This window comes from Arthrobacter paludis, assembly GCF_056782315.1.
The window spans coordinates 1-54,439 of the sequence record NZ_JBXAEW010000001.1 but is presented as its reverse complement, the minus strand read 5'-3'; the positions used below and the strand labels follow the sequence as shown (position 1 = coordinate 54,439).

Genomic DNA, 54,439 nt, shown 5'->3' with positions numbered 1-54,439 from the left:
ACCACGCTGCTCGGGAGCCTGCTGGCGGGAGCGGACCCGGGGGAGCGCATCGTCGTCGTCGAGGACGACCACGAGCTCGACCCGAGGCACCCCCACGTCGTCGGGCTGCAGTCCCGGACGGCGAACGTGGAGGGGGCCGGTGCGATCGGCCTGTCCGAGCTGGTGCGCCAGGCCCTCCGCATGCGCCCGGACCGGCTCGTTGTCGGCGAGTGCCGCGGGGCCGAGGTCCGGGACTTCCTGGCCGCCATGAACACGGGCCACGACGGCGCCGGCGGCACGGTCCACGCGAGTTCGGCGGCGGCCGTCCCGGCGCGGCTGGCCGCGATGGGCGCCCTGGCCGGGCTGGCGCCCGAAGCCGTCGCCGTCCAGGCGGCCAGCGCGCTGGACGCCGTCGTCCACGTGGCCCGGGGGCGGGAGGGCCGCGGCCCGGTGGAACTCGCCCGGCTGCGTTCCCGGGGATCGGGCCTCGCCGTGGAGACGGTCCTCCGAGCGGGTCCCGGCGGACCCGAGCCGGGACCGGGCCTCACGGCGTTCGAGCGGGACCTCGGGGAACGGGGCGAAGCGTGGGCGTGGCGCTGATCGCCGTCGCGTGCGCCGCCGCGGCCGGGTGGCTGCTGCCGTCCCTGCATACGGCGGCGGGACGACGCCGGGGGCAGACCGCCGGCGCGGGCCGCCGATCCTGGCCCCGGGGCGGGCCCCGGGCCGCGCCCCGTCTCCGCCGTGGCCCACCGGACCCTGCCGGGCACCTGCGCGCGCTGCGGCAGCTCGCGTCCCTCCTGCGCGCGGGCCGCCCCCCGGCGGACGCGTGGGACCTCCTCGGGCGCACGTGGGAGCGCACCGCGCGACGGCAGGCGCCGGACGGTGCGTCGGCGGCCGCCGGGGACATCGTGGCGGCCTGCCGTGCCGTCCACGCGGGCCAGGGGCTGGGGGAGGCTCCCTCGCGCAGCCTCGAACGCCACGCGGCCGACACCCGGGATGAGTGGGCCGCCCTCTGGATCCGGGTCGGCTGGTGCCTGCGCCTGTCCGAGGCGACCGGGGCCGCGCTGTCCGACCTGTTGGAGCGGCTGGCGGGACAGGCCGAGGCGGCGGCGGACCGGAGGCGGGCCCTGGACTCGGCGATGGCCGGCCCGAGGGCGACGCAACGGCTGCTCGCCTGGCTGCCGGCATTCGGGGTCGCCATGGCCCAGGTGCTCGGCGCCGACCCCGTCGGCGTCCTGACCGGACACCCGGTGGGCAGGGTCTGCCTCGTGGCCGGGCTCGGGCTGTGGTGGGCCAACCGGGTCTGGGGGCGCCGATTGGTCGCCCGTGCCGCGGCCGGGGAACGGCCGTGACGGTCGCCGCCGCGGTGGCGGTGCTGGCGGTCGCGGCGGGTGCCCTCGCGGCATGGCTGGCTGCGGGCCCCGTGCGTCAGACCGGGCCACACCCGGGGGCGGGCGGCCGGCGGGGTGCCCCGGCCGGCGCCCCGCGACCGCGTACCCGCAGCCGGCAGGGTGACGGCCCCGCCGTGCCCGGCCGCGGCGCGGGGCGGTCCCGCGACCCCGCCGGACCGCCGGCCGGCACCCCGGCGGTCGCGGGCCCCGGGACGGCGTTGGACGGCGACGACCTCGCCCTGGTCCTGGACCTCGCGGCAACACTCCTCGAGTCCGGCCTGCCCCTGTCCGAGGTCCTGCGCACGCTGGCGGACTCGGTGCCGGGGTGCGTCGGGCTGCGGTCCGTGCTGCGGGCCCTGGACGCCGGTCTGCCCTGGGACCGGGCGTGGGACACCGCCCCGCCCGCGCTCGCGCCGCTCGGCGACGCCCTGGCCTTCACCCGACTCACGGGGGCCGCCACCGCCGCGGTCCTGAGGGCCTCCGCGGGGGAACGGCGCCGCGCCGAGTACCGGGCCGCGGAGCGGAGGGCCGCCGAGCTCGGCGTCCGGCTGGTCGTGCCGCTCGGCGTCTGCGCGCTGCCCGCCTTCGTGTGCCTGGGCATCGTGCCACTCGTGATGGCGCTGCTCCCGGGGCTGGGCTGAGGGCACCGGCCCTCCACAGCCCCGTTCCGGGACTCCTCCATCCAGAATCCGGCCGGGACGCCCCCGCGGCGCGCGCTCGCGGCCGACGCTGGGAGTGGCCCCCACCCCGGGGTCCACGACCAGGCACCACGGAAAGGACAGCCATGCACACGCCAACATCCAAGCGTCGGCCCGCGGAGGAGGACGGCATCGCGACCGCGGAGTTTGGGGGTGCCCTGTCAAGTGAGTTAGCGATATTCTTTGCCCATGACTTCCAAGAGGGCGGCTATCTATGCCCGTATTTCCCGGGATATGGCAGGCCAGGGGCTCGGGGTGGAGCGGCAGGAGACGGCGTGTCGTGACCTTGCTGAGCGGCTGGGTCTGACCGTCTCGCGCGTCTACGTGGACAACGATATTTCCGCGTACGCAGGGAAGAAGCGCCCCGAGTATGAGCGTCTGCTGAAGGACATTAGGGCGGGCCGGCTCGACGCCGTCGTGTGCTGGCACGCGGACCGGCTGCACCGTAAGACGCTGGAGCTGGAACACTACATCGAGGTTTGCCAGCCGCGCGGAGTCCTCACCTACCAGGTAGCGGGCGGGGAACTCGACCTAGCCTCAGCGACCGGGCAGGCCGTCGCTAAGACCATTGGGGCGTGGGCTCAGGCCGAGTCCGCGCACAAGAGCGAACGGATCAGGGCGCAGAAGGCGCAGGCGGCGCGGAAGGGGGAGGATCTTGGGGGCCGCGTCCCGTTCGGGTGGAAGCGCGAGAACGGCGGCGTCGTCGTGGACGAGGCCGAGGCCCGGTTCATCCGCGAGGGCATCGACATGCTCTGTTCCGGGGAACCAATCGTCGCCGTGACCCAGCGGTGGGCAGACCAGGGACTCGTGTCCGGTGGAGGCAAACCGCTGGGCACTACGCAGGTTCGCCGCATCCTCATGCGCGAACGGAACGCGGGCCTCGTCATGCACCACGGGGAAGTGGTGTCCACGGAATGGCCGGCGATTGTGTCCCTGGAGAAGTACCGGCGGGCAGAGGCGGTCCTGAAAGACCCGGTGCGCCGCCAGGACTCGCCGCATAAGCGGAAGTACCTCCTATCGGGCATCCTGCGGTGCCATTGCGGGCGGAAGATGACCGGGTTTACCTACCGGGAGGGGCAGGGCTCCTACAGGTGTTCGATCCATCAGGAGGGCTCCAAGTACGTGAAGGGGCACGCTCAGCGGAAGATGCAGGCTCTTGACGCTTTCGTGTTGGAGCGGGTGGCAGCGTACCTGGGGCGGGAGGACGTGAAGGCGGCGCTTGTGGCGTCTGCCGAGTTCTTGGAGGCTGAGGCGCGGCCCGTGGGGGATACGTCGGAGTTGGGCCGGCTGCTGGACCGCAAGGCGGCGCTCGCCCGGCTATTTGGTCAGGGCGCGATTACCGAGGCGCAGCTCGTGGAGGGGTCCGCCGAGATTGAGGGGAAGTTGCGGCAGATGGAGCGGGCGGCTGCTGAGCGGACGGGTTCGGCGGCGCTGGGTTCCCTGTTAGTCAAGGATGATCCGGGGGCGGCGTTCCTGGGGGCGTCTGTGATGCAGCAGCGGGAAGTGTTGAAGGCCCTGTTCGAGGTGCACCTCGTGGCGGGCCGGTCGCGGCGCGGCGTCGTCGGCGTGGACCCGGAATCGGTGCGGTTTATCCCCGTGGGCGTGTAGGGGTACGAGGGCGACCACAGGCAGGACAACCTGCCGTCCTACAGCACGCCATCGTCAAGATGCACCACAACGGTTATTTCGACCAGATCGACTCTACGCGGGGGCGACCACAACAGGGCGATCATCGACCAGACTCTAGGCGGACCCAACCGGCCCCCGCCCGGCCCCTAAGGCCGGTTGACAGGAGGAACCCCGGAAGTGCGCGGAAATACGGCGTTTTAACACGCCCGGGCGCAGGCGACACGCCGTGATTTTCTGATTGTGTCAGCCTGTGGATACCGCCGCCAGAGCCCCTTTAATCGGACGGAAAATCACTCCCGCCGCCTGTTGACAAATCGATTAGGGGTGGGGAGGAAAAGGCGCTTCTTCAGAAAGACTTGCTTGATTCCCGGTAGACTGATAGCGACCCCAGAAAAGGTCACAAACGGCGAAAGCCCAACCCAACGGACTGGTACTCCACCGGGTCAGGCTCAGGCCATATGAAGCAGCTACGACAGAACAACTTTGGACGGTTCACCTGTCGCAGCATCACACCTCGAAGGAGGCGCTATGCATGTATCAACCCACCGGGCCAACCCGGAGGTTGCAACCATTATTGCGACCCTGCCCCCGGACGTCAACTCCTGGCCCGTCCCCAGCACCTCGCAGTGCGAACGGCTCGTCACCATCCTGACGGGCGGTGCCCTCGCATGAAACTACCACCCCGGCATAACGCCGCCCAGCCTGTGAGCGAATGCTCACCCAAGGCCCTCAACCCGGTAGAGGTACACAACGCCGTCGAACTGCGCGACCTCGTCGCCTACTTCCGTGCCGAACACGGAGAATCCCGGCGGCGCGCCCAGTACCTCGCCCGACTCGTCTACCGCGACCCGGCAGAGTCCGCCATGCGCCTCCCGAGCGGCTGGCATGAAGCGATCCACGAGCCCACCAGCGGCTATGTACGCCGAGGAACCACCCTCGCCATGGACAAGCGCCCAACGGAACGGCAGGCCCTCGCCAACGTCGAGGAGGCCGCGTGAACCACCTACAGGCATACAGCGGCGAATACAACGGGTTCATCGCCCAGCACCGGACTGCCACCCGCGTCTACATCGCCGGATGGGAAAACGGGTACGCGCACGGCTACCGGGCCGGCCACAACGACGCCGGCGACCGCGCCGAGCTGACCGCCCGCAGGCTCCTAGCAGCGGCAGAGACCGCCGAGCACCAGCGGGCCCTCGCCAAGAGCGCCGCTGAAGCCCTCAGCGTCCCCCGCATGGCAGCCCGCCCGACTCCGGCCCCAGTGAAGCCCACGCCGACGTTAGAAGCGTTCCTCGCGGGCCTCAGGCGCGGAGGAATCCTGACCGAGACTCAGGCGGTGATGGTTTGACCGTCCCCGACTACTTCAGGGCAGACGCTTTCGACGCCCCGAGAGTCGAATGGCAGGACCAGGGCCTACGCTCCCACCAGCGCATGGCGGCACGGTTCGCCCAGTACGCCACAGGCCGTTGCCTGTACGTGAAGGGTGCCGGGTGGCACCACTGGGACGGCACCCGTTGGGCCCCCGACGACAACCAGACCAGGGCGCACGAGATCCTGTCTGAACTCCTCGCGGCATCATGGCAAGAGGCAATCACCGATAAGGACTTGGGGGCCGACGTGAGGGCCAGCATGACGGCCCACGGCGGGGCCGGAGTCCTGGACCTCGCCTCGAAGCGCCTGTTCGCCTCCCAGGTGGACACGGACCCGTACCTACTCAATTGCCGAAACGGGACACTCGACCTGCACAGCCTTGAACTCCGGCCCCACAACCCGGCAGACCACATCACAAAGGTGTGTAACGCCGCGTTCGATGCGGGCGCGTACTCCGGCGACTGGGACAACTTCCTGGCATCGAGCCTGCCCGACCCCGAGGTGCGCGAGTTCCTGCAACGATACGCGGGCCTCGCACTCATTGGCCGGGTAATCGAACACGTCCTAGTCATCGCCACCGGCAGCGGACGCAACGGCAAGGGCGTAATCGCCCGCATGTTGTCCAAGGCGCTCGGCAACTACGCAATCACCGCGTCAAACAACATGCTGATTGCCAGCCGCTACGGCCAGCAATCGGCGGGAGAACTAGCCTCGCGCATGCGGCTACGCGGTGCGCGGTGGGCAGTCATGAGCGAGTTGGAGAAGGGAGACAAGCTAGCCGAGGCGACCATGAAGAGCCTGACCGGCGGCGACACGATCGAAGCTAAATTTATGGGCCAGAACCCCGTGGAGTTCGAGCCGTCGCACAGCTTTTTCATGCTCACCAACGACCTGCCGAAGGTGGACGCCGACGCGACGGCGGTATGGGCCCGCATGCGCGTCGTCCCGTTCGATGTTTCGTTCGAGGGCAGGGAGGACCACGGCCTAGAGTCGCGGCTGGAGCTGAACCTAGACGCCATCCTCAACTGGGCGGTGCTCGGCCTCGCCCAGTACCAGGACGAAGGTCTGGCAGCGCCCGCCGCCGTCATGGCCCGCACCGAGTCCTACCGTTCAGAGAACGACGACGTGCAGCAGTTCATGGACGAATGCGCCGTTATGCATCCGAATGCCCGAGTGTCCCGTCTCGACCTGCACCACGCCTACACCGAGTGGGCGCGTGAGAACGGATCGCCTGCCCTGACGCCCAAACTGTTTGCCCCCCGAATCGCGGCCATACGGGGCATCACCGAGGGCAAGTCTCAGGGCATCCGGCTATGGAAAGGGGCAGGACTGAGGGCCGACGAAACGGACACTGACTAGCAGAAACATGGAATGGGGGCACGAAGGGGCACTTCTTCCCGGCGATTCCCCGGGGAAATTGAATGTAGGAAATGACCGGGAACAAGTGCCCCCTTCTGCCCCTTCCGCCCAAACCGCCAACTAAACAACTGACCCCCGAGGGGCCCCGGACAACCGTCTTGGGCCCCTCAGTCATACCCAGGAGCACCCAATGTCCTATGACGACCAGATCCGGCGCATGGCCGACGAACTCGACTACTACCGGGCCCACGCGAACCACTACCGGGCACGCCTCGGCCTCCCCCCGCTCTCCGCGATCCACGAGCCCGAGGAGGACCAGTGATTACCCCCGAGGAAGCCACCCCGCCACCGAACTACGTCCCCGCCGCATGGGTCCGCCAATTCACCCGGACGGAGCTGCAGTGGCTCGCTGAACGGCTCATGGCCCGCCAGCAGGAAGCCCGCGCCGAACTCGCACAAGCACGAATGAAAGCACACCAGGAAGGCCGGAAATGAGCGGATACCACTGGAACGGCTACACGGATAAGCAACTCACCCGATGGCCCGAACGCGCGTCTAACGCGGCCCTGTGGGAGCGGGCAGAACACGCGCGACGACAGGCCGACTACTGGCAGGCCCGTTGCCTCCGCGCCGAAGCCCGACTCACCGAACAGGAAACCAACCGATGATCCCGCGCATGCGAGAAATAACGCAACAGTTCAGGGACAACCCCTACGACGACCCGCCCGCGTTCACAACGGACCTTCCCTACAGCATCGTCCCCGCCTACCCGGCCCCAGCGACCGTCTGGCGGCTCTACGGCATCACCGGGAACATCGCCCACGGACCCTACCGGGCATCACCCGGAACGGCCCTCCGGCTCGAAGCCACCGCCGAATGCCACAACCCCCGGCACCCCGCGCACCACCCCATCCCGGCCCTGGAATGCAACTGCGGGATCTACGCATGCGCCGACGCCTACACCCTCGCCGGACACCACGAGCGGCTAGCCAAGTCGTTCTACGGGGCGAACCTCGCACTAGCCAGGGGAACCCTCCAAGGCCCCATCTTCAAAGCCCGGGACACACCAGGGCCCGGACAGGACGAATTCCCAGCGGTACGGGGCCACAGATTCAAAGTGGAAGCGTTTTACACAACCAGTAACAGCGCAGGGCTCCCCGCGTGGTTCAACGTCCGGGAAGCCACCACACACCCCACAGTGCCCGTCCACCGGGTCAAGGGACTGCAGCGGATCATCCAAGACACCCACCCCGCAGACCCCCACCTAGACCGGCTACAGGACACCCTCGCCGCGAACACGACGAGCACCCACCAAACCAGGGGCGCCGCCCAATAGCGCCGGCCCCCACCAAGCGAGAAGGACAAAACCACATGGCGAAGCAAGCACACGACCCCGGCCGCAAGAAGGCCCGGAAACGCGAAACCGAGACAAGATCCGGCGCGATCACCGCCGGCGTCCTCCGAAGGTACGCACGCCGGCTCGTGAACGCCGGGATCTGCAACCCCACCATCCTCGACTCCGCAATCAAGCCCCACGAACGGGAGAACAACCAGTGAGCGAAACCCGCAACCTTTCCCGCCGGCCCTTCATCGGCAAGATCGAGCCCTACGACTGGGCCGACAAAAAGACCGGCGAAACCACCCACGGCCTCATCATCTCCGGCAGGTTCGGGAACGCCGCACACCTCACCAAAACCGAGGCATACGCACTAGCCGACCGCATCGTAGACGCCGCCGACAAACTCCCCGACACCAACAACCAGGACAACGAATGAGCCCCTTCACCAGCCACGCCGACCGCTACCACCAGAACCTCATCGACGCCCGGCACTCCCGAGCCATCCCCGGCTACCTCATGGGCCCGAACGGCAAAGAGCCCGCCGTCGTCATCATGCGCGACACCAAACCCGCATTCGTCCTCCCCATCGAAGACGCCTACCGGCTCGCAAACGGCATAGCCGACGCACTCGACACATGGAACCAGGAGAACAACCAGTGAGCGACCTCCAAGACGACTTCAACGCCGCCATGCAGGAAGTAGCGGCCCAACACCGGACCAAAGCCGAGGAAGCCCGGCAGGCCCTCCAAGCACGCCAGGAACGCGCCAACACCGGGGCCGAATGGCTACGCAAACAGTTCGAACTCCTCGACGCCAACGGCGACCCCGAGACCGAACCACTACCCACCAGCACGCCCGACGACGGCGACGTTTTCAACCACTTTCCCCGATTCTAAGGAGCAACCATGACCGCGATCTTCAACCGCAAGCCCACCAACACCCACTCCCAGATGCAGGTCATCGCCGACGCCTACACCGCGTACGGCCTGCCCGCCCCCACCCGGGCCCTGGACATCAAGCGCACCGTCGAAGCCGGGGCCGCGAACGTCGAACAGACCGCCGCCCGCCTCGCCCTCGAAGCCCTCACCACCGACCAGGAACCTGCGGAATGGCACGCCAACGCCGTCGAACAGATCCGCGACGCGCAGGCCCGCGAAGCACTCGCCGCAGCATTCGGCAGGAACTACAACACCGCCATGCAGCGGGCACTCCCCACCTATCTCGAGGAAGCCGCCACGGCCCTACAGGCCCCCGTGGATAAGCTCATCCGAAAGCTCACCACCGCCGCCCGGAAACTCCCCGCCGGCCCCCGCGCACTGGACCCCGAGGCCAACATCAGCAACGACAGCGGGGCCGCACTCGCCGACGCACGGCAGACCCTCGCCCTCCTGGGACACGCGGCCAGCATCTATCAGGCCACCCCTCCCGGCAGCATGCCCCCAGCACTCGCGGCACTCCTCCCCATCCTCGACGTGCCCGACGCCGAACCTGAGCGCATCAAGTCCAACGTCGGGGAAAGCATTGTCGTCCTCAACCAGGACGAAGCGGCTGGCAGCTACACGATCAGGGCCATTGCCGACGAGGCGAAGGCGGACACGGATCTTGCACTCGTGAACGTCGCGCGCGGCAACCACGACGGCGCAACGCTCAGCCTCGCAACGCCTGACGAGTACCGCGAACGCCGAGCCAACGCAGCACGCGCCTACCAGCGCGTCACCGTCCGCTAAATCCGAATCGCCTGTCAGCGACAACCGCTCGACGGGGTAGGGGGCATCTCGGTCGAAACCCCTCCAAGTCGCACCTCCGGCGTAGCGATGCGTCTCTCTAGTTTGTCTCACGCCCATGAGGGGGTAGGGGGCGTCCCGGTCGAACCTTTCGACGGTCGCACCTCCGGCGTAGCGACAGATACCCCCGTGCCCCCTGTTTTCCACATTAGGAACCCCTTTACCGTCACGTGGAAAAAAGCCATGAGTGAGAATGGCCCTATGCCGGGGGGCGGCCTGTAGGGGATGGGGGAGGGGGAGTGGGCGGGGTCAGGCCAGCTAGGCATGTCGGCGCAATACGAGTAAATTAAACCCACTAGGAGAAGGCGAGGGGGAACATGGCACGGATAACGACGCACCTTCGCGCACTTGATGCCCGCCCTCTGCCGCCATTGGTTAGGAGGCTCACTGTGAAACAGGCGAGTTTCGATGATTACAAGCGTGAAGTCTTGTCTGGCGAGTCTCGTCTTGAGCGGGCTGAGGCGGCTCTGAAGCTGCCCGTTGGTATGACAATCAAGCGCAACAAGCAATAGTGTTCGACTGGCGCGACGCCGAAGCTGCCGATGAAGGGCTTTTCGGCGCTTTTGATTGCTGCACTGTTCCTAGGTATGCACCGGGTACGCCAATTCAAATAGTCCGTAACCATGAGGTATGGGCTAAGCGAGTCCGAACTATCGTCCGCGAATTGGAGCCGCCAGCGATTCCAGATGACCGTTTCATAGTGGCGACTAGCGAGGGTCGTCTTGACGGTATCTTGGTGTTCGATCATGAGATTGTGCGGCCGGATTTGGCCCAGGTTCAGGTCTATATTCTGGCTCGCTCAGTGCACATGAGGCGCAGGGGTGTAGGTGAGTCGGCATTGCAGCGCCTCTATGATGAGATCGCGGCGCTTTCTGATGAGTTCCCGAATTTGCGGAATGTCGGTATCGATGCGGAAGTGCACGCACGTAATAATGCCTGCCGAACGTTGCTAACCACCCACGGGTGGGTCAATCACGGAAAAGCATCTGGAGACGCGGACTACGAAAAGTGGAAATTTAGGATTGCGCTGGTGTAGACGTGTCAAGGCCCCGCCCCGGCATTGCGCCGGGGCGGGGCCTTTCGTCGTTTAGGTGGCTTGTTCGGGCGCTCGCGGATGAGGGTATATGTCCACCAGGGCGATTGCCCCCATCGTTGGCGCCACCCACTCGACGGTTCAGCAGGACATGAAAGCAACTGAGGAAAATTCCTCAGTTGACTCCCCTCGCGTCTCGCATGGACCTGTCGGAAATCCGACACCTCGCGATTCGCCGGGACCTCGAAGCAACTGCGTCAAATGTCGCAGTTGATGAGCCCCGCGTCTCGCACGGCATGGACGGCAAGACTCGCACCTAAACCGTCCTAAAGTTCCTAAACCCAGCGGACCCCATAGGGGCTGTCTTGCTTTGGTCCCCGACACCGAAACTCCCACCGCCCCCGCTCCCTCGCAGCGATATTGGAACGCCTGTAGCCCGCCCCGGTATCCGGGACAGGCTGGCGTCACCCGCACACGGGGCCCTGGTGTGCGGTAGCCCGGCGGTTCGGGCTTGAAGGGGAGTGTCACCGCGCCCTCACTGTGTTTGCGCTAGGAGGGCAGGAACGCGCCGAGGTTGCGACTCGGAAACCGGGCAGGTGGTACCTGAGGTACCACCTGCCGGGCATCCCAGCCGCACCCCAAGTCATGCTTGGAGGGGCTGGGAGGGGCCTAGGGCGGTCCCACGAGCAGGGACGGGGAGAACGGCACCACGAACACGATTACGGCCCACAGCAGGCCCTCTAGACGCTTCACTTGGAGTCCCGCCGGTCGGGTCCGGTGCAGCCGGCGGGCGTGAACGGCAGCAGCAGGGCGGCGACGGCGTACCGGATGAACCGGGCCCGCGTCACTTGGAGCCCTCCAGCTCGTGCCACCAGTCGAGCCACGCCTCAGCGACCGGGACGATATCGGCCCCAATCTCCGTGTGGGCGTTCCACAGGTCAGTGGCCGTTGTCTCAGGGTGGAGGTAGCCGCGCCGGTAAAGTTCGGTGCGGATCTCGTCAGTCGTGAACTCCGACAGCGGGCGGGCGGGGGACTCGACGGGCTCCAGGAACCGCGTGTGCAGGGTGTGGGGGAGTTCCAGCGCCTCGGGGTTGTCCCACTTCACGGTGGCGTACTGGCCCAGGTCGTCGTCGCCCGTGGCGGTAATCGTCCCTAGTTCGCCCGTGCTTGCGTGACGGACGCGGGCCCCAACGGTAAAGTCGTTCATTGTCAGCACTTCCCTTGAGTGTTGGCCGTGCCCCGGGGTGTTCGCTGCACCGCCGGGGCTTTGTCGTGAGCAAGTTACTCACGTGGTCAATACTCAGTATTCGCGATCGTCACCCTCGCCGCGGTCGGCTTCGCCGGGCTGCTTGTCGGGATCCTCAGCAGTGGGGACGTCAACGAACTGCTGATGGGCCTCGTCCGGCAGGCGCTCTCCTACTAGGGACGCGGGATGCCGATCCACTGGCAGCGGGGCAGCAGCACGGCCGAGATGGCCGTGCTGCTGCCGGCGGCCGCCGCCCTCTTGGCCCTCGCCCTCGGCGCGGGGACGGCCGCCGCGACGCAGGTCCGGTTGGAACAGGCCGCGCGGGCAGCCGCCCGCGAGCTCGCCCGGGGCGAGGACCCGGCGCGGGCTGTCGAGGCGGCCCGGCGTCTGGCCGGCCCCGGAACCCGGGTCGACGTGGGCGCCGACGGCGCCTTCCGGACCGTGACGGTCTCGGACGCGCTGGACTGGCCCGCCCTGGCCGGGCTGGGCGGGCTGGAGCTCGAGGCCAACGCACACGCGCGGTCCGAGACGGACGGCGGCGGTCGCGATGCCCCCTAGCGCGCGGCAGCCGGCGCGGCGGTGGCCGCCGGGTCCCCCACGGGCAGGCCGGCCCCGGGGAGCGCCACGGCGGGCGGCTCCGGAGGCGGGCTCGGGGACGGTGCTGGTCGTCGCACTCGTCGCGGTGACCGGCTTCCTGGTGGCCGCGGTGCTGCTGCTGGGACACGTCGCGCTGGCCGCCGGCCGGGCCGCCACCGCGGCCGACCTCGCCGCCCTCGCCGCCGCCGACGCGGCCCGGGGGCTGGCTTCGGGGGAGCCGTGCGCGGTGGCGGCCGCCACCGCGCGGCGCCACGGGGCCCAACTCGCGGCGTGTGCACGGGCCGGGCCCCGCGGCGAGATCGTGGACGTGCGCACCGTGGTCCGGCTCGGCGGCCCGGCCACCTGGTTCCCCGCGACGGCCGACGCGGCGGCGGGACGCTCCAGGGCCGGCCCGCCGCCCGCGCCCTGGGACCCGTGACGGCGGAGCGGGGCCCGCACGTGCCCGGGGACCGTGGCGGCGGCGCGGACCCGGCCACGCCGCGGGGGTCCCCTACCGGCCGACGGGCGCGTGGCGGATCAGCGTTCCCAGCAGCTTGATGGCGCCGGCCTTGTCCAGCGGATTGTTCTTATTCCCGCATTTGGGCGACTGGACACAGGAGGGGCAGCCGGACTCGCACTCGCAGGCCATGATGGCCTCGCGGGTCGCGGAGAGCCACGTGTGCGCGCGTTCGTGGCCGCGCTCGACGAAGCCCGCGCCGCCCGGGTGGCCGTCGTAGACGAAGATCGTGGGCATGCCGGTGTCCGCGTGCCGCGCGGTGGACACCCCGCCGATGTCCCAGCGGTCGCTCGACGCGACGAGGGGCAGCAGGCCGATGGCGGCGTGCTCCGCGGCGTGCAGGGAGCCCGGGGCGGCGTCGGGGAGGACCCCGTCCGCGGCGAGCCGCTGCTCCGGGACGGTGAACCACACCGCGCGGGTGAACAGGTCGCGCGGCTCGAGGTCCAGCGGCTCCTCGCCGAGGATCTCGTTGCTCACCAGGGCCTTGCGCTGGAACGACACGACCTGCGTCGTGACGCGGACGTCCCCGAAGTGCACGCCGATGGACCCCCACTGCTCCGAGCGGAGCGCTTCGACGACCTCGATGGTCGTGATGTCGCGGGCCTGGGTGTAGTAGTTCGGTTGGGCCAGACGCACGACGACGCAGTGGTCCTGCTCGTTGAGCTCCTCGACGAGGTAGGTCCGGCCCTGGTGGACGTACACGGCGCCGCCGTGGGCCTGGTAGTGGGCCTGCGGGGAGTCGATCGTGCCCAGCACGGAGCCCGTGTCGGCCTCGATGATCTGCATCGGCCCGCCTCCGGCCCCGCGCAGGTCCACGAGGTCCGCCGCGCTCTGCGGGTGCGTCCAGAACCACCCCGAGGGCCGCCGGCGCAGGTACCCGCGCTCCACGAGGTTGTCCAGGAGCCGGACCGCCGACGGGCCGAACAGGTCCGGTTCCTCCGGCCGCAGCGGCAGTTCCGCCGCGGCCGCGCACAGGTGCGGGGAGAGCACGTAGGGGTTCTCGGGGTCGAACACCGTGGCCTCGACCGGCTCGTCGAAGATCGCCTCCGGGTGGTTGACGAGGTACGTGTCGAGGGGGTCGTCGCTGGCCACGAACGCAGCGAGCGCGTTCTGGCCCGACCGGCCGGCCCGCCCGATCTGCTGCTGGAACGAGGCGCGCGTCCCCGGCCAGCCCGCCACGAGGACGGCGTCGAGCCCGGCCACGTCGATCCCCAGCTCGAGGGCCGACGTCGAGGCGACCCCGAGCAGCCGGCCCGAGCGCAGGTCGGCCTCCAGCGCCCGGCGCTCCTCGGGCAGGAAGCCGGACCGGTAGGCGGCGATCCGCCCGGGAAGGGACGGGTCGATCTCGTCGACGAGCCGCCGCGCCGACGACGCGATCGCCTCGGCGCCGCGGCGCGAGCGGATGAATGCCAGGGAGCGCACCCCGGAACACACGAGGTGGGCCAGCAGGTCGGCGGACTCCGCGATGATGGTCCGGCGCCGCGGGGCGCCGTTCTCGCCGAGCAGGTCCGTCAGCGGCGGCTCCCACAGCGCGACGGCGGTTTCGCCGCGAGGGGAGAAGTCGGAGCCGACGGCGACGGCGGGCGCGCCGATGAGCCGGCCGAACGACGCCGCCGGATCGGAACTCGTGGCGGAGGCGCCGATGAACACCGGGTCGGCCCCGTAGTGCGCGGCGACGCGGCGGAGGCGCCGGAACAGGTTGGCCACGTGGGAGCCGAACACGCCCCGGTACCCGTGCACCTCGTCGACGACGACGTAGCGCAGGCGCCGCAGGAAGCGCGACCAGGCCTCGTGGTTGGGCAGGATCCCGAAGTGGAGCATGTCCGGGTTCGCGAGCACGAGGTTCGCGTGGTCGCGGACCCAGCGGCGCAGTCCGGGATCGGTGTCCCCGTCGTACGTGGCGGGCCGGACGGTGTCCAGGCCCAGTGCGCCGATCGCCGAGAACTGGTCCGCGGCCAGGGCCTTCGTGGGCGCGAGGTACAGCGCGGTCGCGTCCTCGGGCCGCAGGGTGGGCCGCGCATCGAGGTTCGTGCGGTGGATGGCATCCAGCACGGGCAGCAGGTACGCGAGCGACTTGCCCGAGGCCGTGCCGGTGGCCACGATGGTGTGCCGCCCGGAGTGGGCGTGGGACGCGGCCTCCACCTGGTGCAGCCACGGGGTCTCGACGCCGCGGGCGCGGAACGCGTCCGCCACCCCCGGATGCACCCAGTCGGGCCACGGGCCGTGGACGGCGTCCCGTGCCTCAATGAGGCGCAGGTGCCGCAGCTGCTCCGGGTCCGAACCGTGCCCCAGCAGCGGGACGAGGGTGCGGAAATCCTTCACCGGACCATTGTGGCACCGGGCCCGGTCAGTCGCGCCGGGCCTCCAGGGTGAGGACCGTGCCGAGCGGGGTCCAGCCCAGGTACTGGTACAGGGCCTGTCCGTCGAGGGACGCGATGAGCAGGCCCTCGTCGACCTCGTGCTCGAGGGCCAGGGCCACGAGCGCGCGCATGACCAGGCTGCCGAGCCCGCGGCGGCGGAAGTCCGGGGACGTGATGATGCGGTCGAAGACCGCATACTCCTCCACGACGGAGACGTGCCCGCTGGCGGCGACCGTGTGCGGCTCGTCCTCGACGTGCACGGACACGTACGCGTGGTCCCCGTCGCGCTCCGTCTCGATGGTGAAGCCGTCCGGGGTCAGCGGGGCCTCGACGTCCTGGCCGTCCATGTCGGCGACCATCAGCGCGTCCTCGGCCGCGACGACGGCGAGCCCGGCCGCGGCCGCGGCGTCGGCGAGTCCCTGCGCGTCGGCGGCGAACGCCGTCAGTCGCCGCGCGGGGTGCTTGTGCAGTGTTTCGCCGACCGCGACCAGCTCGTCCGCGGAGGGCTCGAAGATGACGTACTCCCAGTCGCCGCTGGTGTCGTGGCGCAGCGCCGCGTGCACCCGGCCCTCGTGCCGGCTCTCGTACCCACGGGCACCGGCCCAGCCGGTCACCCAGGTGCCGATCAGTTCATCGCTCGGAGTGGATCCCATGCGTCGACCCTACCCCGAGACACAAGCCGCGTGGAGCGTTCCAGCCAACCGTTGCCGATCCGCAAAGGAGCGTTAACCGGTGCCCGCCCCGCCGGGGCCCGCGGCGGTGGGGAGCGCGCGCCGCGCCGCGCCAACTACCCTTAACGCCGTGTCACAAAGCCGCATCGCCGTCTTCTACGCCTTCACCCCGCTGCCGGACCCCGAGGCGGTCCGGTTGTGGCAGCGCGCGCTGCTCGAGCGGTGGGGGCTGCGCGGGCGGATCCTGATCTCCAGCCACGGCATCAACGGAACGGTGGGCGGGCCCGTGCGGGAGCTCAAGCAGTACGTGAAGACGACGCGCGAGCACCCCGCCTTCCGCGGCCTGGACGTGAAGTGGTCGGACGGGTCCGCGGAGGACTTCCCCCGGGTCTCGGTCAAGGTGCGCGACGAGATCGTCTCCTTCGGGGCCGCGCACGAACTCGAGGTCGACGCGGGCGGCGTGGTCGGGGGCGGCACCCGGCTCACGCCCGAGCAGCTGCACGAGCTGGTCGACGCCCGGCGGGCGGAGGGCGGGGACGTCGTCTTCTTCGACGGACGGAACGCCTTCGAGGCGGAGATCGGGCGCTTCCGCGGCGCCGTCGTCCCGGACACCGGCACGACCCGCGACTTCGTCGCCGAGCTCGACTCCGGCAAGTACGACGCCCTGAAGGACCGGCCGGTCGTGACGTACTGCACCGGCGGCGTCCGCTGCGAGGTGCTCTCCGCCCTCATGGTCCGGCGCGGCTTCCGGGAGGTCTACCAGCTCGACGGCGGGATCGTCCGCTACGGGGAGCGCTACGGGGACTCCGGCCTCTGGGAAGGGTCGCTCTACGTCTTCGACCGCCGCATGCACGTCGAGTTCACGCCCGAGGCCACCACGCTCGGGCGCTGCGTCGGCTGCGAGGCGCCGACCAGCAAGTTCGAGAACTGCGCCGACCTGGCCTGCCGCACCCTGCGCCTGTTCTGCCCCGACTGCGCGGCCGACGACGCGCTGCGGCTGTGCCCCGGCTGCCGGAGGGGGACGACGGCGGCGGCGCCGCACCCGGCCGCCACGGAGGAGGCTGCCGGCCCCGGAGCCGCCGGGGATGGGGCCCCGGGCGCCGCGGCGCCGGACGCCCGGACCCGGGAGCAGCCGGTCCCGGCCTACGCGGACCCTCCGGAGGACCGGCGCACGGAGGCGGGCTCCGGCCACAGTCCCGCGGCGCCGTCGCCGGGCTCCACGTCCTCCTCCTCGGTCCGGAACACCGCAAGCCCCCGGGCCAGGTAGTTCCCCAGGGCCGCCGGCCCGTCCAGCGAGCACGTGTGCAGCCACACGCGGCGCACCGGACCGAGCCCCTCCCAGCGGGTGTCGAGGTCCCACGCCCGGCGCAGCACCTCCGTCAGCAGCCCCCCGCCGAGCCCCCGGCCGTGGTGGCCGGGGAAGAGCCCGAAGTAGACGATTTCCACATCCGTCCCGCCGTCCCGGGCCGTGGAGGCCAGCTCCGCGTAGCCCGCCGGGGCGCCGGCCACGGACAGCACCCACGTCTCGGAGCCCGGGGTGCGCAGCACGTCGTCCCACTCCTCGCGGGTCAGCGCCAGCCGGTCCGTCCAGTTCCACCCGCTGCCGACGCCCCGGTACAGGAACCGGCTGAACTCCGGGCTGGGGTCCACGGCCCGCTCGATCCTGCTGTCCGCGGGCAGGGACGAGCGGGACGGGACGAGCTCGTCGGGGGAGAGCTGCTGCAGATGCGTGGTGGTGACGCGGACCATGGGCGGACTCCTCGGTGGCGGGGATGGGGGTCGGGGGACAACAACTGCGGTGGGGGACGGGCGGGCGTCCCTGCGGTCGGATTCGGCGCCCCTCCGCGGACGGGCGGCGCCGCGGACGGCTACGCGGCGCCGGCGTCGATGCGCGCGGCGAGGGCGACGCCGGGGGAGGACGACTCCAGCAGCACGCTCGCGCCGGGGTCCTGGACCGAGAACACCGTCTCGTGCGTGCCGGTCTCCGGCTCGGCGGGGCATTCCCCCGACACGACAGCCAGGACCCCGCCCCCTGAATCGCGGACCAGCGCGGTCACCTCGGCGGGCGCGGCCGCGGCGGACGGCGACGAGCACTCGAACACGGCGGTGTAGGTCCCGGGCGGGAGCTCCGAGTTCTCCACCGTCAGCGACGTCGATCCCGACACCGGCCCGGCCGCGTCCGTCGCCCCGAGCGCGAGCGTGTCGGCGGTGCCGAACCCCTCCACCGGGATCGGGGACGCCGCCTCGACGGTCGGGTCCGCCGCGCGGGAGAAGCTCGGTGCGGGCCACGTCTCCGTGTCCGCGGAGGGGGCCGGGGCCGAGGGGGCGCAGGCGGCCAGCGCCACCGCCCCCGCTGCGGCCGCCAGCACGGCCCCGGCGTGACGCAGGGCCCGGGCGTGACGCAGGGCCCGGGCGGGACGCGCGGGAACGGCGGGGGGAGGCTGGTTCGGCATGGTCCCATCGTAGGCAACCGGCCCCGGCGCGGCGCCGCCTACCATGGACGGGTGAGCCCCGCCGAAGACTTCTCCCGCGTCGAGTCCGCGCCCCGCAGCGACGACCAGGCCCTCATCGACGGGCTCGGGCTCGACCTCGCCTCCGCCGGCTACCGGCACGACAGCGTCGTCGAGCTCCTCGGGCCCCAGGCCCACGCCGCCCTGATGCGCGAGCAGACGGTGCCCGCCGCGCTCGCCGTGCGCGCCGCCCTCGACGCCCCGGCCTCCCCGGAGGAGAAGGCGCTCGCCGGCGTGGTCGCGTTCTTCCTGCTCGGCGAGGCCCTCGACCCCGGGGACCTGGGGCGCTTCCTGCCGCGCACCGGCGCAGCCGGCCTGCTGGCGCTCGGCCTCGCCGAGGAGGCCCCGGACGGCGGCCTGCGCGCCGCCGTCGACCTGCGCCCGCACGCCTCGGATGCCGACGCGGAACTGTGGGTCGCGAGCGACCTCGCCGCCCACCAGCGGCCCGGGCCGCTGCGCCGCGACCACGTTCTGGGCATCGGGCAGGCTTCCCTGACGCTCGCCCAGACCACCATCCGCCGTCCGGCGGGGCGGGCCCTCGACCTCGGCACCGGCTGCGGCATCCAGACGTTCCACCTGCTCGCCCACTGCCGCAGCGTCGTCGCCACCGACCTGTCCGAGCGGGCGCTGGCCTTCACCCGGTTCAACCTGCTGCTGAACCGGGCCGCGCTCGGCCTGGACCCCGCGCGGCTCTCCGAGCGCGTCGAGCTGCGCCGCGGCAGCCTGCTCGAACCGGTCGCGGGGGAGGCCTTCGACCTGGTCGTCTCCAACCCTCCCTTCGTCATCACGCCGCGCACGGCCGGCGAGGGCGCGGGCGACCGCTACACCTACCGCGACGGCGGGATGCCCGGGGATTCACTCGTCGCCGGGCTCGTCGCGGGCCTGCCGGGCGTCCTCGCGCCGGGCGGAACGGCGCAGCTCCTGGCCAACTGGGAGATCCGCGCCGGGGCGGACTGGGCCGAGGGCCCTCGCTCGTGGGTCCCCGACGGGACCGAGGCCTGGGTGATCCAGCGCGAGACCGAGACCCCCGCCGAGTACGCGGAGACGTGGCTGCGCGACGCCGCCGAGTCCCGCGACCCGGGGCACTACCGGCAGCGCTACGCGGACTACCTGGCCGACTTCGCCTCCCGGAGCGTCTCGGCCGTCGGCTTCGGGTACCTGTGGCTGCGCCGGCCCGACGGGCCCGGCGGCGTGGGCGTGCGGGTCGAGGAGGTCGGCCAGGCCGTCGAGCAGCCCCTCGGGCCGCACCTGGGGGCGGCGGTCGCCGCGGCCGACGCGCTCGCGGGCGCCGACCTGCCGGCGCTGCGCCTCACGGTGCCCGACGACGTCACGGAGGAGCGCCACGCCCGCCCGGGTGCCGAGCACCCGGCCGTGATCCTGCTGCGCCAGGGCTCCGGCCTCCGGCGCACCGCCCTGCTGTCCACCGAGGAGGCCGGATTCGTGTCCGCCTGCGACGGGACGCTGACCGCCGGGCAGATCGCCGCGGCCCTGGCGGCCCTGCTGGGGACGGACCCCGGGGAGTGCGAGACGCGTCTGATGGCGTCCGTTGTCCGACTTGTTACCGACGGATTCCTGCGCCCGGTGCGAAACAACAGCTAAAGTTTTTCACCATGACGCAGAACACATCGGAGCGGGGCCCGGCCGGGGCGAAGACGGCGCGCCGGCAGGGCGCCAACCCGGTCGTGATCAGCGACCCGCAGGCGATCCGCGCCCTCGCCCACGAGGCGCGCCTGGAGGTGCTGGAGGAGCTCTTCGCCTCCCAGTCGACGCGGACCGCGACGGAGCTGGCGTCGCGCTGCAAGCTCACGCCGAGTGCCATGAGCTACCACCTGCGGGCCCTGGAGAAGTACGGCTACGTCCAGCGGGCCGCCAACGAGGGGGACGGGCGCGAGCGCCGCTGGAAGGCCGCCGGCGACGAGCTCGTCGTCGGGACCTTGACCGACTCCGCGGCCGCGAAGAACGCGTTCCTCAACGTCCAGCTCAACGCGTTCCGCGAGCGGCTCGGGGCCGAGATCGCCCGGCGCGACGAGGAGCGCAAGGCGGGCATCGCGCCGGACCCCGACCAGGCCCCCGTGCTCAGCAGCGGCATGGTCTTCCTCAAGGAGGAGCAGCGCGACGAATTCATCCGCCGCGTCTACGAGGTCGTGGACGAGTACCGGGCGCTCGCGCTGCCGGAAGACCGCGGGATCGACGGCGAACGCGTCTACTACATGCTCTCGTTCCTGCCGGAGATCCGCACCGACCCCGCGTAGGCGGCGCTTGCCGACCGGTCCGCGGATGCCGCTACCCTAGTGCAGGTATGAGCAGGTGCGCCGACCGGCGGGCCTGAAGCAGTCATAGGAGTGTCGTGCCCGCCAAGGCCAAGGAGAAGTCCGGCAAGAAGCTCGTGATCGTCGAGTCCCCGGCGAAGAGCAAGTCCATCGCCAAGTACCTCGGCGAGGGTTTCGTGGTGGACGCATCCATCGGCCACATCCGCGACCTGCCCCAGCCCAAGGAGCTCCCGGCCGAGCTCAAGAAGGGGCCCATCGGGAAGTTCGCGGTCGACCTCGAGAACGACTTCGAGCCCTACTACGTGGTCTACCCGGAGAAGAAGAAGAAGGTCTCCGAACTCAAGGCCGCCCTGAAGGACGCCGACGAGCTCTACCTCGCCACCGATGCGGACCGCGAGGGCGAGGCCATCGCGTGGCACCTGCTGGAGGTCCTGAAGCCGAAGGTGCCCGTGCACCGCATGGCGTTCACCGAGATCACCCGGGAGGGCATCAACCGCGCCCTGGACAGCGTCCGCGAGCTGGACACGGACCTCGTCGACGCGCAGGAGACCCGCCGCGTCCTCGACCGCCTCTACGGCTACGAGATCTCGCCCGTCCTGTGGCGCAAGATCGGCCCCGGCCTCTCCGCCGGCCGCGTCCAGTCCGTGGCCACGCGCCTCGTGGTCGAGCGGGAGCGCGAGCGCATGGCGTTCCGCTCCGCCTCCTACTGGGACCTGGCCGGCGAGTTCGCCACGGCGGCCGGCGAGTCCTTCCGCGCCAAGCTCGCCGCCGTCGACGGCTCCCGCGTCGCCTCCGGCCGCGACTTCGACGATCGCGGGCAGCTGAAGTCGCCCAAGTCCGGCACCGCCGTCGTCCACCTCGACCGGGCCGCCGCCGAGTCCCTCGCGGAGGGGCTGGAAGGCGCCGAGTTCGCCGTCTCCAACGTCGACGAGAAGCCCTACACGCGCCGCCCGGCGGCCCCGTTCACGACGTCCACGCTGCAGCAGGAGGCCAGCCGCAAGCTGCGCTGGTCCTCCAAGTCCACGATGCAGGTGGCGCAGCGCCTGTACGAGAACGGCTACATCACGTACATGCGTACCGACTCGGTCAACCTGTCGCAGGAGGCCGTGACGGCGGCCCGCCGGCAGGCGGCCGAGCTCTACGGCGAGGCGTCGGTCCCCGACAAGCCCCGCGTCTACAAGTCCAAGTCCGACGCCGCCCAGGAGGCCCACGAGGCCATCCGCCCCGCCGGCGACTCCTTCCGGCGCCCGGCGGACGTCCGCTCCCAGCTCGGCGGCGACGAGTACAAGCTCTACGAGCTGATCTGGAAGCGCACCGTCGCCTCCCAGATGGCCGACGCCAAGGGGTTCACGGCCTCGCTGCGCCTGACCGGGCAGTCGGCGGACGGGCGCACCGCGGAGTTCTCCGCGTCCGGCACCGTGATCACGTTCCGGGGGTTCCTAGCCGCCTACGAGGAGGGCAAGGACACGACGGCGGCCGAGGAGGCGGAGAACGACGCCGAGCGGCGGCTGCCGCAGCTCAAGGCCGGCGACGCCCTGACCGGCCGGGACATCGAGGCGTCGGGGCACGACACCAGCCCGCCCCCGCGCTACACCGAGGCGTCCATCGTCGCGGAGCTGGAGGCCCGGGAGATCGGCCGCCCGTCGACCTACGCGCCCACGATCTCGACGATCATGGACCGCGGCTACGTGACCAAGCGCGGCGGGGCCCTGGTGCCCAGCTGGACGGCCTTCTCCGTGGTCCGCCTGCTGGAGCAGCACTTCGGCCAGTACGTCGACTACGCGTTCACCGCCCACCTGGAGGACGACCTCGACGAGATCGCCAAGGGCCGCCTGGCCCGCTCCGAGTGGCTCAAGCGCTTCTACTTCGGCGGCGCGGACGTCTCGGGCCTGCGCTCCGTCGTCGAGAACCTCGGCGAGATCGACGCCCGCGCCATCAACTCCGTCGAGATCGCCCCGGGCATCGTGCTGCGCGTGGGCAAGTTCGGCCCCTACCTGGAGAAGCCCGTCCCGGAGGGCTCGCCCGAGGGCACCGAGCCGCAGCGGGTCAACGTCCCCGAGGACCTGGCCCCGGACGAGCTGACCGCCGCGAAGGCCGTCGAGCTCATGGAGACCGCCGGCCCGGACGAGCGCGAACTCGGCACCGACCCGGAGACCGGCCGCGCGATCGTGGCCAAGGACGGGCGCTACGGCCCCTACGTCACGGAGATCGTCACGGAGCCGACCCCGGAGGAGCTGGCCAACCAGCCGGTCGAGTACTACAAGAACGGCAAGCCCAAGCCCCCGAAGAAGCCGGCCAAGGTCAAGCCCCGCACGGCGTCGCTCTTCAAGTCGATGTCGGTCGAGACCGTGACGCTCGAGGACGCGCTGCGCCTGCTCTCACTGCCGCGCGTGCTCGGCACGGACGCGGAGGGCACCGAGATCACGGTGCAGAACGGGCGGTTCGGCCCGTACCTGAAGAAGGGCACGGACTCGCGGTCGATCGGCGCGGAGGAGGAGATCTTCACGATCACCCTCGAGGAGGCCCTCGCGATCTACGCGCAGCCGAAGCAGCGCGGCGGACGCACGGCGGCCCCGCCGCTGGCCGAGTTCGGGACCGACCCGGTGTCCGAGAAGCCGATCGTCGTCAAGGACGGCCGGTTCGGCCCCTACATCACCGACGGCGCCACGAACATCACGGTCCCGCGCGGCACCTCGCTCGAGGAGCTGACGCGGGAGCGCGCGATCGAGCTGCTCGCGGAGAAGCGGGCCAAGGCCCCGGCCAAGAAGCCGGCCCGCAAGCCCGCGGCCCGCCGCTCGACCGCCAAGAAGTAGGGGGAAACCGCCGTGCGCCTCGGCGTCCTGGACATCGGCTCGAACACGGTCCACCTGCTGCTCGTCGACGCATACGCGGGGGCCCGGCCGGTCGCCTTCGCGTCCCACAAGCGGCCGCTGTCGCTCGTCGCCTACCTGGACGACGACGGCGCCATCACCGCGGAGGGCCAGGCCGAGCTGCTCGACTTCGTCCAGGAGGCCTCCCGGTTCGCCGTGCGCCACCGGGCCGAGGACCTGCTCGCGTTCTGCACCTCCGCCATCCGCGACGCCGCGAACGGGCCGGAGGTCCTGGCCCGGATCGAGGAGTCCAGCGGGGTCCGCCTGACCGAGCTCACCGGCGAGCAGGAGGCCGGCATGACGTACTACGCGGTGCGGCGTTGGTTCGGCTGGGGCAAGGAGACGATCCTCGACCTGGACATCGGCGGCGGCTCGTTCGAGATGGCGATCGGGCGCGACGAGCTCCCCGGCGTCGCCCGCTCCGTGCCGCTGGGCGCCGGCCGGCTCACGCGGGCCTGGCTGCCGGGCGACCCGCCGTCGTACGCCGACGTCAAGGAACTCCGGCGCCACGTGCGCGCCACGCTGGAGGAGCCGCTCGCCGACATCGCCGCCTACGGCAAGCCGACGCTCGTGGCCGGAACGTCCAAGACGTTCCGCTCGCTGGCCCGGATCACCGGGGCCGCCCCCAGCGACGACGGCCCCTACGTCAAGCGGGTCCTGCGGCTCGAGAGCCTGCGGATCTGGACCAACCGCCTGGCCGCGATGACCGCCGAGGAGCGCGCGGGCCTGCCGGGCGTCTCCGCCGTCCGCGCCGAGCAGATGCTCGCCGGCGCGATCGTCGCCGGCACCGCCATGTCCATCCTGGGCGTCAAGTCCCTGCGGATCTGCCCCTGGGCGCTGCGCGAGGGGCTCATCCTGCGGCGCTTCGACCACCTGCTCTACGATTCACCCGTGCCGTTCAGTAGTAGCGTGGGGGTGGGGCACGTCGAGCTGAGCCAGGATCCGACGCCCCCGACCACACGCAGGAACGACTGACGGGACCGGCTGATGGCGAACGACAGGATCCGGGTGGCGCTCTCCAGCGCCTCGGTCTACCCCCTGACCGTGCACGACGCATTCTCGGTGGCCCACGACCTCGGCTACGACGGCGTGGAGGTCATGGTCACGGGCAACCAGATCTCCCAGGACGCCGGGCGCCTCATGGACCTGTCCTCCCGCTACGACCAGCCCATCGCGGCGATCCACGCCCCCACGCTGCTGCTGACCCAGCAGGTGTGGGGCAGCGCGTGGAGCAAGATGGAGCGCTCCGCGGCCATGGCCGCCGAGGTCGGGTGCGACACGGTGGTCGCCCACCCGCCGTTCCTGTGGCAGGGCACGTACGCCACCGGGTTCGCGGAGGGCGTGCGGCGCATCAACGAGGAGTACGGCGTGCGCATCGCCGTCGAGAACATGTACCCGTGGCGGGCCCGCGGCCGCGAAACCCGCATGTACCTGCCGCACTGGGACCCGGTGCCGCAGCCCTACGACTACGTCACCTGGGACTTCTCGCACGCCGCGATCGCCCGCATGGACTCGCACCAGGCGTTCCGCGAGCTCGGCGAGCGGCTCACGCACGTCCACCTGTGCGACGGCACCGACAACGGCAAGGACGAGCACCTCGTGCCCGGCCGCGGGACGCAGCCCGTCGAGGAGGCCATGGGCTTCCTCCGGGACTCCGGGTGGGACGGGATGGTCGCCGTCGAGGTCTCCACGCGCAAGGCCAAGGGCGCCGGGGAGCGCGAGGAGTGGCTGGGGGAGACGCTCGCGTTCGCGCGCCGGCACCTGGACCGCACGGGCGTCCCCAGCCAGGCCGGGCCCGCTTCCTGACGCCCGCGGCGCACCGCGCCGCCGCGCGCCGTGGCACGATGGCACCATGGCCCACGAGAACACCGCATCCAGCACGTCCCTGCCCTCCGGCCCGGTCGCCTTCCTCGGCACCGGGAACATGAGCGGCGCCATCCTGCGCGGCCTGCTCGCCGCGGGGACCGCGCCCGCCGGCGTCCGGGCGACCGTGCGCACCCCCGAGAAGGCCGCCGCGCTGACCGCGGAGACCGGCGTGGCCGCCTCCGCCACGGGCGAGGACGCCGAGGCGAACCGGCGGGCCGCCGCCGGGGCCGCCGTCGTCGTCCTCGGCGTCAAGCCGGTCGGCATCGCCGACCTGTGCCGCGAGATCGCGCCCGCGCTGGAGCCGGGCACCGTCGTCGTCTCCGTCGCCGCGGGCGTCACGATCGCCGCGATGGAGGCCGCGCTGCCGGCGGGGCAGCCGGTGGTGCGCACCATGCCCAACACGCCGCTCATGGTCGGGCGCGGCGTGGTCGGCGTCGCGGCCGGCTCCGCGGCCACCGCCGAGCACACGTCGGCCGTCCGGGCCCTCTTCGAGCCCTCCGGCCTCGTCGCCGACGTCGAGGAGGCCCAGCTCGACGCGCTCGGAGCCATCAGCGGCTCCGGCCCCGCCTACGTCTTCTACCTGGCCGAGGCGCTGGCCGCCGCCGGCGAGCAGCTCGGCCTCGACGCGGAGCTGGCCCGCCGGCTCGCCCGCGGCACGGTCGCCGGGGCGGGGGAGATGCTCGCCGCCCCCGACGCCGATCCCGCGACCCTGCGGCGCAACGTGACGAGCCCGAACGGGACCACGGAGCGGGCCCTCGCCGTCTTCGAGGCGGACGGGCTGCCGGCCATTGTCGCCCGGGGCGCGCGGGCGGCCGCCGAGCGCTCCGCGGAGCTCGGGCGCGAGCTCGCGGGGTAGCGGGGCCGCGGGCGCGCGGCGGTGGACGACGGCGGCGCCCGCGCGGGGACGCCGACCGCGCGGCGGCCGGCGCCGCCGGCCGGCTACGGCCGGGCCGCGAACCGCTCGAGCAGGTCCACGTGCCCGGAGACGATCAGGATGTCGCGGTGCGTGACCTTCGTGTCCGGCTGCGCGTACGTGAAGTCCTCGCCCGGGCTCTTGACGCCGACGACGGTGACGCCGTACTTCGAGCGGACCTGGGACTCGCCCAGCGTGAAGCCCTGGGTCTCCTTGGGCGGGTACATCTTGACGATCGCGAAGCCGTCGTCGAATTCGATGAAGTCCAGCATGCGCCCGCCGACCAGGTGCGCGGCGCGGACGCCGGCGTCCGCCTCCGGGTAGATCACGTGGTTCGCGCCGATGCGGGCGAGGATCTTGCCGTGGGAGGGCGTGATCGCCTTGACCCACAGGTGCTCGATGCCCAGGTCCACGAGGTTCACGGTGATCAGCACGCTGGACTCGATGGACGTGCCCACGCCGACGACGGCGGACGTGAACTCCTGGGCGCCGAGCTGGCGCAGGGCGTCGATGTTCGTGGCGTCGGCCGAGACGACGTGGGTCAGGGTGCCCGCCCACTTCTGCACCAGCTCGGCATTGCGTTCGATGGCGAGCACCTCGCGGCCCTGGCGCACCAGCTGCTCGGCGACCGCGGCGCCGAAGCGGCCGAGCCCGATCACGAGCACCGGGGCGTTGTGGTCGGGCGTGTTGTCAGCCAATGATCGGCCTTTCCTCGGGGAAGTGGAACAGCTGGTCGCGCTGGCGCATGCTCAGTGCGGCGGCCAGCGTCATGGTACCGACGCGGCCCATGAACATCGCCGCGCTGAGCACGTACTTGCCGGCCGGGGGCAGTTCGCCGCTGAGGTTGGAGCTCAGCCCGACGGTCGCGAACGCCGAGATGGACTCGAACACCACGCGGTCCAGCGGTTCGCCGCTGATGGCCAGGAGCAGGCCGCTGCTGACGCTGACGATGGTCGCGCCCAGCGCGACGACGGAGATCGCCACGCGCATCGCGCTCTCCGGGATGCGGCGCCCGAACGCCTTCACGTCCGCGTCGCCGCGCGCCTCGGCCACGATCGCGAGGAAGACGACGGCGACCGTCGTCACCTTGAGCCCGCCCGCGGTGGACGCGGAGCCGCCGCCGGCGAACATCAGCATGTCCGTCAGCAGCATGGTCTCCGGTTCCATGGCGTTCTGGTCCACGAGGTTGAACCCGCCCGAGCGCATCATGATCGACGCGAACACGGCGTTGAGGAGCTTGTCCCCGAAGCTCCGGCCCCCGATCGTCTCCGGGTTGGACCACTCGAGCAGGATCCACAGCAGCGAGCCGAGGAGCATGAGGATCGTGGTCGTTGCCAGGGTCAGCTTCGTGTGGAGCGACCACTTGCGCACATTCGCGCCGAACGTCACCAGGATCAGCAGGACCGGGAACCCGAAGGACCCGACGAAGACGCCGAGCATGAGCGGCACGAGGATCCACAGGTCGTGGCCGTAGGGGACGATCCCGTCGGAGTGCGGGGTGAAGCCGGCGTTGTTGAAGGCGGAGATCGCGTAGAAGACCCCGTGCCAGACCGCCTGCCCGAGCGGTTCGCCGAGGACCAGGAACCGGGGGATGAGGAGCACGGCCAGGGCGGCCTCGAACGCCACCGACGTGGAGATGACGATCCGCAGCAGCGTACCGACCTCGCCCAGGCGGCCCGTGTGCTGCGTGTTCAGGGACTGGGCGGCCAGCAGCTTGCCGCGGACGCCGAGCTTGCGGCTCACGGCGAGGGAGAGCAGCGAGGCGAGGGTCAGGACGCCGAGGCCGCCGATGAAGATGGCCACGAGGATCACGAACTGGCCGAAGAAGGACCAGTGGGTGGCCGTGGAGACGACGGTGAGGCCCGTGACGCAGACGGCGGAGACGGCCGTGAACAGGGCGTCGTGCAACGGGGTCACCTCGCCGTCGCGCGCCGAGACGGGCAGCATGAGCAGCGCGGTGAACACCGTGATCACCAGGCCGAAGACCGCGAGCGTCAGGCGGGCGGGGGAGGACGCGGCCAGGGCGTCGACGAAGTCGCGGACGGCCGTCAGGGACCGTCCGATCGGATGCGTAGGCGGCTGCGCCGCGGAGTGCTTCGTGGTGGCCATGCGATGGGGGCGGCGGCGGGGCCATCCCGGCGCCGTGTCCACAGTAAACCACCCGTCACGGCGCCCGTCTCCGTGCCGGGGGGTGTGGCCCGCGTCGCGTAGCCTGTACTGCGATGGGCACCCCGAACAACCCCACGCCGCCGGTGCAGGTGGCGTGGAGCGAAAGCATGATGGCCTACCGGTTCAGCGACAGCCATCCGATGCACCCTGCCCGGCTGGACCTGACCATGCGCCTGGCCCGGGGGCTGGGCGTCCTCGACCGGCCCGGGGTCGGCATGGTCGAGCCGGGCGTCGCGTCCGACGCGGAGCTGAACACCGTGCACGACGCCGACTACATCGCCGCGGTCCGGCACGCCAGCGACCACCCCGACGAGGCCAACGCGGAGCGCGGCCTCGGCACCGAGGACGACCCGCTGTTCCCGGGGATCCACGAGGCCAGCGCACGGCTCGCCTCCGGTTCGCTCCTGCTGGCCGAGGCCGTCGCCTCCGGCGAGGCCCTCCGGGGAGTGAACATCGGCGGCGGCATGCACCACGCCCGCCGGGACCGGGCGAGCGGGTTCTGCATCTACAACGACGCGGCCCTGGCGATCCAGCGCCTCCTCGACCGCGGCGTGGGCCGCGTGCTGTACATCGACGTGGACGCCCACCACGGCGACGGCACCGAGAGCGTCTTCTGGGACGACCCGCGCGTCATGACCGTCTCCCTGCACGAGTCCGGCCTGACGCTCTTCCCCGGGACCGGCTTCGCCAACGAGATCGGCGGCCCCGGCGCGCCCGGCTACGCCGTGAACGTCGCCGTGCCGGCCCACACCGGGGACGCCGCCTGGCTGCGGGCCTTCCACGCCGTCGTCCCCCAGATCGCACGCGCCTTCGCCCCCGAGGTGCTGGTGAGCCAGCACGGCTGCGACGGCCACCGCAACGACCCCCTGACCAACCTCTGCCTGAGCGTCGACGCCCAGCGCCAGAACGCGCTGGACATCGGCGGCCTGGCCGAGAACCTCTGCGGCGGGCGCTGGATCGCGACCGGGGGCGGCGGCTACGACATCACCGGGACCGTGCCGCGCACCTGGACGCACCTGCTCGCCGCCGCGACGGGACGGCCGCTGCCCCTGGCCACCCCGGTGCCGACCGACTGGCGCGAGCACGTGCGGGAGCGCTACGGCGCCACCATCCCCCACACCATGGGGGACGACGCCGACCTCTGGTGGCGGTCCTGGGAGGTGGGCTACGACCCGGCCGACGCCGTCGACCGCACGATCATGGCGACGCGCAAGGAGGTCTTCCCGCTGTTCGGGCTCGACCCCTGGTTCGACTAGGACCCGCCGCCCCGGCTCCATGCCGCGGCCGGCATATGCGGTTAGGGTGATGGGATGGGCAGTCCCGAGATCTTCCCCGTCCTCGCCGACGCCACGCGGCGGCGCATCATCGAGACCCTGTCCGGCGGCGACCGGGCCGTGGGGGATCTCGTCGAGTCCCTTGGCGTCAGCCAGCCGACCGTCTCCAAGCACCTGAAGGTCCTGCGCGACGCCGGCGTCGTGACCACGCGGGCCGACGGGCAGCGCCGGTTCTACGCCGTGGCACCGGGTCCGCTGACCGCGGCCGCCGACTGGCTGCGGGGCGTCGCCGAACCCGGGCACCCGGTGGGCGCGCCAGCCGTGGAGCCGGCGGGTGCCGCCGCCGTCGACGCCGCACCGGCCGCCGCCGTCGGGCCGGAACCCGCCCTCGTGCCGGAACCCGCCGCCCTTGCCGATCCGGCGCCGCCAGCCGCGGTCTTGCCGGAGCCCGCCACCCTTGCCGTTGACGCCGCGGCGCCGGCCGCCGTCGTGCCGGGACCCGCCGCGGGGTCCTCCGCGCCCGCGGCGCCGGCCGCAGGAACCGGGATTTCCGCCACGGAGACCGAGATTTCCACCACAGTGGACGCGGTGCCGGCGGTGGCCCGGTGGGCCCCGGACGAGGCGCCGGCGGAGGCCCCCGCCGCCCAGCTGGGACGCACGGTCGGCCGCACCGTCGAGCAGGTGACGGGCCGCGCACACGGGCTCCTGGAGCGCCTTCCGCGCCCGAAATTCGGGCGTCGCCGCTGACGGGGGCCGTTACGCGGCGCCCCGCGTTTGTGTCCGGGCGGTTTCGAACGGCGCACACGGCCGTGGCATTCTCGTGAGGTACCAGCGGGGTGTGTTCGCCATGCCCCGTGAGCATCCCCACCGCCGCAAGGAGAGCAACGTGGACCAGAAACTGGCGACCATCCGGGACGGGGTCTTCCACCGCAACCAGGGCGAGGCCGAGTTCCACCAGGCGGTGAACGAGGTCTTCGAGTCGCTGGATCCGGTCGTGAGCAAGCACCCCGAATACCTCGACGCGGGCATCCTCCAGCGCATGTGCGAGCCGGAGCGGCAGATCATCTTCCGGGTCCCGTGGACCGACGATGCCGGCCAGGTCCAGATCAACCGCGGCTTCCGCGTCGAGTTCAACTCCGCGCTCGGCCCGTACAAGGGCGGCCTGCGCTTCCACCCCTCCGTCTACCTGGGCATCATCAAGTTCCTGGGCTTCGAGCAGATCTTCAAGAACTCCCTGACCGGCATGCCGATCGGCGGCGGCAAGGGCGGCTCCGACTTCGACCCGCGCGGCAAGTCCGACGCGGAGGTCATGCGCTTCTGCCAGTCCTTCATGACCGAGCTCTACCGCCACATCGGCGAGTACACGGACGTCCCGGCCGGCGACATCGGCGTGGGCGGGCGCGAGATCGGCTACCTGTTCGGCCAGTACAAGCGCATCACGAACCGCTACGAGTCCGGCGTGCTGACCGGCAAGGGCATCTCCTGGGGCGGCTCGCTGGTCCGTCCGGAGGCCACCGGCTACGGGGCCGTCCTGTTCGCCCAGGAGATGCTGCGCACCCGCGGCACGAGCTTCGACGGCCAGACCGTCATCGTCTCCGGTTCCGGCAACGTGGCCCTGAACGCCATCGCGAAGGCCCAGTCCCTCGGGGCGACCGCGATCACCGCGTCCGATTCCTCCGGCTACATCGTCGACGAGGCCGGCATCGACATCGACCTGCTCCGCCAGATCAAGGAGGTCGAGCGCGGGCGCGTGTCCGAGTACGCGGAGCGCCGCGGCGCGTCCGTGAAGTACGTCGAGGGCGGCAACGTCTGGGACGTCGACGGCACCGTGGCCCTGCCCTGCGCGACGCAGAACGAGCTGGACCTGCCCCAGGCCCGGCGCCTCGTGGAGCGCGGCCTCCAGGCCGTGGCCGAGGGCGCCAACATGCCCTGCACGGCCAACGCCGTCAACATCTTCCAGGAGTCCGGCGTCCTGTTCGGCCCGGGCAAGGCCGCGAACGCCGGCGGCGTGGCGACCTCCGCGCTGGAGATGCAGCAGAACGCCAGCCGGGACGCCTGGAGCTTCGAGTACACGGAGCAGCGCCTGACCAACATCATGGTCGACATCCACGCGCGCTGCGCCGAGACCGCCGAGGAGTACGGCATGCCGGGGAACTACGTGGCGGGCGCCAACATCGCCGGCTTCGTCAAGGTCGCCGACGCGATGCTGGCCCTCGGCGTCGTCTAGGCCAGACCGCTTCCGCGACGGCCCGCCGGCTCCCCGCCGGCGGGCCGTTGCGTCGCGTGGGCGCTCTGCGACGATGGGCGCATGGATCCCATCGAGCACACCGCCATCGACCCGTCCGCGGCCTCCGAGGAGCAGGTCGACGAGTACCGCGCCCTGGCGGGTGACATCGCCTCCGGCGTCGGGGTCGTCGCCACGCGCCGCGGCCGGTTCGACGTCGCCGCCACCGTCACGGGGTTCCTCGACGTCTCCTACGACCCGCCCACCATGGTGGTGAGCCTGTACGCCGACGCGAGGATCGGCGAGGCCGTGGGCGCGGCGGAGCACTGGGCCCTGTCGCTGCTCTCCTCGTCCCACCGCGCGGCCGCCGCATGGCTGGCCAGCCCGTCGACGCCGCTTCCGGGGCTGCTCGCCACCGTGCCGCACGCTCGCACCCCAAATGCCGGCTGCGCCGTCGTCGACGGCTGCCTCGCCTGGTTCGAGCTGCGGACGACGGCGGTGCACCGCGCGGCCACGCACCTGCTCGTCGTCGGGGAGGTCGTGGCGATGGGCCGCGGGGACGGCGACCCGGACGACCCGCTGGTCCATTTCGCGCGCGGATACCGGCGTCTCGTCCGCTGAAGTCCCGGGTGGATACAGATTCGCGCTGGAGCCCTGCAGGCATTAGAGTTGGCACCCAGACGGCTTGGCCCGAGGTGGCAACAATGTGCGCCGTTCGTCGGTGGTTTTTGGTTGCCCAAGGCAGGAGAAGCACAGGATGGCTGACGCAAGGAACTTCGCAGACGCGCACTTCATGACGGTGGCCGAGGTGGCCGATGTCATGCGCGTGTCGAAGATGACCGTGTACCGGCTGGTGCACTCCGGGGACCTGCCCGCGATGCGCTTCGGGCGCTCGTACCGGATCCCGGAGACGGCCGTCGAGGACTACCTGCGCACCGCCCGGACGGACGGGGCGTCGGAGACCGCCTGACGGGAACGCCCGGGAAGTGTCCCGGACCGGGTACCCTGTTAAGTAACGTTTAATGTCCGCGTTGGTTGCTCTCCGTTGCCCCGCGGCCGGAACGCGCACCACTACCGAGCGAATTCGAGGTACCACTATGGGCTCTGTCATCAAGAAGCGCCGCAAGCGCATGGCGAAGAAGAAGCACCGCAAGCTGCTTCGCAAGACGCGCCACCAGCGCCGCAACAAGAAGTAGGTCCCTTCGGACCGCGACGGCGGGCCGCCCCCTTCCCGGGGCGGCCCGCCGTCGGCGTTTCCGCGCCACGCGGCCCCGCGCCCCCCGGGCGGTCCGCCGCCACCGTCGCCATTTGGCAGCTGGGAGCGCCGCGGCGGTACCTTGGGAGGCATGGAACCGGACCCCGCCCCGCCGCGCGTCGAACTGCTGACCCGACGGGGATGCCACCTCTGCGCGGACGCGCGCGCCACCGTGGCGGAGGTCGCCGGCCGGCTCGGGGTGGCCTGGACGGAGCGGGACATCGACACCGACCCGGAGCTCGTGGCCCGGCACGCGGAGGACGTCCCGGTGCTCTACGTCGACGGCGTCCCCCGCGATTTCTGGGTCATCGACCCCCGGCGGCTGGAACGGCTCCTCGGGTGAACGGTGCCGACCGCCAGCTCCCCGAGGCGACGCTCGGGCGGCTGACCCTCTACCTCCGTGCCCTGCAGGCCCTCGAGGCCGCGGGCACCGACACGGTCTCGTCGGAGGCCCTGTCGGCGGCGGCCGGCGTGAACCCGCCGATCGTGCGCAAGGACCTTTCCCAGCTGGGCTCGTTTGGCCGGCGCGGCGTCGGCTACGACGTCCCCGGCCTGGCGGCGACCATCGGCCGCTCGCTGGGGCTCGACCGCCAGTGGCGGGTGGCGCTGTTCGGCGCCGGCAACCTCGGCCGCGCCCTGGCCGGCTACGCGGGGTTCCGCTCGAACGGGTTCTCCCTCGTCGCCCTGCTGGATGCGGCCCCGGGCCTGGTCGGCTGCCTCTTCGCCGACCTGCGCGTGGAGGACACGGGCGCCCTGGAGGACGTGCTGGCCCGCGAGCAGGCGAACATGGCGGTCCTGGCCGTGCCCGGCCACGCCGCCCAGGCGCTGTGCGACCGGATCGTGGCCGTCGGGGTGCGGAACATCCTGTCGTTCGCGCCCGTCGTGCTCCAGGTGCCCGACGGCGTGCGCGTGCGGCGCGTGGACATGGCCCGCGAGCTGCAGATCCTGGCGTACTACGCCGCGGGGGCGGGGCCGTCCTGACCCCGCCCCCGGCGGTTTGGCGTGCGGGAGGCCCCGCTCAGTAGCGGCTGGCTTTCTTGGCGCGGATGTAGTCGCTCGCGGGGCGGCGCCACGCGAAGACGATCCCGGCGATGCCGAGCAGGATCACGACCAGGCTGATGGCCGAGTTGGTGTCCCCGACAAAGAGCCCGGCGATCGCGCTGAACAGGCCCAGCACCGACAGGGCCGCCAGGACGGTGCCCGTGATCCGGGCGCCGTTGCTCCCGCGCCGGATCCCGAAGGCGATCAGGGCGTAGACCGCGGCGAGCACGATGGTGACCACGAGGTAGACCGTCTTGAAGATGCCCACGAGCCCGTCGAGGTCGATGTTGGCCGCGTCGAGTTGCTCCTGGGACGTCGGGTCCAGGCGCACCGCCTCGTCGAGCATGGCCCGCAGCTCCGAGTCCGGCATCATCATGAACAGCAGGCCGCCGATGAGCGTCAGGATCCCGGCCGCAAGGATCAGCCAGTAGGAGGTCACGAGCTCGCGCGGCGGCGTCGCGGGGACGCCGCCGGGCCCGAATCCGCCGGTGCCCGGAACGGGCTGCTGGTAGCCGTACTGCCCCGACTGGCCGTAGTTCGGCTGCTGGCCGTACTGGCCAGAGGAGGGCGGCTGCCCCTGTCCATAGGGCGGGGGCTGCTGGCCGTACGGGCCACCCTGCCCGTACTGCCCTTGGCCGTACTGGCCACCCTGCCCGTACTGGCCGCCCTGCCCGTACTGGCCATACGGCGGCTGCTGTCCCTGGCCGTGCTGCCCGTTCGGCGGCTGCTGGTCCCGGGGCGGCTGCCCCTGGCCGTACTGTCGGGCGTCCTGGCCGGAGCCGTGGTGGCCGGGCGCCGGGGCCGGTCCGCCCTCCGGTCGGCCGTACTCGTCTGGGCGCGGCGGCGGCACCTGCCGGCCGCCCCCGTACGGCCGCGGTTCGCCGTCGCGGGGGCCGTGCGGGTCGTTCTCTGGGGTGCTCACGCTCGCTCCTGACTGTCGGATGCCGGTCTGCCTGCCCCCACGATAGCCGCGGGGCCGGGCGCCGCGGATCATCATCGGGGACGATCTTCGCCGACTTCCGGGAGGGCCTCCGGTGAGGCGTTTCACCGTCCCCGTTTAGGAGCACGGGCCCGGATTTGAGACACTGGATCCATGCCCACAGCCACCGTCCACCTCCTCCGCCATGGGGAGGTCCACAACCCGGACCGGGTGCTGTACGGGCGACTCGACGGTTTCCACCTCTCCGACCTCGGCCGCACCATGGCCGAGCGCGCCGCCCAGTACTTCGCGGCGCGCGCGGCGGAGGGCGCCAACATCGTGCGCGTCGTCGCCTCACCGCTCACGCGGGCCCAGGAGACGGCGGAGCCGACGGCGAAGGCGCTGGGACTGCGGATCGTGACCGAACCGCGGATCCTGGAGGCCACCAACCGCTTCGAGGGGCTTGCCGGGGTCCGTTCCGAGTTGCGCCGTCCGCGCCACTGGCCGTACCTCGTCAACCCGTTCCGGCCGTCCTGGGGGGAGCCCTACGGGGACCAGGTCGCCCGGATGATGGACGCCGTGCGCGAGCACCGCGACCTCGCCGTCGAAACCGGCGGCGAGGGGGCGGAGGCCGTGCTGGTGAGCCACCAGCTGCCCATCTGGGTGACCCGCCTGGCCGCGGAGAACCGCCGGCTCTGGCACGACCCGCGCAAGCGGCAATGCACTCTCGCCTCCGTGACCAGCCTGGACTTCGACGGGGACACCCTCGTTGCGGTCCGCTACGCCGAACCGTGCGCCGACCTTCTGGGCGGCGCCGCGAACCTCCCCGGAGCCTGAAAAGCATGCCCCTGACCGCCCCCCGGACGCCGTCCGACCCGACCCGTCGCGGCCTGCTCCGCGCCGCCGCGCTCGCCGCCGTCGCCGTCCCCCTGGCGGCGTGCTCCGCCGTCGAGGACCCCCTCGCCGCGCAGGCCCGGCAGGGCGACAACAAGAACTACATCGCCGGCGACGGCTCTGTGGAGGAGTACGCGCCCGAGAACCGCGGCGAGCCCGTCCAGGTCACGGGCACGCGGTACGACGGGGAGGCCGTGGACTCCGCCCAGTGGGCCGGCCGGGTCACCGTGCTGAACTTCTGGTACGCCGCATGCGCGCCCTGCCGCCTCGAGGCCCCCGACCTCGTGCGCCTGTCCAAGCAGTTCAAGGACGACGGCGTCGAGTTCCTCGGGATCAACGTGCGCGACGGCAAGGCCGCCGCCGAGGCGTTCGAGCGCACCTTCAACGTCCCCTACCCGTCACTGCCGGACAGCGACGGCCGGGTCCTGCTCGCCATGACCGACTACGTGCCGCCGCAGGCGGTGCCCACCACGCTCGTGCTGGACCGGCAGGCGCGCGTCGCCGCACGGATCCTCGGCGTCGCGGACCCGAGCACGCTCGAGACGCTGATCGCCGACTGCGTCGCCGAGTCTGCGTGAGCGCCGCCGTTCCCGCGGCCGCCGTCGCACTGGGCGCCGCCGCGAACCCCTTCGCCGAGATCGTCCAGGACGGCTCGATCCTGCTCGCCGCGCCCGTGGCCGTGCTCGCGGGCCTCGTCTCCTTCCTCTCGCCGTGCGTGCTGCCGCTCGTCCCCGGCTACCTGGGCTATGTCACCGGGCTGAGCGGCGTGGACCTGGCCGCGCAGCGGCGCGGGCGCATGGTTGCCGGGATCGGGCTGTTCGTGCTCGGCTTCACCGCCGTGTTCATGCTCGCCGGCGTGCTCTTCGCGCAGCTGTCCATCTGGATGCGGTTCCAGGGCGCCTGGGTGACGCAGCTCCTCGGCGTCGTCGTCGTGGTCCTCGGCATCGTGTTCATGGGCGGGTTCAGCCGCCTGCAGGGCGAGGCCCGCATCCACGCCCGGCCGCCGGCGGGCCTGTGGGGCGCCCCGGTCCTCGGCATGACGTTCGGCCTCGGCTGGGCCCCGTGCATCGGGCCGACCCTCGCCGCCGTCCTCGCCCTCGCCAGCGGCGCCAACCCGGACCCGGGGAAGGCCGGCCTGCTGACGTTCGCGTACTGCATCGGCCTGGGCCTTCCGTTCCTGCTCATCGCCGTCGGCCTGCGCCGCGGGATGGGCACGCTGGCCTTCTTCCGCCGCCACCAGCGCACCGTGATGCGCGCGGGCGGCATCCTGCTGATCGTCCTCGGGCTGCTCATGGCGAGCGGGCTCTGGGGGACCTGGGTCGCCCAGCTGCAGGACTGGTTCGCCAACGAGGTGAGGTTGCCGATCTGATGACCACGGACAAGACCACCACGCGGCCGCCCCGCGGGGACGGCAAGCCGCCGCGGAAGCGCGACGACGTCGCCGTCCCGGCGCTTGGCCCGCTCGGGATGCTCCGCTGGGCGTGGACGCAGCTCACCAGCATGCGCACGGCCCTGTTCCTGCTGCTGCTGCTCGCCGTCGCCGCGGTCCCGGGATCCCTGTTCCCGCAGCGCTCGGTCAATGCCGCCGCCGTCAACGACTACCTGGACACGCACCCCGCGGCCGGGGAGTGGCTCGACCGCGCGCAGATGTTCGACGTGTACTCGTCCGTCTGGTTCTCCGCGATCTACCTGCTCCTGTTCGTCTCGCTCGTCGGCTGCGTCCTGCCGCGCGCCAAGAAGCACTACCAGGCCATGCGGACGCCTCCGCCGCGCACACCCGTCCGGCTGAACCGGCTGCCCGAGCGCGGCGAGGTTGCGCTGGCCGACGAGGCCGACGGCGGACCGGCCACGGACGCCGCCGTCGCCCGCCTCGCCAAGGTGCTGCGCCAGCGCGGCTACCGCGCCGAGGCCCGCCCCGGGGACAGGGTGCCCTCCATCGGGGCCGAGCGCGGCTACGTGCGCGAGATCGGGAACCTGGTGTTCCACCTGTCCCTGGTCGGGATCCTCGTCTCCGTCGCCATCGGCGGCGCCTGGGGCTACAACGGGCAGCGGCTGCTCGTGGAGGACGAGTCGTTCGTGAACACGCTCGTCTCCTACGACGCCTTCACGCCCGGCACGGCGTTCCAGCCGGGCCAGCTCCACCCGTTCTCCCTGCAGCTGGAGGACTTCGACGTCGTCTACGACCGCGAGTCCAGCACCCACTTCGGCCAGCCCCTCGACTACACGGCCCGGTTCACGGTCCGCGAGGAGCCGGGCGCCGCGGGCCGCCAGGAGACCCTGAAGGTCAACCACCCGCTGCGCATCGGGGGATCGGACGTGTACCTGGTCGGCAACGGGTACGCCCCGGTTGTCACGGTCCGCGACGGCAACGGCGACATCGCCCACTCCGGGCCCGTTCCCGCCGTGCCGCAGGACTCCGTCATGACCTCGCTCATCGTCCTCAAGGTCCCGGACGCCGCCCCCGACCAGCTCGGCTTCGTCGGACTGCTGCTGCCGACCGCCGGCGTGGGCGCCAACGGCGTCGGCATCTCGCTGGACCCCGGCCCGGTCCTGCCGCAGCTGCAGCTCAACTCGTACTACGGGAACCTGGGCCTGGACGACGGCGACCCCCAGAACGTCTACGTCCTGGACACCGACCAGCTGACCGAACTCAACAGCCGCACGCTCGAATCCGGGGGACTGGTCGTCAACGCCGGCCAGACGGTGCAGCTGCCCGACGGCAAGGGGTCGATCACGTTCGAGGGCCTGAAACGCTACGTCGGCCTCGACATCCACCACGACCCGGGCAAGGCGCCCGTCGCGGTGTTCTCCGCCCTGGCCCTGCTGGGCCTCGGCGTCTCGCTCTTCGTCCCGCGCCGCCGGCTGTGGATCAAGGTCCACCCCGGACGCGACGGCGGCGGGCGTACCATCGAATACGGACTCCTGGCCCGCGGCGAGGACCCGCGGCTGGCCGCCGAGGCGGACCGGCTGCGCGAGCTGATCGCCCGCGAGTACCCCACCGGCGCGGACCGCGCCACCCAGACACCCTAGGGAGAGGCCCATGCCCACCATCAACGAGGAGCTCGGCGCCTTCAGCGACATGTTCATGCTGCTGGCCGCCATGGCCTACGCGGTCGCGTTCATCGCCTTCGCCTGGGACCTCGCGACCTCCAGCCAGACCATCCGCCGCCTCGAGGCGGGGGTCCTCGCCGAGGAGCGCGAGCTCGTCGGCGCCGGGGCGCCCGGCAAGCCCGGCCGCGGCGCCGGGCCCGGGGCCGGGCCGGCCCTGGTCGACGAGTCGATGGACTACACGGCGGGCTCGTCCACGCGCCGCCTGGCCCGCATCGCCGTGCTGCTGACGTGGCTGGCCGCAGCGGTGCACGCCATCGCCGTCGGCACCCGCGCCATCGCCGCCGCCCGCGTGCCGTGGGGCAACATGTACGAGTTCCTCACCACCGGAGCCCTGCTCGTGTCCGTGGTCTACCTGGTCGTGCTGCTGCGCAAGGACCTGCGCTTCATGGGCACGTTCGTCGTCGGTCTGGTCACCCTGATGCTGTGCGCGGCGACGATGGGGTTCCCGACCCCGGTGGCGCACCTGCAGCCGGCCCTGCAGAGCCCGTGGCTGATCATCCACGTCTCGATCGCCGTGCTGGCCTCCTCGCTGTTCACCATCACGTTCGCGATGGCCGTCCTGCAGCTGCTCCAGTCCGATCGGCAGAAGCGCCTTGCCGCCGGTGGCACCGACCGGCTGCCGTTCATGCGCCTGGTCCCCACGGCCGGGGCCCTGGAGAACTTCGCCTACCGCATCAACGCCGTCTCGTTCGTGCTGTGGACGTTCACCGTCATGGCCGGCGCCGTGTGGGCCGAGGCCGCCTGGGGCCGCTACTGGGGCTGGGACACCAAGGAGGTGTGGAGCTTCGTGATCTGGACCGTCTACGCCGGCTACCTGCACGCCCGCGCCACCCGCGGCTGGACCGGGACCCGGTCCGCGTGGCTGTCGATCATCGGCTACGGCTGCCTCGTCTTCAACTTCACGGTCGTGAACCTCTACTTCAACGGCCTGCACAGCTACGCCGGGGTGTAGCGGGGGCCGACCCGCGCACCGCGAGCAACGACGAAGGGCGCCGGCCAAGCCGGCGCCCTTCGTCGTGGGCGGGTGCGGGAGGAGCCCCGGGAGGCTACGCTCCGCGGGCCTCGCCGTCGTCCCCCTGCTGGGGCCGCGGCTCGTCGCCCGGCGTGGGGGACTGGCCTGGGCCGGGGGTCTGGCCGCGGGAGGGGCCTTCGTCGCCGTGGGACTCGCGCCGCCGGCGTTCCTCCTGGCGTGCCCGACGGCGCCGTTCGGCCTCCAGTGCGCGGAGGAACTCCGGGTTGTCGTCCGGGGCCACGGGCCCGCGCGTGGGACGGACACCGTCGGCGGCGGTTCCGGACCGGGGGCGGCCCAACCAGAACCAGAGCAGCGCGCCGACGAGCGGGAGCAGGACGATGGCCAGGATCCAGGCGGGCTTGGAGATGCTGCGCACCTCGGACCGGGGCGCGCGGATGCATTCGATGAGGGCGTACACGGTGACCGCCAGCGCCACGAGCCCCAAAAGCAGGAGGTTTCTGACCATGCCTCCATTCTAGGTTCCGCCCGGCCTCCGCGGGGCGCCCGTCCGCCGCGGGCGGACGTAGACTGGGACGGTGCGGTTTCTGATGTATTCCCTGTTGCGGCTGGCCCTGTTCCTCGTGGTCTTCCTGCCCCTCGCCCTGCTCGGCTGGAACGTCTGGCTGGCGGGTGCGGTTGGCCTGATCGTGGCGTTCTGCGTGACCTACCTGTTCTTCAACCGGCTGCGCCTGGGGGCCGCCGAGGACGTGCGTGGCTTCTTCGCGCGCCGCCGCCGCGGACCGGGCCGCGTGGAGGCCGAGGACGCGGCCGCCGAGGACGCCGCCCCGGAGAAGCGCGCGGACCAGCAGAAGCGCGCGGACCAGCAGTAGCGCCGGGCGGCGGGCACCTGGCCCCTCGTGGAAATGTTGGAGCGTAGTGGTTGCTAAGACCGCCTCATAGCAACCACTACGCTCCAAGATTTCGGCTGAGCAACCACTACGCTCCAGGATTCGGGGGCGCGGCCTCCGGACCGGACCGCCGGCCGTCCCGCCACGGTCGGCGGCCGCCGGCGGGCCCGCTACGCGCTGCGCAGCAGGACCGTGATGCCGACGCCCGCGGCGAAGAGCGCCGCATACGCCAGGCTCACGACGCCCGTCTGCTTGAGGACCGGGATGAGCGCCCCCGCCTCGCGGGCCTTGAGCATGGTCCACGACGGCGTGAGGCACAGCGGCGCGGCGAGCAGGACCAGCAGCAGCCACGGATGGGTCCCGGCCAGCAGCACGGGCAGCAGCAGCGCCAGGGCCAGCATCAGCACGTAGGAGACGCGGGCGGCGTCGTCGCCCAGCCGGACGGCCAGCGTCCGCTTCCCGGCCACCCGGTCCGTGGGGATGTCGCGGACGTTGTTGGCCATGAGCAGGGCCGTCGCCACGAGCCCGGTGCCGCACGCCCCGACCCAGGCGGGGGCCGTCAGCTGCAGCACCTGCGTGTAGGTGGTGCCCAGCGTGGCGACGAGCCCGAAGAAGAGGAACACGAACAGCTCGCCGAGTCCCAGGTACCCGTACGGGTTGCGGCCGCCCGTGTAGCCCCAGGCGGCGAAGATCGCGGCCACGCCCACGAGCACCAGCGGCCAGGCTTGGGAGATGAGGAGGAGGGCGGCCCCGGCGAGGGCCGCCGCGCCGAAGCACGCGAACGCCGCCGCCTTCACGCGGCCGGCCTTCGCGGCGCCCGACCCGGTCAGGCGCAGCGGCCCGACCCGGTGGTCGTCCGTGCCGCGCACGCCGTCGGAGTAGTCGTTGGCGTAGTTCACGCCGACCTGCAGCAACAGGGCGACGGCGGCGGCCAGCAGCGCGCGGCCCCAGAGGAGCTGGCCGGCCACCTCGAAGGCGGCCGCGGTGCCGACGACGACGGGGGCGACCGCCATGGGCAGGGTGCGCAGGCGTGCGCCTTCGAGCCATTGGGCGGCAGTGGCCACGGCGGGGTCCTTCCGGTCGGGGGCTGTCGGCGTCCCATTCTCTCCCCGCCCGTGCGCGGCGGGAAATCGGCGCGCTCCGGCCGGGGGCGGGAGCGCTAGTCGGGGCGGTCCGCCCCGTCGGGGCGGTGGGCGAGCAGGGCGGCCGCGGCGCGGCGGTCCGGCTTCCCGTTGGGCAGCAGCGGCAGCGCCCCCAGCCGGACCCAGCGCTTCGGGACCGCCGCCGCCCCGAGGCCGGAGCGGACGGCGGCGGCCAGGTCCGCCTCGTCGGCCTCGCCCACGACGGCGGCGGCCACGCACTGGCCCCACTCCGGGTCGGGAACCCCTACGACGAGGGCCTCCACGACGCCGGGCGCGGCCTCGAGGACGCGCTGCACGGCCCCGGCCGAGACCTTCACGCCGCCGGTGTTGACGACGTCGTCGGCGCGGCCGGAGACCTCGACGCGGCCGCCGCCGTCGACCGTCCCCAGGTCCTCGGTGCGGTACCAGCGGACGCCGTCGCCGTCGACCGCGAAGTGCGCGGCCGTCAGATCCGGGTCGCCGAGGTACCCCGACGCGACCACGTCTCCGCCCAGCCACAGGCGGCCGTCGACGGCGCGGGCCCGCACGCCGGGCAGCGGCTCGCCGTCGTACACGCAGCCGCCGCACGTCTCGCTCATCCCGTACGTCAGGTGCACCCGCAGCCCGTGCGCGAGGGCGGCCTGCCGCAGGGCGTCGGGGGCGCGGCCGCCGCCGAGGAGGATCGCGTCGAAGCGGCGCAGGGCCGCGAGCGTGCCTGGTGCGGCGTCGGCGAGCAGGCGCTGGAGCTGCGTGGGGACCAGCGAGGTGATCCGCACGGGCGCGTCCAGGGCGGCGGCGGCCTCGGTGAACGCGGCGGCCGTGAAGGGGGCGCCGGGCTCCAGCTCCACGGGCCGCGTCCCGGCGGCGATGGAGCGCGTGAGGACGGAGAGACCGGCGACGTAGTGCGTGGGCAGCGCCAGCAGCCACTGGCCCTCGAAGCCGAGGCGCTCCGCCGTCGCCCGCGCGCTCGCGGCGAGCGCGGCGACGGGCAGCGCCGTGCGCTTCGGGGTTCCGGTGGAGCCCGAGGTGCGGACGACGGCGGCGGTCCCCGCCGGGGCGTCGGGGGCTGGGACGATCCGGACGCCGCCGTCGTCCCCGGGAATGGGCTCGGCGGCGGGGCCCGAGCCCCGCATCGCCGCGTCGAGGGCCGCCAGCAGCTCCGCGCTGTCCCGGGCCACGGCTAGAAGTAGTAGGGGTGGGAGGACCAGTCGGGGTCGCGCTTCTGCAGGAACGCGTCGCGGCCCTCGACGGCCTCGTCGGTCATGTAGGCCAGGCGGGTCGCCTCGCCGGCGAAGACCTGCTGGCCGGCCAGGCCGTCGTCCGCGAGGTTGAACGCGAACTTGAGCATGCGGATGGCCTGCGGGGACTGGCGGGCGATGTCCGCCGCGTACTCGAGGGCGACCTCCTCGAGCCGCTCGTGGTCCACGGCCTCGTTGACGGCGCCCAGGGCGACCATGTCTTCGGCGGAGTGCTCGCGCGCGAGGAAGAAGATAGCTCGGGCGTTCTTCTGGCCCACCTGGCGGGCCAGCAGCGCGGACCCGTAGCCGGCGTCGAAGGAGCCGACGGTCGCGTCGGTCTGCTTGAACTTGCCGTGCTGGCGGGAGGCGATGGTCAGGTCGGAGACGACGTGGAGGCTGTGCCCGCCGCCGGCCGCCCACCCGTTGACGACGGCGATGACCACCTTCGGCATGGTCCGCATGAGCCGCTGGACCTCGAGGATGTGGAGGCGGCCGGCCCGGGCGGGGTCGATGGTCTCCGCCGTCTCGCCCTCGGCGTAGCGGTAGCCGTCGCGGCCGCGGATGCGCTGGTCCCCGCCGGAGCAGAAGGAGTGGCCGCCGTCCTTGGGGGAGGGGCCGTTGCCCGTGAGCAGGACGGTGGCGACGTCGGAGGTCATGCGCGCGTGGTCCAGGGCGCGGTAGAGCTCGTCGACGGTGCCCGGGCGGAAGGCGTTGCGGATCTCCGGGCGGTTGAAGGCGATGCGCACGGTCGGCAGGTCCCGGACGACGGCGCCGCCGGCGTCGCGCTCGACCTGCCGGTGGTAGGTGAGGTCCTGGAAGTCGAAGCCGTCGACCTCCCGCCACCGGGCGGGGTCGAACGTGTCGGAAACCTTGGGGGGCAGCGCTGCGGTACTCACCCGATGGAGTCTAGCCCCCGGGCGTGGCCGGCCCCGGTCAGAGGAGGCAGAACTCGTTGCCCTCGGGGTCGGCCATCGTGGACCACACGAAGGGCCCCTGGCGGCCCTCCCAGAGGAACGTCGCGCCCCGCCGCTCGAGGGCCTGCCGGGCCGCGTCGCGGTCCCCGACGGGGACGTCCCAGTGCACCCGGTTCTTGACGGTCTTGGGCTCCGGGACCACCTGGAACAGGATGCGCTGCGCCGGGTCGGGGCCGTCGTCGCCGTCGGGCCGGATCGCGGCCCCCACGGACCAGACGAGGCGGCCGCGGAAGACGCGCGTGTCGTCCTCGGTCGCGTGGCCCTCGGCCACCATCCGGCGGATGAAGTCCTCGTCCGTCTCCTCGACCGTCCAGCCGAGGGTCTCGGCCCACCAGACGGCCTGCTCGTGGGGGTCCCGGGCGTCGACCACCAGGTGCACGTTGAGTCCCATGGGGGACAGGGTAGGGCGGCGGCGCGGCCTCCGGTAGGGGATGGGGCGCTTCTGCGCGGGACGCGGCCGGGGACGCGCCGCGCGCCCTCCTCCCGGTGCGCCCGGCGACGTGGTGCGTGGCCTCCTCCAGGGGCGCCCGGCGACGTGGTGCGTGGCCTCCTCCAGGGGCGCCCGGGCGCCTCCTCCCGGTGCTCCGGGGCGCCTCCTCCCGGGGCGCCCGGCGACGTGTTGCGTGGTCTCCTCCAAGAGCGCCCGGCCACGTGGTGCGTGCCCCCGAGACGGCACGCATCCCGCCCTCCACAGAGTCGTGGCACCACTGTGTTCGAGGCAGCTTTTCCCCATTCGTCGATGTGTTCCCCCAACTGTCGGGGGCTGCGGGAAGAATCGGAGGCATGGGACAGGGACACGAGGTCGTGCGGATCCAGGGCTGGGAGCTGGTGCGGTTGGGCTCCCCGGTCTCGGCCGAGGCACGGCTGGAGTGGGCCGAGGCCTTGCGCCGGTGGGCCCAGTCCGAGTTCAACGAGGCCCTGGTCGATGTCCGGGCGGCCGCGGAGGAGCGGGCTGAACGAATCCTGGCCGTGGACTCGGCCCCGAGCGAGGGTATGGCGCGTTCCCGCTCGGTAGGCACTACCCTGACGCATGGTGGGGAGATGGCGGCGGCCCAGGTCGTGGCCCAAGTCGTGCAGGTCTCGCCGGACTCGGCGATCCGGATGATGCGTGAGAGCTATGCGGCCCTCTCGGACTGCCCGGAGGTGAACGCCGAGCTGGCCGCGGGGCGGTTGGGGATCGGGCACGCCCAAACGATCATGGCCCACGTGCGCCGGATCGAGCCCCGGCCCGTGGTCGTGGATCCGGACGCGGGTCTGGACCCCGTGGAGGTCGAAGTGTCCAAGGCCGCGGCGGCCGCCCGGGAGGGCGCGGACGTGGCGGCGGCGCGGAACCGGCTGGGGCGGGCGCTGTTGGCCTTCGCGTCCGGGAAGGCGCCCGGGCAGACGGCCGGCAAGGCCCGGGAGTTGCTCGAGCGCTACGATCCCGAGTCCTTCGGCAAGCGCAAGGACAAGGCCGTCAAGGACCGGTTCATCGCGTTCAGCCCGGCAGGGAACGGGATGTCGCGGTTCGAGGGGCTGCTCGAGTCCGGCAAGGCCGCCGCGATCGCCCGCAAGCTCGACGCCCACGCCGAGGTCCTGCTCAAGCACCCCGCCGATGGCGGCGACGACGACCGCGGCGACGAGGGCGGGGATGCAGGCGACGGCGGCACGGGAGACGGCGACGGCAGTACGGGTCATGGTGGCGGAGTAGGGGAGCCGCGGACGAAGGCCCAGATCCGCGTCGATGTCTTCACCGACACGATGCTGGCCGGGGCCCATGGATCCGGACTGGCCGAGGTGAGGCCCGAGGTGCTGATCATGATCCCCTCGACGGTCCTGCCCGGCACCCCGGGCAACCACACCAGCGAGGGCCCCTACGCGGCCGACGCATCCGCCGCGGGCGGGAGCGGGAGCCCCGAAACCGCACCCCCGGGGTCCGTGGAGCGTACGACTGCAGGTCCGGGGTCCGCGGCGCCCACGTCGTGTCGGGCGTCTGTGGAGCCCACGTCTGCAGGTCCGGCGCCCAGCGCCCCCACGTCCGCCGCCGCGGAGGCCGGGGAGGCCTCGGACTGGCTGCCGGGGGTCGAACTGGTCCCGGGGGCCGCGCTGCCGGAGGTTGAGGGTTTCGGAGCCGTCGGGTTGGACGAGGCCGCCCAGTTCATGGACGCCGCCTCCTGTTGGACGCGAGTGGTGGTGGATCCGATCCGGCAGGCGATCCTGTCCATGGGCCGGCGCTCGTACCGGCCCAATCGGGCCCAACGGCGGGCCGTGCGCCTTCGGCACCCGGTCTGCTCCAACGCGGGATGCACGCGCCGGGCTGCGGAACCGGACCACGCGATCGAGTGGCAGCACGGGGGCACGACGGACCTGGCGAACCTCGAGGGCCTCTGTAAGCGCTGCCACCGGCTGAAGTCCCTGGGCCTGATCGAGACCGAACTGCACGAGGACGGCTCCGTCACGGTCACGACGATCCTGGGAACGGCAGGCACCAGCGCTCCAGCGCCGTTGTGGCCCGCCTCCTGCTCGGAGGACGCGGCCGCGCCCGGGGTGCCGTACTCCCGCGGGGTCGAGGACGTCCCCGGAACCACGATGACGGTCCTGCCCCTCACAGCCGAGCTCATGGAGTCCCTGCTCCCCGACCTGGGGGAAGCGTCCCCGGATCCCTTCCCGGACGGACTGCCACCCGACCCCGAGCCGGGTCTGGGCGGCCCCGGCCCCAGCGGCTGGGACGGCCCGGGCAGGTGGTGGAGCGACCGGGAGCGGGGCGAGAGCTGGGACGACTGGGATGCGGACGGGCTGCCCAGCGAGGAGGAACGCCGGGCGGCCGTGCAGCTGCTCGTGGATTCCCTGGCGGCGGAGGCCGCGCTGTCCGAGGACTACGCTCCCGACACGCCCCCACGGCCCCCCGGAACGCGGGCCCGCCGTCGGGCACGCCCCCGGCTGCCGCGCCTAGGCACGCGGAACCCCGTTCCCACGGTCACCGGCGCCGCGCCCCGAGCCGCGGAACAGTCCGCCGCCAGCCGAGATGCCCGTGGCATTGACGACCCCAACGACGTTCCGCCCTTCTAGGGCACGGCGTCCGGCGGACAACGGCAGGCGGGAGATGCCGGGGAGCCCCCCGCATCGGACTGCCGAACGCGGACTGCGCGGACCCGGCGGGGACGCTAGCCGCCGGTGGGGGATGCGCTGCGGAGCGCGAACAGCGAAGCCGTCGCCGTCGCCAGCAGGCGCCCGGAGCCGTCCCGCACCTCGCCGTGCGACGTGGAGATGGAACGGCCGTGGTGCTGGACGGTGCCGACGGCGCTCACGGTCCCGGACTCGGCGGTCATGGGACGGATGAACCGGACGTGCAGATCCGTCGTGGTCCACAGCATCCCGGCCGGCCGCACCGTGTCGGCGGCGAGGCCCAGGGCCGAGTCGAGCAGGGTCGAGAGGAAACCCCCGTGGCCGGTCCCGATGGTGTTGAAGTGCTGCGGCTGGGGGAAGGTCTCCAGGGTCACGGTGCCCGCGTCCGCAGCCACCGTCCGGACGCCGAGCGCCTGCAGGAGCGGGGCCTCGGGGAGATCGCCGGCGATCACCGCCCGCAGGAAGTCCAAGCCCGAGCGGGAGGTGGCCTCGCTGCGCAGCGCGCGGGACTCGGCGTCGACGGAGAGGAGGGGGGTGCTGGATTCCATGACCGCCATCGTAGGCGGCGGTAGGGTGCGGCTATGGAATCGTTTCGCGCGCAGCAGGACGTCAACGCCACCGCCGACACCGTCTGGTCCGTGCTCGTCGACGGCGCCCACTACGGCTCGTGGGTTCCCGGCGTCACGGACGTCGAGGGCGACGTGGCGCATGGGCAGACGATCCGGTTGATCGGCGATGAGGGCCGCGACTCGAGCCTGCGGGTCACGGCCTCGCCGAACCGGCGCTTCCTGCGCTGGGACGACGACGCCCCACTGGGCATGTACAGCGACCGGCGCGACTTCGAGGTCGCCGAGACCGAATGGGGCTGCACGGTGGTGGTCACCCGGGAGCTCTCGGGCCCGCTGGAGGGGCTCCTCGGCCGCGCCGAGGAGGACCCCCAGGCCGCCACCGAGGCCCTCGTCCTGTCCCTCCGCAAGGAGGCGGAGTCCCGGGCGACGAACCCCCGCCCGCGGCCGGCCGCGGTCACCGAGGAGGAGCGCCTGCCGGGGGAGCCGCCGCGGGACTGAGCCGGACCGAGACGCCCCGGGCGCAGCGGGCGCGACGAGGGCGCCGGACGCGACGAGGCCGGAAGGCGCCGGGCACGGCGAGGGCGGCGGAGCCCCGGGCGATGCCCGCGGATCCGCCGCCCCGTGGTGGAGGGCCGGGCCGGCTACGCCTTCGAACCCTCGCCCGCCAGGATGCCGGTGTCGGCGGCGTCCGGGATCTCCTTGCCCCGCAGGGAGGCTCCCGCCGTTTCCGGCATGAACCTCACGGCGACGCAGCCGATCACGCAGCCGGCCATCATGTAGACGGCCGGGAACAGCACGAACCCGGTCCCGTTGATGGCGGCCTCGTTCACCATGGCGGCCGTGCCGCCGAACGCCGCCGTCGCGATGTTGTAGGTGATGGCGAAGCCGGCGAAGCGCACGTGCGAGGGGAACATGGCCGGGAACGTCGCCGTGATCGTCGCCAGCTGGGGGATGTACAGCAGGCCGAGGACGGCGAAGCCGACGATCGCCCACGCGAAGTGCAGGCCCATGAGCCAGAACATCGGGACCGCCAGCACGAACAGGCCGACCAGCGAGAAGTACCACATGGGCTTGCGGCCGACCCGGTCGGACAGGCCCCCGGCGAACGGGATGACCGCCATCATGGCGACCTCGCCGATCAGGATGACCGCCAGCGATGCCTCCGACGTCAGGCCGAGCTGGGTCTCGAGGTAGGTCGGCATGTAGCTCAGGAGCGTGTAGTTCACGAGGTTCAGGGCGATGACCAGGCCAGTCATGACCAGCATGGGCCGCCAGTACTGCCGCACGAGCGACTTCAGGTTCCCGCTCTGCTCGATCTCGCCGCGCTCCTCGAGCTCCTGGAACACGGGCGTGTCCTCGAGCTTGGAGCGCAGGTAGAGGCCGACCAGGCCCATGGGCAGGGCCAGCAGGAACGGGACGCGCCAGCCCCACGACATCATCGCGGCGTCGGACAGGACGAGCTCGAACAGGAGCATCACGGCGGTGCCGAGCGCGAAGCCGCCCAGCGTGCCGAACTCCAGGAAGGAGCCGAAGAAGCCGCGCTTGCGGTCCGGGGAGTACTCCGCCATGAACGTGGCGGCCCCGCCGTACTCGCCGCCGGTCGAGAAGCCCTGCACCATGCGCAGCAGGATCAGCAGGACTGGCGCCCAGATGCCGATCGTCTCGTGCGTGGGCAGGATGCCGATCGCGAAGGTCGCGCCGGACATGATGAGGATCGTGGCGGCCAGGACGGCCTTGCGGCCGAGCCGGTCCCCGAGCGGGCCCCAGACGAGGCCGCCGAGCGGCCGCACCAGGAACGAGATCGCGAACGTGGCCAGCGCGTAGATGGTCCCGCCCTCGGACGGGAAGAAGTGGGCGGTGATGTAGGTGACGGCGACGGCGTAGACGCCGTAGTCGAACCACTCGGTCATGTTGCCCATGGCGGACGCGGCGGTGGCCCTGCGGATTTCGCTGCGCCCCTCCGCCGTGTCGAGGTCCGGGCCGAGCTCGGGGCCGGCCGGGGCGGATGGGTGCTGGCTGTCTTCTTGCGGCATGAAGCCTCTCCAAGGTATTCAGCTGTGCGTCGACCGGATGCCCGGGCCGGCGCGCAGCGGACCCGGAGACGGTCCACGATCCGGGGAAACCCTCCCCGGAGTCGGTCAAGAACGAGAGGCTAGCCGTCACGGGGAACCGGGACCAAATAGTGTGAGCCGGGGCACGCGCGCGCGGGCCGCGCCGTGTGACGCGGTTGACCCGCCCCGCGTCGAGTGGGAATCTAATAGTGAACGAATGGTCGGTCAGTCCGCGCGTCCGTTTGGACCCCGCGCGCCCCGCCGCCTCAACGAAGGAGTTCCCATGCCCGAAGCATTCCTGGTGGGCGGTGCCCGCACCCCCGTCGGCCGCTACGGAGGCGCCCTGTCCTCCGTCCGCCCGGACGACCTGGCCGCCCTCACGGTCCGCTCCGCCGTCGAGCGCGCCGGCATCGATCCCGCCGCAGTCGACGAGGTCATCCTCGGCAACGCGAACGGGGCGGGCGAGGAGAACCGCAACGTCGCCCGCATGGCCTGGCTCCTGGCCGGCTTCCCCGACACCGTCCCGGGCATCACCGTGAACCGGCTCTGCGCCTCGGGCATGAGCGCGATCACGATGGCCACCCACATGGTCCAGGCCGGCGCGGCCGACCTCGTGGTCGCCGGCGGCGTCGAGTCCATGTCCCGCGCCCCCTGGGTCATGGAGAAGCCGGCCAAGCCGTTCGCCAAGCCCGGCGACGTCTTCGACACCTCCATCGGCTGGCGCTTCACGAATCCCGCGTTCCTCTCCGGCGAGTACTCCCGCGGCGGCAAGGCCACCTACTCCATGCCGGAGACCGCGGAGGAGGTCGCCCGCGTCTACGGCACGTCCCGCGAGGACTGCGACGCGTTCGCCGTGCGCTCCCACGAGCGCGCCCTCGCCGCCATCGAGGCCGGCCACTTCGCCGACGAGATCGTCCCGGTCACGGTCACCGGGCGCAAGGGCGCCCAGACCGTCGTCGACACGGACGAGGGCCCCCGCCCCGGCACCACGGCCGAGGTCCTCGCGGGCCTGCGCCCGGTCGTCAAGGGCGGCTCCGTCGTCACCGCCGGCAACGCCTCGACGCTCAACGACGGCGCGTCCGCGATCGTCGTCGCCTCCGAGGCGGCCATCGAGAAGTACGGGCTCGCCCCGCGGGCCCGCGTCCTCGGCGGCGCCTCGGCCGGCCTCGCCCCGGAGATCATGGGCATGGGCCCGGTCCCGTCCAGCCGCAAGGTCCTCGAGCGCACCGGCACCGCCGTCGCCGACCTGGGCGCCGTCGAGCTCAACGAGGCGTTCGCCTCGCAGTCGCTCGCGAGCATGCGCGAGCTGGGGCTGGACGCGGGCATCGTGAACAACGACGGCGGCGCCATCGCGCTGGGCCATCCGCTCGGGTCCTCGGGCTCCCGCCTCGTGATCACGCTCCTGGGCCGCCTCGAGCGCGAGGCCGGCGCGGGCGCGCGCGGCCTCGCGACGATGTGCGTGGGCGTCGGCCAGGGCTCCGCCCTGCTCGTGGAGTCCGTCTGATGGCGGCGGACGACGGCGGCGCCCCGGGCCTGGACGCCTCCGGGTTCGCGACCCTGCGGATCGAGGAGCGGGAGGACCGGCTGGTCGCCCGGTTGCACCGTCCCGAGGTGCGCAACGCGATCGACCAGACGATGGTCGAGGAGCTGCACGCGGTGTGCGCGCACCTGGAGCGGCACCCGAAGGTCCTGGTCCTGGCCGGCACGCCCGGCGACCCCGAGACCGGGGCGAAGGGCATCTTCGCGTCCGGCGCGGACATCGCGCAGCTGCGCGAGCGGCGGCGCGACGACGCCCTGGCGGGGATCAACTCCGGGATCTTCGACCGCATCGCGAAGCTGCCGATGCCCGTGATCGCCGCGCTGGACGGGTACGCCCTGGGCGGCGGGGCCGAACTGGCCTACGCCGCGGACTTCCGGATCGGGACCCCCGCCCTGCGCATGGGCAACCCCGAGGCGAACCTGGGGATCATGGCGGCGGCCGGGGCGACCTGGCGGCTGAAGGAGCTCGTGGGCGAGCCGCTGGCCAAGGAGATCCTGCTCGCCGGCAAGGTCCTCAAGGGCGAGGAGTGCCTGGCCGCGGGCCTGGTCACCGAGCTGGTCGAGCCCGGGTCGCTGCTGGAGGCCGCGCACGCGCTGGCCGACAGGATCGGCGCCCAGGACCCGCTGGCGGTCCGGATCTCCAAGGCCGTGTTCCACACCCCGCGGGAGGTCCATCCCGTGATCGACACCCTGGCCCAGGGCATGCTGTTCGAGTCCGAGGCCAAGTTCGAGCGCATGCAGGCGTTTCTCGACAGGAAGAAGAAGTAGATGGCTGAGACCACCACCCTGCCGGCGAAGGTCGGCGTCCTCGGCGGCGGGCGCATGGGCGCCGGGATCGCCCACGCCTTCCTCATCAACGGCGCCGACGTGCTCGTCGTCGAGCGCGACGAGGCGGCCGCGGAGGCGGCGCGCGAGCGCGTCGCGTCCTCGACCGCGAAGTCCCTGGAGCGCGGGGTCCTCGACGGGAACCTCGACGCCATCCTGGAGCGGCTGACCGTGTCCGTGGACTCCGGCGACTTCGCCGACCGCGGCCTGGTCGTCGAGGCCGTGCCGGAGGACTGGGACCTGAAGGTCGCCTCCCTGCGCGGGGTCGAGGAGCACCTGGCCGCCGACGCCGTGCTCGCCTCGAACACCTCGAGCCTGTCCGTGACCGGCCTGGCCGGCGAGCTGGGGCGGCCGGAGAACTTCCTGGGCCTGCACTTCTTCAACCCCGTCCCCGCCTCGACCCTGATCGAGGTCGTCATCGGCAAGCAGACCCGCCCGGAACTCGTCGACGCGGCGCGGGCGTGGACGCAGGCGCTCGGGAAGACCGCCGTCGTCGTCAACGACGCCCCCGGCTTCGCGTCCTCGCGCCTCGGCGTGGCCATCGCCCTGGAGGCGATGCGGATGGTCGATGAGGGCGTGGCCAGCCCCGAGGACATCGACAACGCCATGGTCCTGGGCTACAAGCACCCCACCGGCCCGCTGCGCACCACGGACATCGTGGGCCTGGACGTGCGCCTGGGCATCGCCGAGTACCTGGCCTCCACGCTCGGGCCCCGCTTCGAGCCGCCGGCCATCCTGCGCGAGAAGGTCGCCCGCGGCGAACTCGGCCGCAAGACCGGCCAGGGCTTCTTCGACTGGAGCTAGGTGTAGTTCCCAAGGACGTTGTGAACAGCGTGGCGTGATGTAAACGGCGAGGACCTCCGGTATCGATTTGGGTTACCACACTCATCTCGACCACCGGAGGTCCTCTTGCCCTACGTTACCCATGCCAACGCGGCCCTGTCCTTCCAGGCCAGGCTGAAGCTCGCTGTGCTGGTCGTCGAGCAGGGGTGGCCGTTGCGCCGGGCCGCTGAGCGGTTCCAGGTCTCGCCTTCCACGGCCAAGAAGTGGGCGGACCGGTACCGGGCCCGCGGCCAGGCGGGGCTGACCGACGCGGCATCCGTGCCGCGTCGCCAGCCCCGGCGCACCGCGCAGCGGACCGAGCGGCGGATCGTCGCGTTGCGGTTCAACCGACGGTGGGGACCGCACCGGATCGCCGGGCACCTGAACCTGCCCCGCTCCACGGTGTGGAAGGTGCTCAACCGGCTGCGGATGCCCCGGCTGGGCGCCCTGGACCAGGCCACGGGCCTGCCGGTGCGCCGCCCGGCACCGCGCCGCTACGAACACGACGAGCCCGGCAGCCTCATCCACGTCGACATCAAGAAACAGCCCCGGATCCCCGACGGTGGCGGGCACCGCGTCCACGGGCGCGGCTCGGCCCAGCACCGGGCCTCCAAGCGCCAACGCGCCGGCTACGCCTACCTGCACCACGCCGTGGATGACCATTCCCGGCTGGCCTACTCCGAGATACTCAACGACGAGCGCAAGGAGACCGCCGCCGGCTTCTGGCTGCGGGCCGTGGCGTTCTTCGCGGCCCACGGGATCGTGGTCAAGGCGGTGCTGACCGACAACGGCTCCTGCTACCGCTCCAAGGCCTTCAACCAGGCCCTGGGCCCGAACGTGAAGCACCGGTACACGCGCCCGTACCGGCCCCAGACCAACGGCAAGGTCGAGCGCTTCAACCGCACCCTCAATGCCGAGTGGGCCTACGCCCGCCCGTACCGCTCCGAGGCCGAGCGCGCCGCGGCCTACACGCAGTGGCTACACGACTACAATCACCACCGACCCCATTTCGGCATCGGCGGCAAGGCCCCCATCAGCCGCGTTCACAACGTCAGTGGGAACTACA

Annotated in this window: 61 protein-coding genes and 1 pseudogene (1 of these 62 cut by a window edge); 47 read left to right on the top strand and 15 right to left on the bottom strand. The window is 72.1% G+C overall.

Translation table 11 applies throughout. From position 1 onward, the window contains the following. The 17 genes from AC1Q5D_RS00310 to AC1Q5D_RS00230 form a co-directional block, all read left to right on the top strand. Window positions 1–579: the 3' portion of a TadA family conjugal transfer-associated ATPase gene (locus AC1Q5D_RS00310; protein WP_481736558.1), read on the top strand. Its footprint begins 387 nt before the window's first position; only the last 579 of its 966 coding nucleotides appear in the window; the start codon falls outside the window, past its left edge; it ends in the stop codon at window positions 577–579. Beyond that, window positions 570–1,331, top strand: coding sequence for a type II secretion system F family protein (locus AC1Q5D_RS00305; protein WP_481736557.1), 762 nt, complete (start codon window positions 570–572; stop codon window positions 1,329–1,331). The genes AC1Q5D_RS00310 and AC1Q5D_RS00305 overlap by 10 nt, the downstream gene beginning before the upstream one ends. Window positions 1,332–1,504: 173 nt before the next feature. Continuing rightward, window positions 1,505–2,011 (top strand): type II secretion system F family protein, encoded by a 507-nt coding sequence (locus AC1Q5D_RS00300; RefSeq protein ID WP_481736556.1) that lies wholly within the window; start codon window positions 1,505–1,507, stop codon window positions 2,009–2,011. A 246-nt stretch (window positions 2,012–2,257) separates the two neighbouring features. Continuing rightward, window positions 2,258–3,676, top strand: coding sequence for a recombinase family protein (locus tag AC1Q5D_RS00295; RefSeq protein WP_481736555.1), 1,419 nt, complete (start codon window positions 2,258–2,260; stop codon window positions 3,674–3,676). A 549-nt stretch (window positions 3,677–4,225) separates the two neighbouring features. Next, window positions 4,226–4,369 (top strand): hypothetical protein, encoded by a 144-nt coding sequence (locus AC1Q5D_RS00290; RefSeq protein ID WP_481736554.1) that lies wholly within the window; start codon window positions 4,226–4,228, stop codon window positions 4,367–4,369. A gap of 32 nt (window positions 4,370–4,401) precedes the next feature. Beyond that, entirely contained in the window at window positions 4,402–4,695 is a 294-nt protein-coding gene (locus tag AC1Q5D_RS00285) for a hypothetical protein (protein WP_481736553.1), read from the top strand. Then, window positions 4,692–5,045 carry a hypothetical protein gene (locus AC1Q5D_RS00280; RefSeq protein WP_481736552.1) on the top strand — a complete coding sequence of 118 codons (354 nt, stop codon included), beginning with the start codon at window positions 4,692–4,694 and terminating at the stop codon, window positions 5,043–5,045. The genes AC1Q5D_RS00285 and AC1Q5D_RS00280 overlap by 4 nt, the downstream gene beginning before the upstream one ends. An 83-nt stretch (window positions 5,046–5,128) precedes the next feature. Then, window positions 5,129–6,427, top strand: coding sequence for a DNA primase family protein (locus AC1Q5D_RS00275; RefSeq protein WP_481736551.1), 1,299 nt, complete (start codon window positions 5,129–5,131; stop codon window positions 6,425–6,427). 190 nt (window positions 6,428–6,617) lie between these two features. After that, window positions 6,618–6,749: a hypothetical protein gene (locus AC1Q5D_RS00270; RefSeq protein ID WP_481736550.1), complete on the top strand. Its 132-nt coding sequence runs from the start codon at window positions 6,618–6,620 to the stop codon at window positions 6,747–6,749. A 354-nt stretch (window positions 6,750–7,103) separates the two neighbouring features. Beyond that, window positions 7,104–7,763, top strand: a complete 660-nt coding sequence (locus tag AC1Q5D_RS00265) for a hypothetical protein (RefSeq protein WP_481736549.1) — start codon at window positions 7,104–7,106, stop codon at window positions 7,761–7,763. A gap of 35 nt (window positions 7,764–7,798) precedes the next feature. Next, window positions 7,799–7,984 carry a hypothetical protein gene (locus AC1Q5D_RS00260; protein ID WP_481736548.1) on the top strand — a complete coding sequence of 62 codons (186 nt, stop codon included), beginning with the start codon at window positions 7,799–7,801 and terminating at the stop codon, window positions 7,982–7,984. Beyond that, entirely contained in the window at window positions 7,981–8,202 is a 222-nt protein-coding gene (locus AC1Q5D_RS00255) for a hypothetical protein (protein ID WP_481736547.1), read from the top strand. Before AC1Q5D_RS00260 ends, AC1Q5D_RS00255 begins: the two co-directional genes overlap by 4 nt. Next, on the top strand, window positions 8,199–8,426 hold the full coding sequence (locus AC1Q5D_RS00250) for a hypothetical protein (RefSeq protein ID WP_481736546.1): 228 nt from the start codon (window positions 8,199–8,201) through the stop codon (window positions 8,424–8,426). The genes AC1Q5D_RS00255 and AC1Q5D_RS00250 overlap by 4 nt, the downstream gene beginning before the upstream one ends. Further along, window positions 8,423–8,662 carry a hypothetical protein gene (locus tag AC1Q5D_RS00245; protein ID WP_481736545.1) on the top strand — a complete coding sequence of 80 codons (240 nt, stop codon included), beginning with the start codon at window positions 8,423–8,425 and terminating at the stop codon, window positions 8,660–8,662. The genes AC1Q5D_RS00250 and AC1Q5D_RS00245 overlap by 4 nt, the downstream gene beginning before the upstream one ends. 9 nt (window positions 8,663–8,671) lie before the next feature. Then, window positions 8,672–9,493: a hypothetical protein gene (locus AC1Q5D_RS00240; protein ID WP_481736544.1), complete on the top strand. Its 822-nt coding sequence runs from the start codon at window positions 8,672–8,674 to the stop codon at window positions 9,491–9,493. Window positions 9,494–9,939: 446 nt separating this feature from the next. Beyond that, complete coding sequence (locus AC1Q5D_RS00235) at window positions 9,940–10,062, top strand: hypothetical protein (protein ID WP_481736543.1); 123 nt, start codon at window positions 9,940–9,942, stop codon at window positions 10,060–10,062. Continuing rightward, window positions 10,062–10,586, top strand: coding sequence for a hypothetical protein (locus AC1Q5D_RS00230; protein ID WP_481736542.1), 525 nt, complete (start codon window positions 10,062–10,064; stop codon window positions 10,584–10,586). The genes AC1Q5D_RS00235 and AC1Q5D_RS00230 overlap by 1 nt, the downstream gene beginning before the upstream one ends. Window positions 10,587–11,427: 841 nt before the next feature. Here the strand turns inward: AC1Q5D_RS00230 and AC1Q5D_RS00225 are convergent. Next, window positions 11,428–11,790: a hypothetical protein gene (locus AC1Q5D_RS00225; RefSeq protein WP_481736541.1), complete on the bottom strand. Its 363-nt coding sequence runs from the start codon at window positions 11,788–11,790 to the stop codon at window positions 11,428–11,430. A gap of 105 nt (window positions 11,791–11,895) precedes the next feature. On the opposite strand from AC1Q5D_RS00225, the gene AC1Q5D_RS00220 reads away from it, so the two are divergent. The 3 genes from AC1Q5D_RS00220 to AC1Q5D_RS00210 are packed head-to-tail and all read left to right on the top strand — an operon-like array spanning window position 11,896 to window position 12,844. Continuing rightward, entirely contained in the window at window positions 11,896–12,006 is a 111-nt protein-coding gene (locus AC1Q5D_RS00220) for a DUF4244 domain-containing protein (protein WP_481736786.1), read from the top strand. 9 nt (window positions 12,007–12,015) lie between these two features. After that, window positions 12,016–12,387: a TadE family type IV pilus minor pilin gene (locus AC1Q5D_RS00215; RefSeq protein ID WP_481736540.1), complete on the top strand. Its 372-nt coding sequence runs from the start codon at window positions 12,016–12,018 to the stop codon at window positions 12,385–12,387. Further along, window positions 12,377–12,844, top strand: coding sequence for an Rv3654c family TadE-like protein (locus tag AC1Q5D_RS00210; protein WP_481736539.1), 468 nt, complete (start codon window positions 12,377–12,379; stop codon window positions 12,842–12,844). Before AC1Q5D_RS00215 ends, AC1Q5D_RS00210 begins: the two co-directional genes overlap by 11 nt. Window positions 12,845–12,916: 72 nt before the next feature. On the opposite strand, the gene AC1Q5D_RS00205 is transcribed toward AC1Q5D_RS00210, so the two are convergent. Both AC1Q5D_RS00205 and AC1Q5D_RS00200 read right to left on the bottom strand, forming a co-directional pair. Beyond that, window positions 12,917–15,244 (bottom strand): DEAD/DEAH box helicase, encoded by a 2,328-nt coding sequence (locus tag AC1Q5D_RS00205; RefSeq protein WP_481736538.1) that lies wholly within the window; start codon window positions 15,242–15,244, stop codon window positions 12,917–12,919. A 25-nt stretch (window positions 15,245–15,269) separates the two neighbouring features. After that, window positions 15,270–15,935: a GNAT family N-acetyltransferase gene (locus tag AC1Q5D_RS00200; protein WP_481736537.1), complete on the bottom strand. Its 666-nt coding sequence runs from the start codon at window positions 15,933–15,935 to the stop codon at window positions 15,270–15,272. Window positions 15,936–16,083: 148 nt separating this feature from the next. On the opposite strand from AC1Q5D_RS00200, the pseudogene trhO reads away from it, so the two are divergent. After that, window positions 16,084–16,962: pseudogene (gene trhO / locus AC1Q5D_RS00195) on the top strand (oxygen-dependent tRNA uridine(34) hydroxylase TrhO); the annotation flags it as partial. A 134-nt stretch (window positions 16,963–17,096) separates the two neighbouring features. Here the strand turns inward: trhO and AC1Q5D_RS00190 are convergent. Together AC1Q5D_RS00190 and AC1Q5D_RS00185 are read right to left on the bottom strand one after the other, a co-directional pair. Then, window positions 17,097–17,702, bottom strand: a complete 606-nt coding sequence (locus AC1Q5D_RS00190; RefSeq protein WP_481736536.1) for a GNAT family N-acetyltransferase — start codon at window positions 17,700–17,702, stop codon at window positions 17,097–17,099. A 119-nt stretch (window positions 17,703–17,821) separates the two neighbouring features. Then, the gene (locus AC1Q5D_RS00185; protein ID WP_481736535.1) at window positions 17,822–18,406 is read right to left on the bottom strand and encodes a hypothetical protein; all 585 of its coding nucleotides are present in this window, start codon (window positions 18,404–18,406) and stop codon (window positions 17,822–17,824) included. A gap of 51 nt (window positions 18,407–18,457) precedes the next feature. Between AC1Q5D_RS00185 and AC1Q5D_RS00180 the strand changes: the two genes are divergently transcribed. The 6 genes from AC1Q5D_RS00180 to proC all read left to right on the top strand — a co-directional run bounded on the left by AC1Q5D_RS00180 (window position 18,458) and on the right by proC (window position 26,325). Continuing rightward, window positions 18,458–20,062 carry a DUF7059 domain-containing protein gene (locus AC1Q5D_RS00180; protein WP_481736534.1) on the top strand — a complete coding sequence of 535 codons (1,605 nt, stop codon included), beginning with the start codon at window positions 18,458–18,460 and terminating at the stop codon, window positions 20,060–20,062. Window positions 20,063–20,073: 11 nt separating this feature from the next. Next, the gene (locus AC1Q5D_RS00175; RefSeq protein WP_481736533.1) at window positions 20,074–20,715 is read left to right on the top strand and encodes an ArsR/SmtB family transcription factor; all 642 of its coding nucleotides are present in this window, start codon (window positions 20,074–20,076) and stop codon (window positions 20,713–20,715) included. Between the two features lie 95 nt (window positions 20,716–20,810). Beyond that, on the top strand, window positions 20,811–23,546 hold the full coding sequence (topA, locus tag AC1Q5D_RS00170) for a type I DNA topoisomerase (RefSeq protein WP_481736532.1): 2,736 nt from the start codon (window positions 20,811–20,813) through the stop codon (window positions 23,544–23,546). 12 nt (window positions 23,547–23,558) lie between these two features. Beyond that, window positions 23,559–24,578 carry a Ppx/GppA family phosphatase gene (locus AC1Q5D_RS00165; RefSeq protein WP_481736531.1) on the top strand — a complete coding sequence of 340 codons (1,020 nt, stop codon included), beginning with the start codon at window positions 23,559–23,561 and terminating at the stop codon, window positions 24,576–24,578. 12 nt (window positions 24,579–24,590) lie between these two features. Next, complete coding sequence (locus tag AC1Q5D_RS00160) at window positions 24,591–25,409, top strand: sugar phosphate isomerase/epimerase family protein (protein WP_481736529.1); 819 nt, start codon at window positions 24,591–24,593, stop codon at window positions 25,407–25,409. Window positions 25,410–25,455: 46 nt separating this feature from the next. Next, complete coding sequence (gene proC / locus AC1Q5D_RS00155) at window positions 25,456–26,325, top strand: pyrroline-5-carboxylate reductase (protein ID WP_481736528.1); 870 nt, start codon at window positions 25,456–25,458, stop codon at window positions 26,323–26,325. 83 nt (window positions 26,326–26,408) lie between these two features. Here proC and AC1Q5D_RS00150 read toward each other — a convergent pair whose 3' ends face one another. Together AC1Q5D_RS00150 and AC1Q5D_RS00145 are read right to left on the bottom strand one after the other, a co-directional pair. Next, window positions 26,409–27,047, bottom strand: a complete 639-nt coding sequence (locus AC1Q5D_RS00150; protein ID WP_481736785.1) for a potassium channel family protein — start codon at window positions 27,045–27,047, stop codon at window positions 26,409–26,411. A 25-nt stretch (window positions 27,048–27,072) separates the two neighbouring features. Further along, on the bottom strand, window positions 27,073–28,491 hold the full coding sequence (locus AC1Q5D_RS00145) for a TrkH family potassium uptake protein (RefSeq protein ID WP_481736527.1): 1,419 nt from the start codon (window positions 28,489–28,491) through the stop codon (window positions 27,073–27,075). 113 nt (window positions 28,492–28,604) lie between these two features. On the opposite strand from AC1Q5D_RS00145, the gene AC1Q5D_RS00140 reads away from it, so the two are divergent. From AC1Q5D_RS00140 to AC1Q5D_RS00105, 8 genes are all read left to right on the top strand, one after another. Next, window positions 28,605–29,807 carry an acetoin utilization protein AcuC gene (locus AC1Q5D_RS00140; RefSeq protein ID WP_481736526.1) on the top strand — a complete coding sequence of 401 codons (1,203 nt, stop codon included), beginning with the start codon at window positions 28,605–28,607 and terminating at the stop codon, window positions 29,805–29,807. Window positions 29,808–29,861: 54 nt separating this feature from the next. After that, window positions 29,862–30,572, top strand: coding sequence for an ArsR/SmtB family transcription factor (locus AC1Q5D_RS00135; RefSeq protein ID WP_481736525.1), 711 nt, complete (start codon window positions 29,862–29,864; stop codon window positions 30,570–30,572). Between the two features lie 139 nt (window positions 30,573–30,711). Continuing rightward, window positions 30,712–32,052 carry an NADP-specific glutamate dehydrogenase gene (gene gdhA / locus AC1Q5D_RS00130; protein WP_481736524.1) on the top strand — a complete coding sequence of 447 codons (1,341 nt, stop codon included), beginning with the start codon at window positions 30,712–30,714 and terminating at the stop codon, window positions 32,050–32,052. A gap of 81 nt (window positions 32,053–32,133) precedes the next feature. Next, a complete protein-coding gene (locus AC1Q5D_RS00125; RefSeq protein WP_481736523.1) occupies window positions 32,134–32,670 on the top strand; it encodes a flavin reductase family protein in 537 nt (178 codons plus the stop codon). A 136-nt stretch (window positions 32,671–32,806) separates the two neighbouring features. Further along, window positions 32,807–33,019, top strand: a complete 213-nt coding sequence (locus AC1Q5D_RS00120) for a helix-turn-helix domain-containing protein (RefSeq protein WP_481736522.1) — start codon at window positions 32,807–32,809, stop codon at window positions 33,017–33,019. 127 nt (window positions 33,020–33,146) lie between these two features. Beyond that, entirely contained in the window at window positions 33,147–33,245 is a 99-nt protein-coding gene (locus tag AC1Q5D_RS00115; protein WP_003792170.1) for a 30S ribosomal protein bS22, read from the top strand. A 150-nt stretch (window positions 33,246–33,395) separates the two neighbouring features. Beyond that, window positions 33,396–33,647 carry a glutaredoxin family protein gene (locus AC1Q5D_RS00110; RefSeq protein ID WP_481736521.1) on the top strand — a complete coding sequence of 84 codons (252 nt, stop codon included), beginning with the start codon at window positions 33,396–33,398 and terminating at the stop codon, window positions 33,645–33,647. Continuing rightward, entirely contained in the window at window positions 33,644–34,285 is a 642-nt protein-coding gene (locus tag AC1Q5D_RS00105) for a redox-sensing transcriptional repressor Rex (protein WP_481736520.1), read from the top strand. Before AC1Q5D_RS00110 ends, AC1Q5D_RS00105 begins: the two co-directional genes overlap by 4 nt. Window positions 34,286–34,322: 37 nt before the next feature. Here the strand turns inward: AC1Q5D_RS00105 and AC1Q5D_RS00100 are convergent, their stop codons facing one another. Next, on the bottom strand, window positions 34,323–35,267 hold the full coding sequence (locus AC1Q5D_RS00100) for a hypothetical protein (RefSeq protein ID WP_481736519.1): 945 nt from the start codon (window positions 35,265–35,267) through the stop codon (window positions 34,323–34,325). A 171-nt stretch (window positions 35,268–35,438) separates the two neighbouring features. Between AC1Q5D_RS00100 and AC1Q5D_RS00095 the strand changes: the two genes are divergently transcribed. The 5 genes from AC1Q5D_RS00095 to ccsB are packed head-to-tail and all read left to right on the top strand — an operon-like array spanning window position 35,439 to window position 40,221. Further along, window positions 35,439–36,101 carry a histidine phosphatase family protein gene (locus AC1Q5D_RS00095; RefSeq protein ID WP_481736518.1) on the top strand — a complete coding sequence of 221 codons (663 nt, stop codon included), beginning with the start codon at window positions 35,439–35,441 and terminating at the stop codon, window positions 36,099–36,101. Between the two features lie 5 nt (window positions 36,102–36,106). Further along, the gene (locus AC1Q5D_RS00090) at window positions 36,107–36,736 is read left to right on the top strand and encodes a TlpA family protein disulfide reductase (RefSeq protein WP_481736517.1); all 630 of its coding nucleotides are present in this window, start codon (window positions 36,107–36,109) and stop codon (window positions 36,734–36,736) included. Next, entirely contained in the window at window positions 36,733–37,527 is a 795-nt protein-coding gene (locus tag AC1Q5D_RS00085) for a cytochrome c biogenesis CcdA family protein (protein ID WP_481736516.1), read from the top strand. The genes AC1Q5D_RS00090 and AC1Q5D_RS00085 overlap by 4 nt, the downstream gene beginning before the upstream one ends. Then, window positions 37,527–39,188, top strand: coding sequence for a cytochrome c biogenesis protein ResB (gene resB / locus AC1Q5D_RS00080; RefSeq protein WP_481736515.1), 1,662 nt, complete (start codon window positions 37,527–37,529; stop codon window positions 39,186–39,188). Before AC1Q5D_RS00085 ends, resB begins: the two co-directional genes overlap by 1 nt. 10 nt (window positions 39,189–39,198) lie before the next feature. Then, the gene (gene ccsB, locus AC1Q5D_RS00075) at window positions 39,199–40,221 is read left to right on the top strand and encodes a c-type cytochrome biogenesis protein CcsB (RefSeq protein ID WP_481736514.1); all 1,023 of its coding nucleotides are present in this window, start codon (window positions 39,199–39,201) and stop codon (window positions 40,219–40,221) included. A 94-nt stretch (window positions 40,222–40,315) separates the two neighbouring features. On the opposite strand, the gene AC1Q5D_RS00070 is transcribed toward ccsB, so the two are convergent. Beyond that, complete coding sequence (locus tag AC1Q5D_RS00070) at window positions 40,316–40,747, bottom strand: PLD nuclease N-terminal domain-containing protein (RefSeq protein ID WP_481736513.1); 432 nt, start codon at window positions 40,745–40,747, stop codon at window positions 40,316–40,318. 70 nt (window positions 40,748–40,817) lie between these two features. Between AC1Q5D_RS00070 and AC1Q5D_RS00065 the strand changes: the two genes are divergently transcribed. Then, a complete protein-coding gene (locus tag AC1Q5D_RS00065) occupies window positions 40,818–41,111 on the top strand; it encodes a DUF4229 domain-containing protein (RefSeq protein ID WP_481736512.1) in 294 nt (97 codons plus the stop codon). Window positions 41,112–41,299: 188 nt separating this feature from the next. Here the strand turns inward: AC1Q5D_RS00065 and AC1Q5D_RS00060 are convergent, their stop codons facing one another. From AC1Q5D_RS00060 to AC1Q5D_RS00045, 4 genes are all read right to left on the bottom strand, one after another. Continuing rightward, a complete protein-coding gene (locus AC1Q5D_RS00060) occupies window positions 41,300–42,193 on the bottom strand; it encodes a 1,4-dihydroxy-2-naphthoate polyprenyltransferase (protein ID WP_481736511.1) in 894 nt (297 codons plus the stop codon). Window positions 42,194–42,288: 95 nt separating this feature from the next. After that, window positions 42,289–43,428: an AMP-binding protein gene (locus AC1Q5D_RS00055; RefSeq protein ID WP_481736510.1), complete on the bottom strand. Its 1,140-nt coding sequence runs from the start codon at window positions 43,426–43,428 to the stop codon at window positions 42,289–42,291. Between the two features lie 2 nt (window positions 43,429–43,430). Continuing rightward, window positions 43,431–44,384, bottom strand: a complete 954-nt coding sequence (locus tag AC1Q5D_RS00050) for a 1,4-dihydroxy-2-naphthoyl-CoA synthase (protein ID WP_481736509.1) — start codon at window positions 44,382–44,384, stop codon at window positions 43,431–43,433. Between the two features lie 37 nt (window positions 44,385–44,421). Beyond that, entirely contained in the window at window positions 44,422–44,853 is a 432-nt protein-coding gene (locus AC1Q5D_RS00045) for a VOC family protein (RefSeq protein ID WP_481736508.1), read from the bottom strand. Between the two features lie 392 nt (window positions 44,854–45,245). Between AC1Q5D_RS00045 and AC1Q5D_RS00040 the strand changes: the two genes are divergently transcribed. Then, window positions 45,246–47,510 carry an HNH endonuclease gene (locus AC1Q5D_RS00040; protein ID WP_481736507.1) on the top strand — a complete coding sequence of 755 codons (2,265 nt, stop codon included), beginning with the start codon at window positions 45,246–45,248 and terminating at the stop codon, window positions 47,508–47,510. Window positions 47,511–47,605: 95 nt separating this feature from the next. Here the strand turns inward: AC1Q5D_RS00040 and AC1Q5D_RS00035 are convergent, their stop codons facing one another. Beyond that, window positions 47,606–48,115: a PaaI family thioesterase gene (locus AC1Q5D_RS00035; protein WP_481736506.1), complete on the bottom strand. Its 510-nt coding sequence runs from the start codon at window positions 48,113–48,115 to the stop codon at window positions 47,606–47,608. A gap of 33 nt (window positions 48,116–48,148) precedes the next feature. Here AC1Q5D_RS00035 and AC1Q5D_RS00030 point away from each other — a divergent pair, with 33 nt between their 5' ends. After that, on the top strand, window positions 48,149–48,634 hold the full coding sequence (locus tag AC1Q5D_RS00030) for an SRPBCC family protein (RefSeq protein WP_481736505.1): 486 nt from the start codon (window positions 48,149–48,151) through the stop codon (window positions 48,632–48,634). A gap of 143 nt (window positions 48,635–48,777) precedes the next feature. Here the strand turns inward: AC1Q5D_RS00030 and AC1Q5D_RS00025 are convergent, their stop codons facing one another. After that, window positions 48,778–50,169 carry an MFS transporter gene (locus AC1Q5D_RS00025; RefSeq protein WP_481736504.1) on the bottom strand — a complete coding sequence of 464 codons (1,392 nt, stop codon included), beginning with the start codon at window positions 50,167–50,169 and terminating at the stop codon, window positions 48,778–48,780. A gap of 301 nt (window positions 50,170–50,470) precedes the next feature. Here AC1Q5D_RS00025 and AC1Q5D_RS00020 point away from each other — a divergent pair, with 301 nt between their 5' ends. The 4 genes from AC1Q5D_RS00020 to AC1Q5D_RS00005 all read left to right on the top strand — a co-directional run. Beyond that, the gene (locus AC1Q5D_RS00020) at window positions 50,471–51,691 is read left to right on the top strand and encodes an acetyl-CoA C-acyltransferase (RefSeq protein WP_481736503.1); all 1,221 of its coding nucleotides are present in this window, start codon (window positions 50,471–50,473) and stop codon (window positions 51,689–51,691) included. Next, on the top strand, window positions 51,691–52,494 hold the full coding sequence (locus AC1Q5D_RS00015; protein WP_481736502.1) for an enoyl-CoA hydratase/isomerase family protein: 804 nt from the start codon (window positions 51,691–51,693) through the stop codon (window positions 52,492–52,494). The genes AC1Q5D_RS00020 and AC1Q5D_RS00015 overlap by 1 nt, the downstream gene beginning before the upstream one ends. After that, entirely contained in the window at window positions 52,495–53,355 is an 861-nt protein-coding gene (locus tag AC1Q5D_RS00010; protein ID WP_481736501.1) for a 3-hydroxyacyl-CoA dehydrogenase family protein, read from the top strand. A gap of 105 nt (window positions 53,356–53,460) precedes the next feature. Further along, window positions 53,461–54,439 (top strand): IS481 family transposase (locus AC1Q5D_RS00005; RefSeq protein WP_481736500.1); only part of this gene is annotated, 979 nt, incomplete at its 3' end.

Excerpts from the sequence above, each read along its gene's own strand:
- AC1Q5D_RS00045 (WP_481736508.1), bottom strand. The coding sequence starts at position 44,853 with ATGGGACTCAACGTGCACCTGGTGGTCGACGCCCGGGACCCCCACGAG.
- AC1Q5D_RS00145 (WP_481736527.1), bottom strand. The coding sequence starts at position 28,491 with ATGGCCACCACGAAGCACTCCGCGGCGCAGCCGCCTACGCATCCGATC.
- proC (WP_481736528.1), top strand. The coding sequence starts at position 25,456 with ATGGCCCACGAGAACACCGCATCCAGCACGTCCCTGCCCTCCGGCCCG.
- AC1Q5D_RS00265 (WP_481736549.1), top strand. The coding sequence starts at position 7,104 with ATGCGAGAAATAACGCAACAGTTCAGGGACAACCCCTACGACGACCCG.
- AC1Q5D_RS00250 (WP_481736546.1), top strand. The coding sequence starts at position 8,199 with ATGAGCCCCTTCACCAGCCACGCCGACCGCTACCACCAGAACCTCATC.
- AC1Q5D_RS00095 (WP_481736518.1), top strand. The coding sequence starts at position 35,439 with ATGCCCACAGCCACCGTCCACCTCCTCCGCCATGGGGAGGTCCACAAC.
- AC1Q5D_RS00290 (WP_481736554.1), top strand. The coding sequence starts at position 4,226 with ATGCATGTATCAACCCACCGGGCCAACCCGGAGGTTGCAACCATTATT.
- AC1Q5D_RS00135 (WP_481736525.1), top strand. The coding sequence starts at position 29,862 with ATGGGCAGTCCCGAGATCTTCCCCGTCCTCGCCGACGCCACGCGGCGG.
- AC1Q5D_RS00160 (WP_481736529.1), top strand. The coding sequence starts at position 24,591 with ATGGCGAACGACAGGATCCGGGTGGCGCTCTCCAGCGCCTCGGTCTAC.
- AC1Q5D_RS00185 (WP_481736535.1), bottom strand. The coding sequence starts at position 18,406 with ATGCCGAACCAGCCTCCCCCCGCCGTTCCCGCGCGTCCCGCCCGGGCC.
- resB (WP_481736515.1), top strand. The coding sequence starts at position 37,527 with ATGACCACGGACAAGACCACCACGCGGCCGCCCCGCGGGGACGGCAAG.
- AC1Q5D_RS00210 (WP_481736539.1), top strand. The coding sequence starts at position 12,377 with ATGCCCCCTAGCGCGCGGCAGCCGGCGCGGCGGTGGCCGCCGGGTCCC.
- AC1Q5D_RS00070 (WP_481736513.1), bottom strand. The coding sequence starts at position 40,747 with ATGGTCAGAAACCTCCTGCTTTTGGGGCTCGTGGCGCTGGCGGTCACC.
- AC1Q5D_RS00295 (WP_481736555.1), top strand. The coding sequence starts at position 2,258 with ATGACTTCCAAGAGGGCGGCTATCTATGCCCGTATTTCCCGGGATATG.
- AC1Q5D_RS00275 (WP_481736551.1), top strand. The coding sequence starts at position 5,129 with ATGGCGGCACGGTTCGCCCAGTACGCCACAGGCCGTTGCCTGTACGTG.
- AC1Q5D_RS00270 (WP_481736550.1), top strand. The coding sequence starts at position 6,618 with ATGTCCTATGACGACCAGATCCGGCGCATGGCCGACGAACTCGACTAC.
- AC1Q5D_RS00030 (WP_481736505.1), top strand. The coding sequence starts at position 48,149 with ATGGAATCGTTTCGCGCGCAGCAGGACGTCAACGCCACCGCCGACACC.
- ccsB (WP_481736514.1), top strand. The coding sequence starts at position 39,199 with ATGCCCACCATCAACGAGGAGCTCGGCGCCTTCAGCGACATGTTCATG.
- AC1Q5D_RS00240 (WP_481736544.1), top strand. The coding sequence starts at position 8,672 with ATGACCGCGATCTTCAACCGCAAGCCCACCAACACCCACTCCCAGATG.
- AC1Q5D_RS00175 (WP_481736533.1), top strand. The coding sequence starts at position 20,074 with ATGACGCAGAACACATCGGAGCGGGGCCCGGCCGGGGCGAAGACGGCG.
- AC1Q5D_RS00025 (WP_481736504.1), bottom strand. The coding sequence starts at position 50,169 with ATGCCGCAAGAAGACAGCCAGCACCCATCCGCCCCGGCCGGCCCCGAG.
- AC1Q5D_RS00115 (WP_003792170.1), top strand. The coding sequence starts at position 33,147 with ATGGGCTCTGTCATCAAGAAGCGCCGCAAGCGCATGGCGAAGAAGAAG.
- AC1Q5D_RS00140 (WP_481736526.1), top strand. The coding sequence starts at position 28,605 with ATGGGCACCCCGAACAACCCCACGCCGCCGGTGCAGGTGGCGTGGAGC.
- AC1Q5D_RS00040 (WP_481736507.1), top strand. The coding sequence starts at position 45,246 with ATGGGACAGGGACACGAGGTCGTGCGGATCCAGGGCTGGGAGCTGGTG.
- AC1Q5D_RS00200 (WP_481736537.1), bottom strand. The coding sequence starts at position 15,935 with ATGGGATCCACTCCGAGCGATGAACTGATCGGCACCTGGGTGACCGGC.
- AC1Q5D_RS00020 (WP_481736503.1), top strand. The coding sequence starts at position 50,471 with ATGCCCGAAGCATTCCTGGTGGGCGGTGCCCGCACCCCCGTCGGCCGC.
- AC1Q5D_RS00090 (WP_481736517.1), top strand. The coding sequence starts at position 36,107 with ATGCCCCTGACCGCCCCCCGGACGCCGTCCGACCCGACCCGTCGCGGC.
- AC1Q5D_RS00035 (WP_481736506.1), bottom strand. The coding sequence starts at position 48,115 with ATGGAATCCAGCACCCCCCTCCTCTCCGTCGACGCCGAGTCCCGCGCG.
- AC1Q5D_RS00225 (WP_481736541.1), bottom strand. The coding sequence starts at position 11,790 with ATGAACGACTTTACCGTTGGGGCCCGCGTCCGTCACGCAAGCACGGGC.
- AC1Q5D_RS00190 (WP_481736536.1), bottom strand. The coding sequence starts at position 17,702 with ATGGTCCGCGTCACCACCACGCATCTGCAGCAGCTCTCCCCCGACGAG.
- AC1Q5D_RS00125 (WP_481736523.1), top strand. The coding sequence starts at position 32,134 with ATGGATCCCATCGAGCACACCGCCATCGACCCGTCCGCGGCCTCCGAG.
- AC1Q5D_RS00110 (WP_481736521.1), top strand. The coding sequence starts at position 33,396 with ATGGAACCGGACCCCGCCCCGCCGCGCGTCGAACTGCTGACCCGACGG.
- AC1Q5D_RS00260 (WP_481736548.1), top strand. The coding sequence starts at position 7,799 with ATGGCGAAGCAAGCACACGACCCCGGCCGCAAGAAGGCCCGGAAACGC.
- AC1Q5D_RS00015 (WP_481736502.1), top strand. The coding sequence starts at position 51,691 with ATGGCGGCGGACGACGGCGGCGCCCCGGGCCTGGACGCCTCCGGGTTC.
- AC1Q5D_RS00120 (WP_481736522.1), top strand. The coding sequence starts at position 32,807 with ATGGCTGACGCAAGGAACTTCGCAGACGCGCACTTCATGACGGTGGCC.
- AC1Q5D_RS00010 (WP_481736501.1), top strand. The coding sequence starts at position 52,495 with ATGGCTGAGACCACCACCCTGCCGGCGAAGGTCGGCGTCCTCGGCGGC.
- AC1Q5D_RS00215 (WP_481736540.1), top strand. The coding sequence starts at position 12,016 with ATGCCGATCCACTGGCAGCGGGGCAGCAGCACGGCCGAGATGGCCGTG.